Source organism: Rhodocytophaga aerolata, from assembly GCF_030503435.1.
Taxonomy (GTDB): domain Bacteria; phylum Bacteroidota; class Bacteroidia; order Cytophagales; family 172606-1; genus Rhodocytophaga; species Rhodocytophaga aerolata.
Genome location: NZ_JAUKPO010000034.1, coordinates 1 through 57,671, shown reverse-complemented (window position 1 = coordinate 57,671; position 57,671 = coordinate 1). Strand labels below are relative to the sequence as shown.

Below are 57,671 nucleotides of genomic sequence, written 5' to 3'. Positions count from 1 at the left end.
ACTAGGATTAGCATCAGATTAGGGTATAGAATTTTTTCTCAATTGCTGTTCTATCAATTGTAGGTAAAGTTCTATCAGTATGTTTTTGAACTCACGTTCATTCTCCAGCATGGTAAACCCTTTTAAACTGGCCTTTATAGCCAGTAAGTTTTTCCTGTTAGAGCTCATAATGGCCTCTTTCAATGATTGGATACAGGTGTTATTGAAATTTATTGTTTCTTCAGAATTTTTAGCTATTAAAGCCAAGGCTTTCGATAACAGTTTATTTACAACAAATGGAGTGTCCATAGCTTTATCATGTTAAAAGGGTTAAAAACAACTAATACTTTAACTGAGTCACTCTATCAGATGCTCAAGTAAGTATACTTTAGTAAGGTAGAGGGCTATATTCTTATATGATTAAAAATTTATTCTACCTACTAGGTTAGGTTTGGCAAGTATAAAAAGTAAGTATCAGCTCTTTTTATCCGAGTACCAAACCCATTCATAGTATGTATTCCAATCAATAATTAGACGAAAGGCTTGAAAATTTTATTTATTTAATAAAAGGAGCAATCAGGGGATAAGAGGTTAAATGAGTAGATAAAAAACAAAAAATTGTAGTATTCTATCCCTGTAAAATACAAAATGAATAATCTCTTCCATCCAGGAAAGTTTTACCAACCTAACAGCTCATATTCTAAGAGTAGAATCAAATGAAGGTGCCATTCCTTTATTTCAATATTAAAAACAATTCTTAAGTCTGTTCCTTTAGTTAGGTTTAGAAATACAGATTTTCTTCAGAATTGATTCGTAGTAGCAAATAGTAGTAAAAATGAGGCTTTAGTAGTAAAAATGAGGCTTTATACGGGTTACTTCTAAAAGCAGAAATTAAGAACTCTCTTTCACTAGTTTAAAATCAGAGTTGTAAAATTTATCAAAGTAGACCTGGAACAACGCTTATCTGTAGTGAAAGCAATAAAAATTACACATCAGGCAGCTACCTAAACAATAGTAAGTATGGAAAGGGGAAAGAAAATTAAAATACTATCTGGAGCCATGGGTGCTTTGCTTCTATTTTCAATAGCAGGGAATATATATTATTGGACCAAAAGCCAGGATCTGGCCTCAGAAAAAGATCGTATAGCGCAAAAATCGGATGTCTTGTTACTTGGTCAGAGTAGGGATATTAAGCAACTAAAGAAACAACTCAACAACACCCAACGAGAGAATAGATCATATACTAATCAAGTAAATGAGCTGACTAATTCAATCAGTGCGGTAAATACAGATATTTGGGAATTGCGTACAAAAGGAGCAAATAACAGAGGTAGCCTGGATTCACTCCGTAATGAAGGCCAAGCAAAATTATCAGATCTAAACAATAAGGCTGATCAACTGATGGAGAATAACAGCACCTTAACGAGAAAAAATAATCAATTGAACCAGCAGGCAGATGTATTAAATGACAGTTTGCAGAGGGTAGCAAACGCCCTTACAGCAGACGGTTTTCGCATAGTAGCCCTTAAAAGTAATTATAAGGAAACCGCAAAAGCGAAAAAAGTAGCGGTGCTTACTGTATCTTTTACTGTGCCTGCAGAATTTGGTTTAAGAGGTAGAAAAGAAGTATATCTGAGCTTGACTAATTCACAAGGCACTGCCGTGAACCCGGTGCTACGCACATTTACCCTATCAAACGCTGAAGACAAAAGGGTAATCCCGGTACATGCTGTAAAAAGTGTGAATTTTTACGAGCGTAAAGAGTCCGTCGAATTCACATTTGATGATACAAAGGCAATTAGACCAGGAATGTATATAGCCTCTGCTTATACAAAAGACAAATATCTTGGCTCAGTTGAAGTACAATTCCGCGATAGCTTCTGGTTTTTTTGAGTTGATCAAAGGGCTAAGAAATTTACAAGTAGTATAACATTATAAAAAAATATTATGAAAATGGCAATACATAATTCTAAACAAGTAATAAACATCCTGTTTTGGGTAATCATCATAAGTCTATCAGCCTGTACTGACCATCCTAAACAGCAAGAGGGTGAAGTAGCGATGGATACTACTGCTGGACAAGATAATTTATATATAGACACGACATCTGATATAAGCTATGGTATTGCTGGCGAAGTAGATACCACAGGATCTCCCGACCTGGATACATTGAAATACATTAATAAAGGGGTAAAGCCAGAAGACGCCTTTGAGGAGAAATAGGTCTATGAAGCTTTATCCTAATCATATTTTGGACACTAAAATTTTTAACATGTTATGACAATACGTAGAACAACAATTAAATTGCTATATCTTTTTCCTGTGATATTGGCTATATGTATATTAAGCTTTTCTTCCTGTAATCCCCGTGGTGAAAGTGAGTTACAACAAGAACATGCCAATACCTATTTAACCGAGGACGAACTAGAAGGGTATGAACAGTGGGCAAAAGAGCAGGAAAGCTATACACAAAGCCATCAAGAGTTGATTCATCAAGTTGAAAATAGAATGGAGCGGTTAGAAGAGAAGATGAGTAATCTAAGTCCTGTAAACCAAGCCAAAGCCAGAGAAGATATCAAGCATTTAGAGCTGCAAAAAGTTGCATTACAAAGTGAGTTAAATGAACTTAGCTTAGCTGATGAGCAAAACTGGGCAGAGGCAAAACAAGAAGTAGACCAGGCGGCTGATTCGCTGAAGTTTAGTATGGAAGAGCTGGATAAGAATATAGAATGGGGTGGCATATAACTCGGCTTCATTCCTTCGATAATTGGGTATAGCTAAGGGTTCTTTCTATAAGGGTTCTTTCTAATTGATTTCTTTAAATATGAAAAGTATTTACATTTATTAGATTTCTAAATCTGTTTATCATAAACAGTGCTTCGAGCATGCCATAGTTTAGCTATAGTAATCAAGCTGTAGGATAATTCTTTATAATTATAAGATAATTATAAGTGCTGTTAATTCTCTATCAGGACATTTTAAGCAGTAATTCAACACAAAAGCAATGAACAGACAGCTTAGGATCTTTTATCCGGATGTTGTCTCCAGAATTGCTTTGTTACCTGCCATTTTTAGCTAATTGTTCCTCTTGTTACCTATATGAATGGTGCATGTTAAAATACCTTTTGCAGTGAGCGCAGATAAAATTGACACACTAACACAGGCGAACAAGGGCAGACCTGCAAACGTATAAGCAATACACAAAAAGCAACAGGCAGGATTGGTTTTCACCAGCTCAACGGGAAAAGCCTTTTGCAGAAATCAGAATGGCCGATATATCATCATACTTTCCTTCTATCCCAGGTAAATGGGTAAAGTACCTTGCTCAAATCGGATTAACAGCGAAAGGCATTCTGTACTGTCTGTTCGGGATACTGATGTTCATGGCGGCTTTTGAACTCGGCAGTTCTATCAATAATATTGGCAGGAAGAAAGTATTTCTCTTCCTAGAGGAAATGATTATAGGCAGAGTCCTGCTTGGGCTTGAGGTGATTGGCTTGGCGTGCTATTGTATCTGGAAATTGATCCAGGCAATCAAAGATACAGAGTTGAAAGGAACAAATATCAAAGGCATCATTAATCGGCTGCGTTATGCCACCAACGGGGCCTCCTATGGAATGTTGACACTTTTTGCTGCCCAACTGGTCTTCGAAACTGATCGCGATAATGGCAGCAGCAGCCTCAGGAAGACTATAACTACAGCAATGCTGCAAAATCCTTGGGGTTACTGGCTAGTGATTTTGGCAGCAATAACCATTGCCTTGGGTGGAGCTTATTATGTTTATCAAGGGCTAACTGGGAGTTACCAGCAGAAAATAAAAGAGGTATTCTTAAAAGATAATGCCGAAAGAATAATGATAAAAGCCGGTAAAGCAGGATATGCTGCCCGTGGCATTGTATGGATTATAGTTGGTTATTTAACGCTTAGAGCAGCCCTTAATGTCAGGAGGGGTGGTATCCAGAACGCATTTCAATTCCTGGAGAGTTCTTTCTACGGATCTTACCTTCTTGGGGGAGTAGCCGTAGGCTTAATCTGCTACAGCCTATTTGTCTTTATGCAGGCAAAATTCCAGATCAGCAGATAAGAATCTATTTTTAAGGTGGTGGCTTCATAACGTTTTTGGAATTTGTAGAAGCTAAGGGATGGTAAAAAAACTCATGAAATTTAGCTAAGTGAACGTTGATTTATTCAACCACTTTTTGTAACTCCTGCCAATATGGCTGATTTTGTGAAAGGTGCATATTGATCAAAAGATGGTGGAGTTACTGAAAAGGCAGCCATTTATTCACAAGATCAACTTTATAGTCATTTCTATCCAGTAAATATGAACTTGCTCCCTTTTACTCGAGAAAAAACGAGCAGGGGAGAGGGAGCTATCTTTCAAGGGGCATTGCTCGTGCAAAACGCTTCTTTAGCCTTTCTTGACTGACTGATTTTTCCTAGCGAAACAGGGTCAAAAGTGTCATTTAAAAATTAGTTGTCGGACCAATTTCAGACCTACTATATATAACTCCCTGACTGACAGTGTACAGGCGACTCTCTTCTTCGCCGTAGGTCTTTGGTTCGAATCCAAACGGAATCACTCTCAAAAACCGCCTAATTTCGCAAATTAGGCGGTTTTGTGTTTTGAAATTTTGCAGTAGCCAAAATGCATACATTTTTTTAAGAATTTTTTTTCAATCGAAAATGAGTGTTTTTGCTCTTTTCGCTATTAACTTTAAGAAATGGTTATTTTTTCTCCAAATGCATTATCGAACAACTTATCTGTCTAAAGTTATTATCTTATTAAGCTCTCATTGATTTAACATTAATAACTTTTTAGTATTAGTAGTGTCGTGCAACCAGCCCATTAAATATGGACAGCAACTTGGTACCTTACAACATTTTTTGCTACAACGTTGTTTGGGCAAACTGAGCAAGGATCAACAAGTATACTCGAGAAATGAAATCAATGAATGGCTTACGCAGACGTCATTTAAAATGATAGAGCAAACTTATTATAAAGTCTTTAGCGGAGAATTGTAGGCTTTTGGTGAACGATTGATCCTAAGTATTCAAGTGTAGAAGATGCAAATGCATCATCTTACCCGTTTATTGGTTCAGAAAACAAGGGATTGAACAGCGGGGGAAGAACCTGCGGGTAAATGCCAATGATGGGGGTGTGATTGTAGATGGAGAGTTTTACCTGGTACTTCAGCGGTGTAGGTCGTCAGATAGACTAAAGAAAAACATTTGAATTCATCTTAGAGAACGATTCCTTAAGTGATTACCTGAAAAGAGAGTTAATTTATTTTAAAAGTACGTTGGTGTAAAACCATGCAATTTATTGCAAGACTTTAGTTGCTACCCAATTCTATTAACGTTTAGTAGTAAATTGTAAACTATGAGCCGAAATAGATATAGTAGCCATAGTGTACATCATTTACAAGTACATTTAGTATGGATAACTAAATACAGATACCAAGTATTAAAAGGGGATGTGCAAGTTCGATGCCGGGACCTGCTGCGGCAGATTTGCGACTCATTAGATATACAAATCTTAAAAGGGGTAGTCAGTAAAGACCACATCCACTTACACATTAGTTATCCACCTAAGTTATCAGTCAGTGATATAGTTAAGCGACTAAAAGGCAGAAGTTCAAGAATATTATTAGATGAATTTGCCGAGTTAAAGAAGCGCTACTGGGGTTCTCACCTGTGGGCTGTTGGATATGGAGCCTGGAGTGTGGGAAATATTACCGATGAAATGCTCCAAGAGTACTTGGAGCATCACAAACAACACCCTAACGACAACACAGACAATTTCATCTTAGAATAATTTTTAATGAACTTTAGTTTATCTTTTTCAATCGGCTTGAGCCGAAACTGCGAATTTTATTTGCTTTCAAAACCTATGCACTTTTAGTGCATAGTCGTTTAGTTCCCCTTTTAAAATTACTCATCCATGATAGAATTTTTATTACAGGAAGATTTCTACAGCATCTACAATATATTAAGAATAATAGAAAAACTAGTATTATATTGAAGCGGTGTTATAGCAATTATACTTTGATAGTCCCTTATTTCCGTTTAACTGAATAGAATTTAATTTATGATGTGTATTAGGCGAGAGAATAAGCCTACCTCAACTAATCCATAGTAATAAGACTCTGATTATCAGTATGTTACAAAAAAAACACAATTTCTGTATTTTTTGGTATTCTTTCAAGATATTTCAAATAAGTTTTCACTTTTATATATAAACAGATATCTTAAGAGCTTTTCTATATCTGGCCTGTAATTCTATTACAGGAAGACGCAACTAAAAACAGCGTTTATATAAATGATAAAAGCCGTCATTATCTATGAAGGCCTTTATAGATATACACTTAATTGCATTATGAATCGCTTCATAACTGGTGAAAATCTACATATTTGTTAAACACATGTATGCGTTTTTATCAAAAATATTTATGAAGTCAAAAGCAGTCTATGTAGCTCTTATATAGGCTGCTTTTTTGCTTGTAGTATGGTAAAATCAAAGCATTTTTAGCTGCTTGGATCCAGATTCTCTCTGCTCAGGTCTATTTCATTTTGGGAGGAGGTATCTAATGGATCGCTTAAGGGTTCTTGCTCTTGAGCTCCTAATTTAGAGTAAATGCATCGGGATTTCTCCCAGCGATAAGTTTTGCCAGTTAGGGATCTGCTTTAATTCATTAATTGTATAATCATAGCGGTTGCTGCCAAAATTGATGGAAGGTTGGAAGGGGTGCCCATGGCCGAAAAATCTTGTTCTGGCTTGTTGTTGGTCACATTTGTAGTAATTTGTGTAACCTTAACCTACGAACAAGGATAAGGCTTAGTTTATCTTTTTTGCTTATAGGAGTTTACTAACTAGCTTCCTCATAGTTGTATGGCCAGGTATAGTATACATTCTTTTCAGATAGAAAACACTTTATGAGAAATGTAAAAGTAAAGCCAAAATCAATTCGCTTAGTAGGTTTTACGGCTTATCTACTTGTGAAAATTACCCTACCTGCTTATCCTTATTAAGGTACTTGAAGGAGAACCTATAGATGTTCATGGGCTGGCATTAGATTTCTATAGGATTGATAAAACAAAACCTAGCTCAATACTGGCCTGCTTAGTATCTAGTCAGAGTATAGCGGACAAACAGATAAGAGAGCAATAGGAATAGAATATACCCAAATACTGAAATTGCATATATAGGCAAAAGCAGAGATGATTTGATTCCCCTTGCCCATGGTTTATAGCAAAAGCTGGAATAATAAAGGGGCTGTTTTGTTTATTACTATAGCCCTGGAAGCTTAGTTGGCCGGAGCGACCATCGAAGGGAGCTCAAGGGTAAAATGGGTACCCTTGCCTACCTGTGAGTCGACCTTGATACTGCCTTTTAAAAAATTTAAGGCTTCTTTGGCAATATATAAGCCTAGCCCTGACCCGGCATTCTGCTCGGTGGCACGGTAGAACATGTTAAATATTTTATCTATTGCTTCTTTTTCTATACCTATGCCATTATCGATAAATTCAATGATCGCTTTTTGTTCGCTTGTTTCTATCTTTATCTGCAGATAGGGTTCTGCTATTGGCTTTCTATATTTGATAGCATTGGAGATGAAATTTGAGAAAAGGATCTGTAAGCGGAAAGGATCGCTATAGAAGAGAGAAGCAGCTTCTATTTTTATTTGGATGGCTATTTTATCCACCCCTTCCATATAGTGCAAATCATCTAGCACCTCTGAAATCAGTTTTGAAAAGTCGATGGGCTCAGCAGTGGGTTCCAAGCGTGTATTTTTGGAATAGGAAATAATGTTTTTGATAAAGTTATCCAGCTTGTGCACACTTTTACTCATCAACTGCAGATACGCTGTTCGCTGCTGCAGGTCAACTTCAGGCTTACTGATCTCTATCAAGCCTAAGATGGAAGCAAGCGGGGCTCTTAAGTCATGGGAGGCCCGGTACACAAAGCTATCCAGCTCGGTATTGATCTTCTTTAATTCCTGACAATGGGTAGCCAGCACCTGTTCAGCTAGTTTTTGGTCGGTAATATTGCGAAGAATGGTTCGGTAGGAATGGATTCTCCCGTTGCTCTCATACTGGGCGATGACATTAAGTAAAGCAAAGGCTTTTGTGGTTTCTTGTTGAAGTATTTCTATTTCTACATTTTCTAGTTGTTTTGCCGCTAAGAATCGCTCATAAAGGGCCTCGCCATTTCTGAATTTGGCAAATACCTCTGCTAAACTATAAGAGGACACCTGGCGGCTATCCTCTAAATCCAACAACCATCCACCCATGGGATTAATCTCCGTGAGTTTTCCTTCTGCAGAGCTGAGCAGAATACCATTTAAAGACTCTTCAAATAAGGTTCTGTATTTTTCTTTCGTTCCTTTAATATGCCGGAAGGTACGGGTAACTACAAAGCTAAACAACAGCAACAGACCAAAGGAAACAAGGCAGGTAGCCGAGAATAAAGCTCTTTCTGTTTGACGGGCAATCTGGCCAAGGGAAGCGGAAAACTGCTCTTCTAGCAGGGTGAGTTGCTCATTGATCCCAAGAATCTGTGCTACCTGCCCATTCAACTGCTCATTGTCAGCTTGCTTGGTTTCAATTAGGGTATGTATAATAGATGCATGCTCATCAAGCTTTTCTATATGCCCATCCGCCTCTCGCCATAGTTCAAGCACTTGCCTGGTAGCCTGGAAGTATTTCAAATAGGTAAACAAACGAGCCATTTGCTCTACATCGTGCGGATGATTGCCGCCACGTATATACCATTGTTGAGCTAAGAACAGATCCGGATTTTGCTTCTCGAGCTCAAGACGGGCATGTTTGTCGGCTATTGGGATAGCTATTTGCTGTCGGTACTTCTCATAACGGGCAGGATTGTGTGAATTTATATACCTCATCAGGTGGATAAGGGCATTTTTCTGCCCTTTGGAATAGGCACTTTCTCCATGCACATAGGCTCTTAGAGTCGACAGGATTTGTGTACCCAGGTAATCGATGAGCAGAAAACTGCCTGTTAACAGGGTAGCTAAAAAGATGATTAACAGGAGTTTTCGTTGAATGAACTGACTCCATATGGTTTTACTCGCTATCGTCATGAAGATATATGATAGATGCCAACCGCATGTATTTAGCCGATAAACCTACAAATAAAACTATGATCAAGCCAGTACTTGTGGATGAATATAACCCAAGTGTCTGGTCTGAAAAGTATGTTTTACTCAAAGAAGGGTACTGCTGTTTACTTTGGGGTGTGGTCTCATTAATGCTTTAGGTGGATAGAATAGAGGAACATAAGAACCCGGTCTACTGAGGTTATCTGGTTTTAGTTACCGAGCCAGCCTTTGGAAGTGATTGCGTAACCCTCTTGCACGTCACATATAGGCTAAGACCCTTACTTGTTTCAAAAAGGCAAGTTCATGAAAATGGATAAACAAGGCTATTCTAGCAAAGAAAGTAAGAATTAGTTTTCAAACAAGTCATGGAGGATATGAAGTTATTGTAACAGCCGTGCTTTAGTGGCCGTGTTCAGCTTATACTGCTGGGAAGCCACATTGGCTATTTACAAAGAAAACCTTACAAAAGAGGCTTTTTTTGTCAATTTCCTCCAGCGAGCAAAAAAAGACAGATTCCCTTCGCAGTAACTCGATCTGCTGTTTATAGTAGCAAACCTTTCTGAGAAAGATTAGCTTTCGCAGGTCGGGCGGGTAATAAGCCCTATAAATGCCGCTTTATTTTCACCTTCCCAGATGGCATCAAGTATATTACTCCCTATTTGGCCATACTTACCCTTGCCGCTCAAGCCTATTGGGCAACGCTAAAATAATGATAGTTAATGGCCATAAAACCTATCATAGGATTATAGAAGCTTTCTTTAAAGATCACTAACAGGCAAGAGAGCTGATTAAGCTTTTCCTTGCTCTTGTTTTATTTTTTATAGAGTTAACTAAGAACTTTCAATATCTAATTCTGTCAGAGAGAAAATTACAGCGTTACTAAATAAGAATAAATATATGAAAACCTATTTAGGAATTATTGCGTAAGTCAATATTAAGAATAGTTCAGAGGAATATCTTATAATTAAGTATGTATCTTTTGATATCCTTCTAGCGTTGGTTATGGCATTGTTAGCATCAATATGCTTTATTCTAGCAAAGCCATAGAATAAAATGCAATACATTCTACTATTTACTACATCTAATCAACTACCTATTATGCAAAAGAAACACAACCAATGGCAAAAACTTGCCTTCCTGAGCCTTCTTGCTCTGCTACTCTTTATAGCTGCTCCCATACATGCGCAGGAGGACAATCCTGGCCCTAAATTCGGTATCAAGGGGGGAGCCAACCTTTCTCAACTTTATATCAATCAGCCCAACGTAGAAGATGAAAACATGAAAGTAGGCTACCATTTTGGCTTATTTGGCAAGATACCTGTAACTGATTTTCTAGCAATTCAGCCAGAACTTCTCTACACTAACACAGGTGCAAAGGTCACCTATGGAGGTTCAGATTTAGCTAATTTACTGGGCATCGAAGAGGGAGAGGTGCGGTTTAATCTAAATTATATTCAAGTACCGATAGCGTTAGTAGGCAATCTTGGCGCATTTAAGATTCATGCAGGGCCCTATGTTTCGTACCTGGTAGGTGCCAATGTAAAAGATCTTAAATCAGCTGATCTAAACTCGAATGACATTACTGACTTAAATGCAGATAACTTCAACCGCATGGATTATGGCCTGATGGGGGGCATAGGGGTGGATATCAATAAATTTATGATAGGGGCCCGCTACAACTATGGCCTACGTAAAGTTGGTGCCAGCGGTATTGCCGGTACGCTAACCAATGATTCTAGAAATTCTGTTGCCCAAGTCTATATTGGCTTTGGTTTTTAGTGCTCACTAATAGACAGGAATATATACACTATAGAAGTTAGTAAAACAGGTTTCCTTTGCTTAACCAACTAACCAAGCGAAAGAAACCTGTTTTTTTACCTGCGATTTTCTAATAGACTGCCCTACCTGGCAGCAGTAAGAATGACTTTCTTCTAAATAATGAGTTTAACCAAAGGCGGGATATTAATTTAATAAGCTTGATGGATAAATAGCGATTAAGTCATTCTCGAAATAACGGCATTTCTAGATAAGGTATGTTAAACCCAGATAATTTATCTAAGCATCATACCTAGTCTAAACATTTTAGAGATTTACTCTTGCTCAGCGAACAAATTGCCAACCGATCCACTTTGCTCGAAAGATTCAATAACCTGTTTTTCTAGGGGAGTCTGCAATAGATAAGGATTGTTCTGCCAGAACGGTGCCTTGTAGGGTAGGCCACCTAACATCGAAATACCCTTTCCTAATTAAGATTGAGTAAAGGGAACATATACCATTTTATAGATTTAAGAAAGGGGAGCAGCTCCGCCAGGAATAGAGGCTTTTAGAGATCTCACCGCCTACCAGCTATTAGCTAATTACAGTTTCAACGTCCGGATACACTTACTTGCAGAAAGGTAATATATCCTATAAAAAAATCTCATAAAAGAATGTTCAATTCGTAAACTACTCATCCATTATGAAGTAATGTTCAATGGCGTGAAATAGGTCAATACACGTATACAGAATAAACTCTGTAGGAGGTAAGTTAGCAGTGGCCAAAAAATAATTCTGTAGCTTGCGGCTATCTACCTGCTTTTCAACTTCGCGGTTTAGATAAAAGTATGAAACAAAAATATCTTCCAGGTGACTAGTATACATCAGTAGTCCTTGGGTTGATAACGTGCTGCCAAAGCTCTATTCTATTCTATGTTACCTTTGCTCTTCCAAGTTTTAAGCTTCTTGATGGCTTTTCGATAAGAGCCTATCCATACATGAAAAAACATTCTGATCCCTGTTAAAAAAACGCATAGATAACTTGTCCTAATAGAAAGACGTAAGCTATCAATAGAAATGCACTGTTTATAAAAGCCTATTTCAGGGTTAGGTGGAGGAGAAAGGATGAATTTACAAAAACTACCCAAACAAACACTTATTACCATACTATCTGTAAGCTTAGTAATGATTGTAGCCCTTACCTTTTGGCTAATAGGTAGTAAGCAAGCAAGCAGTAAAGATAACCTCAATCGGGATGATGCCTCTACAGATGAAGCGGACCTGCGTTATACAGATGAACACCCTGATGGCAAGAGAGCTTATATAACAGAGCTACCAGAGCTACAAGAGTTAATCTGCTCAGCACTCGATACATCAAATGTGGAGCAGTACTTACTTAGCGGGAATGTGCGTAACTATGTCAAAGTATCCTTTGCCGATTATTACAAGAAACATAATTGCCAGCCGGCATGGATAGATCAAAAGGGCTTACTACCGCAGGCTGATTCACTGCTTTCAGCTTTAAAGGCTGCACCTAAAGAAGGATTAATCTATGACTATCATCTGGAGCAACTGCGGAAGGCAAAAGATAAAATTTCTGGCATACTTTCCCATAGAAGTAATCCGGATTCCACAGAGCTGTCTGAACTGGCAAAATTCGATCTGCAGATGTCGGCCAGTTTCTTCACCTATGCATCTCATTTACTATCAGGAAAAGTAGATCCCGACCAGTTTGATATTACCTGGCGGGCAGAACCGCGAAAGCGTAACCTGGCGCCTATCCTGGAAGAAGCCTTAGCGGAAAACAACCTGTCTGAAGCTTTACAAAAGGTAGTACCTACCTATCCACAATATGCACAACTCAAAGACTGGCTTGCCCGCTTTCAGGATATAGCCGGTAAAGGCGGATGGCCTGTTATACCTTCCGGTCATATACTTAAGAGGGGTGATGAAGGTGAAAGGGTGGTATTACTCAAGAAAAGGCTGGCACTCACCAATGATCTTTCCATTGCTATAAAAGATTCGCTACCTGTTTTTAATGAAGGGATAGAAGAAGCCGTAAAGCGTTTCCAGCAAAGAAACGGGCTACTAGCAGATGGCCTGGTTGGAAAGAGTACCCTTGCTTTATTGAACACACCGGTTGAAAAAAGAATAGAAAAAATCCGTATTAACCTGGAGCGGCTCCGCTGGTTGCCAGATACCTTAGGCGAAAAATACGTAATGGTAAACATTCCAGCGTATCGAGCCACAGTTATAGAAAGTGGGCATCAGGTGTTAGAGATGAAGGTAGTAGTAGGGAAAGAATATACGTCGACACCTGTTTTCAGAGATCAGATCCAATATATAGAATTTAGCCCTACCTGGACTGTACCCTTGAGTATTGCAAGAGAAGAAATTTTACCCATTCTTCAAAAAGATTCTGTTTACCTGACTCAGAATAACTTTTTGCTACATGAGACATGGAGAGAGGAAGATACCCCTATAGATCCTTATGAGATTGATTGGAGCACAATAAGTAGCAGGGATTTTCATTACCGTTTGGAACAGCAGCCTGGGCCTGGAAATCCGATGGGGCAAGTAAAGTTTATGTTTCCCAATGACCTGGCTATTTACCTGCACGATACGCCTTCCGAACATCTTTTTGATAAAAAAACACGGGCCTATAGCCACGGATGTGTGCGGGTAGAGAAACCTGTAGATTTCGCTTTGCTCTTGCTGGAAGATGAGCCAGAAGTGAACGAGCAGAACATTTATGAGTATATGCACTCAGATAGCCCTAAAAGAGTAAGATTGCCACAGCCCATGCCCATACAGTTTATGTACCTGACCGCTTTTGTGGATGAGCAAGGAAGGATCAATTTCAGAAAAGATATTTACGGCCACGACTCCCTGCAGATAGAAGCTATCCGGTAAAGGCAGCTTACTTACCAAAGATTTGATAGTTTTTATCTAATGTATACCAATAGCTCATATAGCCTTCGGATAGCTTTCTTTAATAAATATGAGCATACCGTAAAAATTTGAGCCAGCCTTTCCTTTTTTAAGTTACAGAGAATACTACAAGTTTCACTCAGAAGGGCCAGAAGAAGAGTATAAGCGGGATTCCCAGCAGGATCATAAGGAGTGTTAGGGGTAAGCCCATTCGCCAGTAATCGCTGAACTTATACCCGCCCGGCCCCATAACCAGCGTATTAGACTGATGCCCGATTGGAGTAAGAAATGCGCAGGAGGCACCAACAGCAATAGCCATCAGAAAAGGGTCTGGCGAAACCTGTAATTGACCGGAGATACGTATACCAATTGGAGCCATGAGTACAACCGTTGCTGCATTGTTGATAATATTGGATAATCCTATTGTAACCATCATCACCATGGCCAGGACCATCCAAACAGGACCATCTGTGCCTATATGGAGAATCCGGTCTGTGAGCACCTGAGCTGCACCGGATGTCTCAAAGGCCTCACCTACTGGAATCATAGCAGCGAGTAAGGCTATCATCGGCCAGTCTACGCTTGTATACATTTCACGCAGAGGAAGTATATTTAATAGTATGAATAAGAGTGCTGCTATACTAAAGGCTATTTGCACCGGTAGCAGTCCCGTTACAACAGCGATAATGGCCAGCATGAAAATACTTAACGAAAGAAAAACTTTTCTTGGCTTACCCATAGATAAGTCTCTTTGAGCCAGAGGAAGGCAATGTAAATCATTGATGGCACCTGTTAAGTTGCTGCTTCTTCCTTGCAACAAAAGTACATCACCTGTTTTAAAACTAATCCTTCCGATTCTTTGCCAGATCTGTTGTTCACGTCTGGCTATCGCCAGAAGATTGATATTGTATTGAGAACGTAAATGGATATCCACGGCTGTTTTACCAATTATGGGAGAGTCCCCCATTACAATAGCCTCCATCATATGAATATCTTTTGATCCTGCTGCTTGCTGGTGCATTTCTTTACCGCCTACAAGTACTGTAGCTGTATTGTCAATAAAGGCTTTTAAGCTATCTGTATCGGCTTCCAAAATTAAAATATCGTTTTCCATCAGCTCTACAAAGGGAGAAGGAGCATGTAGTCTAACTCCGTGCCTAATGATACCCAAAGCCAGCACTTCTGAGTGGGCTATCTGATTCATTTGGTTAATTCTCTTTCCATTCAGCTTGCTGCTGGCAGTAAGCTTTAGCTCAGTAATATAGTTATCAATTTGAAACAGCCTGTTAGCCGATCCTGCCGTTTGCCTTTTAGGAAGTAGCCTCCATCCAATAAGTGTAATGAAAAGCAGACCTATGAAAGTAAGTATCGTTCCAACAGGGGCAAAGTCAAACATACCAAAAGCCTCCCCGCTCATGTCCTGTCTGAAGGTGGCAATGATAATATTGGGGGGTGTTCCGATAAGGGTCATCATCCCTCCAAGTATAGAGGCAAAAGCGATGGGCATTAAAATAGAAGAAGGGGGGGTGCGGCTTTTGCGAGCCAGTTGAATGGCAACCGGCATAATAATGGCTAAAGCGCCAATGTTGTTGATAAACGCGGAAGCTATGGCAACGATGAGCGAAAGTATAATTATCTGGACTAACGAATTGGTGCTGACTTTAGATACTACCCTTCCTATCTCGTCCACCAGTCCTGAGTACTGCAGTGCTCTACTGATAATAAGAACGGCAGCCACCGTAATTACGGCAGGATGAGCAAAGCCTACAAACGCCTGCTCAGTTGGCACTAACCCAAACAAAACCAGCGCACCTAGGGCAATAAAAGCAACCAGATCATAACGTATTTTCTCCCAGGCAAAGAGTACCAGTGCTATACCTAGAATAAGAAAAACAAGTAGTTGCTCCATATATTTTCTCCAAATGTTAGTTAAAGGCATTATACCGCCTTTGAATTAGCCCACCTGCTTTCAAAATTTTAATGTAGGTAAAGACTGTGCAGCTGTTGTTAGAGTATAAGCAGTATAGAGGTCTTCAGGCGGAAGAACCGAAAAACATTAAAAAAACAGATAAGAAAATCTACCCAATTGATTTACAAAAAGAGAGTCACTTTGTAAAACGTCAGATTGGTGTCAAGGGTTGATGAATGGCGTATCGATTGGTCTTGAAAAAAGCCTAATTTTTCAAATATTCAGGCTAGGGAAATCTACATCTATAAATAAGCAGAAATCGGATTTGATTCTAATAGAAGAGACTGAAAACTATACTGTGTCAGGAGATATTTTTCCAAGATGCAATTAACCTAGCAATACCTTTTTGTAGTAACAAAATTCTACAGTGAATGGACTATCTTAAAAGAATGTAGGCTTGAGAATGCGATTTACTTTCAGGCTCATTCCGCCTGTCAAACTTTACTGCCTTCCATAGCTTTTCCTTAGGAAAGAAGATCCATTGTTCAATCTTTTATTGATCAATCTATAATGACAACACTCACTAAGCGTTTATATAGTTCAAGTTACTAACAGAATTCTCTAATTTCTTATCTTTATTTTTCAGATTGTTCATGTCTTCTGTACTTACTCACCCCTCTGCCTAAATAAAACTAGGCTAAAACACCTGGACAGCAGTCTTGACCTGATGCGGTTCATAGGCTTGTTGATCATCATGCTGGCGCATGCCCAACCACCGGATTGGCTTTTTCAGCTTAGAAAGTTTGGAACACCCTTGTTAATCGTAGCTTCGGCACTATCTATATCCAAAATCTATAAAAAACGCCCTTTGAATATAAAAGAATTCTATCAAAAACGCTTAGTAAAACTAACGGTTCCCTCCTGGATCTTTTTAACCTTCTACTTTTCCTTTTTGTATGTAGGCTACTCTGTGTTGGGTAATGGGGCAGCCTATCCTTATAGTTTGAGGACTATTCTAAAATCCTATATGTATAGGGGAGGAGGTATTGATAATTTATGGATTTTGAGAGTGCATATATTTTTAGCCCTTCTTACTCCTTTTGCGCTACGCCTCAAAGCATCAGAGAGCCAGATGAAGTATCCACCTATTTAAAAATTCTTTTCACAGGCTACCTTGTGTATGAACTCATGGTGAGTATTACGCATCTAATTGTGCCTGTTACTCTATCAAAAAGTATAGATGCTCATCTGTTTACGTTACTGGCTTATGCCTTTTGTTCCTCTATGGCCTACCTATCTAGACTTTAAGCCTGTGGCTTTTCTGTGTCCTTAATTTAATGATCTTGAGTTGATGTAGTATTTTCATCGCCAAGTATCCGGTATCCACTTCAAACCACTTAACAGAGTTATTAGGCCTGGAAGGATGTTTATGATGGTTATTATGATAGGCTTCTCCCCAAAATATAAAATCTACCGGGATAAGGTTTTTAGATGTGTTATTAACCTGAAAGTTGACATAGCCAACCACATGCGCTAACCAGTTAACTACCGCTCCCTGAATAGCACCCATCCCAAAATGAAGCGGCAATAACAGGAACATCCACCATTGGGTAGCCAATAGATAATATAAAAAGATATAGAAGCCGCACCAGGCAAGTCTGGAAAGGGGACTATGGGCAATTTTATCAAAAGCCTCCCACTTAGGTAGTCCAACGGTATATTTTTGTTCTACGTTGGTTTTCCCGGTGAAGATATCAAAATAGTTGTTACGGGTTTGCCACATCATAGTAAATACATTGCTTGAGTTGCCCGGAGAGTGAGGATCCTCGCTTGTATCTGTATGCGCATGATGCAATCGGTGCATGATACCATAGGCATAGGCACTTATGTAAGAGGAACCCTGCGTGAGATAGCAGCCGATGTAAAAAGCCTTTTCCCAAGCTCTGGACATCGTAAACATCCCATGAGCTGCATAGCGATGGTGAAAAACAGATTGAAAAAAAAGGGAACTGTACCAGTGAATGATTAATAAAAAAACTATTGCCATATAATATGTAAATAAAACGTTATACCTCTTAGTGCTTTGAAAATGCATCTTTCAACAGAAGGGCATGAGGTATAGGTTACATGTTTCCGAATAGTTCTGCGGTGTTTGCTGAAGAAAGGAACAAGAGATATTTTTTTCCGATCTAAAGCATAAAAAATTGTTGCTATTAATTATATCTTTCTGCTTGTGTAGCAAGTATGGTTCTAACCCTGCTGCGTGCTAGCTTTTTCCTTTCTCTTCTATGTGAAAATAATGCATGCAAGGGGAAAGGAAGGTTTATAAGACTTGCCTTACCTGTATTAGCCAATGTTGGAATCATCCAAACCGTTTAAGGCTAGCTTACACATGATCAGCTTATGGCAAATTCGTCCTTTTAAAAGCTTCTTGTTTTACAATCCAGACCAGCCATATACCAAATCTGCCTTTAGAAGAGTCGTAAGCGTCTATGTTATTCCAGATAAAAATAAATGTGTTTTCCAACACCTGCGATGCCATTGTCTCATCGCCTGTTATGGTTAAACTGATAAGATATAGGCTGGCACTGTATGTATCGTAGAGTAAGTCGAAACCCTCTTTCTCTTTCTTTATTAATAAAGAAATCATTTTTTGCTCGGCTATGCTACTTTGGGGCAGGGTACAAGCGTGAATCATTCGTTTTCTTGTTTAAACCCGGTTCCTTTATAAAAGCGAAAACAGCAGAAAAGCTTGATGCATCAGGGAATGAAGAAAACTTTACCTACCAAGCAATAGATGCGCAAATAAGTTGAATTGCTTTCTGTTATTTTTCCCTTTGACCTTCTTTTCTACACCCTTACAGGTAAATTGCTAGGTACTTAAAAATCTTTTTCTGCACCGCCCCCTTTTAGCTTGACATGCTTTTCAATTGGCTTTCAATCTGATGAAGATAATCTTTATGAATCAGCGCATCTTGTTCAATGGTCAGATAGGCTCGTATAGATTTTTTTAACAGCATTAAATCCTCTTTAGAATAACCCTTAATTCTCTCTCTGAATCCGGCAACTAAGCAAATGCATTGCTGCAGATGAATTTGCTGTTCATCAGTTGAGCACTTATCTGTTAAGTGCCTGTAAAGTAAATTGTTAACTTTAGAATAATAGTTCATAGGTGGTCTAATAAGGATCATCTCAAAGATACAAGAAAAGTCAGCTATTAGTTTTAAACAGTATAAATACTGATTAAAACTAAATAGGTATTTATACGTAGACTGTATTATTCTCTTTTACGTAATTTGTCTACCGGATAGTTGTAAAAGAAGAGTTTTATTTAGAGGTATCCTCCCTAAGCTGGCTTACGCTTTACTATTCGCGCTTAATTGTATATTTTGTTAGTTTAGCTGATTAATTTAGCTGATTAAAAAGTAGCCATCTTTCATTGCTTCTTTATACTTTTATTAAAAGCAGAAAGATGAGAAGTATACGCTTTCATATCTGGTAGCTTGTTGTGAGTAACCTGCTGTGTAGCTAGAGTATAAACTAGTAGAAGGGGCGGCTACTTTCCAAGACCATGTGACTGAAGGCTAATTTTTCTAATCCTATTGCACTTATTTACCTATACTTTTAACAAGCTATCCTGGTATGGTTACCCATTCTTCTCCCCAACATATTATCGCCATAGGTGCATCGGCAGGTGGTATTGAAGCCATCTATACTTTTTTTGACCATACTCCCCTTGATAAGGCTTCTTATATTATTATACAGCATTTGTCTCCCCATCATCAGAGCAGGCTAACGCAATTACTTGAGAAGCATAGTAAGCTCGATATTGCGCTTGCAGAAAACGGAATGGTGGTAGAACCTAATAAAATCTATGTGATCCCCAACAAGCAATTTATGACCCTTCAGAATGGAACCTTGTATCTAACAAGTAAAGCAGGAAAAAAAGGACCACACCAAACGATCAATACTTTTTTTAATGCTTTAGCAAACGATCAGGCTGATAAAGCGATTGGGATCATTCTTTCGGGTATGGGCAGTGATGGCAGCGAAGGCGTGAAAGCCATTAAAAATGCCGGCGGGCTAGTCATTGTACAAGATCCGAAGAGGGCTAGTTATGACTCTATGCCTACACAAGCCCTTGCCACAGGCATGGCAGATTGGGTTCTATCGCCTGAAGAGATGCCCATGCGCATACAGGCCTATGTGCACCAACTGCATCAGCATACCCCATTGAATCCTGCTGTTTCTCCCACCCGGCCAGACAAAAAAGATGAGTCTACCCTGATTGCTGTTTTAGATCTGCTCAAGAGCAAATTGCCGCTTGATTTTTCAGACTACAAACGGGCGACCATCTTTCGAAGAATTCGAAAACGAATGGCCCATCATGGGGTGAGTGATTCCAAGGCGTACCTGCAAATGCTTTCAAACAATCCGATCGAGTTAGAAGCCCTGGCACAGGATTTTTTAATTAGTGTGACTTCCTTCTTTAGGGACCGGGAAGCCTTTGAGCTCCTTGAACGGGATGTAATTCCAGCCATAATGAATGGAGAGGAGGAAGTAAAAATATGGGTTGCCGGCTGTGCAACTGGTGAAGAGGCCTATTCTATAGCCATACTGGTACAGGAACACCTGGATCAAACAAAAAAGAAAAAAGAAGTTAAAATTTTTGCTACTGATCTTGATAAAACCGCCCTGGCCGTAGCTTCCAAAGGAGTCTATCCGGAAAGTATTGCCGGTGAAGTGCTTAAAAAAAGACTGGATAGGTATTTCATCCACCAGGATCAAACTTACCGCATAAAACCAGAGCTTCGCAAAATGCTCATTTTTGCCCCCCATAACTTAGGAAAAAATCCGCCTTATGCCAATATGGATCTGATCTCTTGCCGGAATCTGCTTATTTATATGAACAAGGATTTACAGGAAAAAATATTTTCCATGTTGCATTTTGGCCTCAAAAAAGGAGGTTTCTTATTTTTAGGAGCAAGCGAAAACACTACGCTGCTCCACGCGCATATGGAAGAAATCAGCCGCAAGTGGAAAATATATAAAAAAAAAGAGCATGTGCGTCCCATTCGCTTTGATACTTTTTCTCTCCCTAGTCTTGAACAAGGAAAACTCTTATCCTTACCTTCAGCAAAAGGAGTAGAGGTGCCCGTCGGCAAACCTGCTCTTGGGGAGGTCTTGAGTGAAATATTGATAAGTGAATATGGAGGGGCCGGTGTATGCGTGGATGAAAATCTGCAAGTGGTGGATTCCTTTGGAGAATTAACCCAATATCTGTTACCCAAAGTATTTAATTTCAATCTCTTAGAGCTCCTGCCCCAAACGCTTGCCCTGCCAGTGCGGGCAGCCCTTCAACGGGCAGTAAAATCCGGGCAAAACGTAGGCATTAGAAGTAAGCCCATTAAAACTAAGCATAAGAAAGCTTCCCAGGAAGGGAAAACAATAGATGTGCTGGTAAAACCCTTTAGCGATCGCCATAATGGAAAGAGGCTTCTGCTGGTGCTGTTTCGTGAAAACAGTCAGGTAAACGAGCCTAACAGCCAACCTGGAGAGAAGGGGGTGGATGCCTCTTTGCAGACACGTGAATATGTGGAGAGCCTGGAAGAAGAACTTAAAACTACCAAGGAGCAACTGCAAGCTACCCAGGAAAAACTTGAAGCCATGGAGGAGAATATGCTTTCTTTTAATGAAGAACTCTTGTCCGCTAATGAAGAAATGCAGAGTACCAACGAGGAAATGCAAAGTTCCAATGAGGAACTGCAATCGGTGAATGAAGAATTGCAAAACGTGAATAGTGAATTTCAGGGAAAAATTAAGGAACTCACTGAGTTAAATGATGATTTGAATAATTACTTTCGAAGCAACGTAAACGGACAATTATTTGTAGATAGGGAGTTAAAGGTAAAAAAGTTCTCTCCTTCCATGGTCGATTTGATCAACTTACAGGAAAGGGATATTGGAAGGCCACTCGATGATATCACCACCAATATTAAATTTGAAACTTTTCGGGAAGATATGACAAAGGTCATAGCTGAGGGAGGCATTATTGTCAAGGAAGTGCAATCAGGCCATAAATGCTACCAGGTGATGACCATGCCCTATATTCGGCAACGGGATACTAAAATTGATGGAGCCATCCTTACCTTTTATGAGATCACAGAGCTTAAGCGTTTGCAAAAAGAACTCGAGGAGCGCAACAAGCATTTACTGCGCATCAATGAGGAGTTAGATACCTTTGTTTACTCTGCCTCTCATGACCTGTTAGGCCCCATAGCCCATATTCAAGGCTTAATTGAGCTTATACATATAAAAAATGATCAACTCAACCCGGAGGCAGAAGAGTTCTATAGGATGATTGATAAGGCCATTGCTAAATTCAGAGCACTGATCAGGGAATTATCGGTGATTGGGAAAATAGATCATGAGGGGTTACAGGAAGGAGAAGAAATCAACTTTGAAGAGTTAGTAGAAGAAATTAAACTTAGTATCGGAACGCAGCTATCGGACACCCAAACGAAAATAGAATCAGAGTTTGAGGTGCTCCATATCCACTTCGCTAAAAAGAACTTGCGCAGTATTCTCTACAACTTAATTACCAATGCTATCAAATACAAATCTTTGGAGCGGGCGCCCCGGATTGTAATCCGCACCAAAATGCTCTCAGGATTTATTCTCTTATGTGTTGAGGATAATGGAATGGGTATGGAGGAGAACAAAATCGCCTCTATTTTTACGCTCTACAAACGCCTGAATGAGCAGGTAGAAGGCCAGGGCATAGGGCTGTATCTGACTCAAAGAATTATCCATGAGGCAGGAGGCCATATTGAGGTAGAAAGCAACGTGGGTAAAGGCACAACATTTAAATTGTATTTTAAGCAATAAGCTCTCAAAGTCGCTCTCCTCTGAGGAAGGGTTAAAAGCGAATACAAGGAGTCTTCAAAAAGTTTGCTTTATTTCTGTCAAGGCATAAGTCTATAAAGCCGCCAAGCAATAAATATGGTTTAGGGATAAAATGGGTGTACAACCGTTAATTCAGAGTTTTTTGTCTGGCCTCTTTATTTTCGGACAGCGGCAGAGAAGAAAATCTATTTGTTATGAACTATATCACTTTTTGGTTACAAGAAAGGGGGGAATATTTGAAACCAAAAAAGGATCAGTTAATATGATTGCCTTTTTATGAACCTCCGTAAAATATGCATTTAAAATAGTTTTACTCCCATACCAATGTTTTTGCCTTCCATACAACTATAGCGGCAATTGTATGATTTGTAAACTGACGGAAATAGAATACTCCATCCTTTATCTCAAATTTATGAACCCTACGCCATGCCTCCCGTAAGGGATAGTATGAAAGTTTTCCAGAAGATAAAGCTGATTTGGGCAATCATCAAAGAAACGTTTGTTAACTGGAATAAGTCTGACCCTTTCCGCCTGAGTGCAGTAGTAGCTTACTATGCTGTTTTTTCTCTACCAGGATTATTGCTAATTGTGGTTACAGTCACAGGATATCTGGTCGGAGAAGAGCTGGTAAAAGGAGAAATCTATAAGCAAGCCAATGAGTTGATAGGCGAACAAGGGGCAAATCAATTACAAACCATGATACAAAATGCTTACGAAAGCAAATCATCTACCATAGCTACCATAGCTGGCCTTGCGATCATTCTCTTTTCTGCCAGCAATCTTTTCTTTCATCTCAAAATTAGTTTGAATAGCATCTGGGGTGTAGAAGCCCAGCCACAAAGAGCCTGGCTGAAACTAATTAAAGACCGTGCCTTTTCTTATGGACTGATGCTGGCCATCAGCTTTTTATTGCTGCTTTCTCTAGTGCTTACCTCATTGATTGCTGCATTTAGCGGTACCATCAGTAACTTATTTGGTGTAAGCAGTGTGTATGTTTTTCAACTAACAAATGAACTCATCAGCTTATGTATTACCACGGCATTGTTTGCCGCTATTTTTAAATTCCTGCCAGACATTATTATCCGCTGGAAAGATGTGCTGGTGGGTTCTTTTATAAGTGCTTTGCTGTTTGGATTGGGTAAGTTCTTTATCGGTTTGTTGTTGGGGCAAAGCAACCCTGGTGCTACCTACGGAGCGGCAGGCAGCATTATTCTTATTCTCATCTGGTTTACCTATAGCAGCCTGATTTTTTTCTTGGGTGCAGAATTCACCCAAGTGTATGCCCGTAAGTTGGGAAAGCAGATTAGGCCGAAAGAATTTGCCGTACAGGTAGATAAAGGAAAAAGGGATTTTGCTAAAGCAGGTGACCAAGCCCAAAGTCGTTAGTGTTCACCACTGCCTTTAATGCAGGCTTTAGCTGTATTTTTCTCTTTTCACAATACCATCATTTTCAGTGGCCCTAGTCAATATGCAGATACCTCATGTATTTGGAAAAGTATCTGATTGTAAACTAACCTGTAAGTCTCCCAGTTTTTGAAACAGTTTTAAAGATGAAGATGTAACCCCATGGATCGGTGAAAATTGATTTTCTCAAAAGGAGTAGGCAGGTTTAAAAAATTTGTATGGATTTATTCTCCCGGTGTCATGAGCCGGCTAACTACTAAAGAATCTTTGAAACATATAACTAACTTGCAAATTATTTGCTCTTTTCATCCTACGGAGGCACTCTTGCCATGGTTATGGGATGCTAAATATGAGCATTTGCAGACAATGGTTCCCAGAAACAGGTTGACAGGGGACAGTTTTCAGGTAGTAGCAATCAAAGGAAATGATAAGGAAACAGCCATAGCTAAGAAGCTACATATGCTGATTGTTTCTCTTACTATTCCATCAGAGATAGGCATAAGTGGTACACAAGAAGTGTATCTGAGCCTGACAGATCTGCAAGGCAACGCCTTGACTACTGTAGATGCCGTGATAGCCTTTCAGGTGGAGAATTATAAATATTTAATATCCACTAATTTTTAAATATTTAGCAGGCTATTTTTCGTCTTATAACGCTTTCTATTCGTATACAAAAAGACACGTTCCACGGTAAAACCTATTTTCAGCCTATGAAGAGACCTACCAGTCTGCCGGGGGAAATAAGGAAAATCTTTGAAAAAGTGCCCGATTTGTACCTCATTCTTTCCCCGGATCTTATTATCCTCACTGCCTCAGATCTGTATCTGGCCGCTATCTCCACTGACAGGGAAAAGATTGTGGGCCGCAACTTCCTGGAGCTTATTGCTGATAATTTTACCCAAAGCAAAACTAAAGCCTTTCTTTATTTGAAAGCTTCCTTCCAGCAGGTGCTTTCTACCAAAAAGCCACATAGGATGGTTCAGCAGCACTACCAACTATCCATGGTGCAACAGGCTGATAGTGATAAGGAAGATAAATACTGGCAATTGATCAACACGCCTGTATTAGATGAGCAGAGCGAAATCCTTTATATTATTCATAAAGTAGAAGATTCTATTGATCAACAAAAGGGTATAGAGGAAATTATACGATCCCATCAAACCATACAGCTGATCCTGGAAAGTTCCAATGCCGGGATGGGACGTTGGAATCTGCAAACGGGTACTGCTCATTGGGATGAAAAAGGCAAAGCCATTATCGGTTTTGCCAGAGAAGCAGAGGCCCGGACTGCTCAAGGATGGCTAGAGAGGATCCACCCAGCGGACCGGGAGAAGGTAATTGCCCACGCACAGCACTGTATAACGGAAGCAAAAGACTTCCGAATGGAATACCGGGTGGTGCACGATAGTGGTGAAGTTCACCATATATTAAATACCGGTTACTTTCAAAAAGATCTTAAAGGGCATCCTTCCATCAGCAACGGAATGGTGCAGGACATTACCCATTTGAGGCAAGCCGAGCAAGCCCTCAAAGAAAGTAGAGATTTGCTGCAAGCTGTTTTTGATGCGTTGATCACCCATATTGCAGTTTTTAGCAGCGTTCGCAATGAGACAGGAGAAATTATTGATTTTACTTACCGGCTGGCCAATCCGGGTTTGGAAAAGTTTGCCGCAAGAAACTTGGTAGGCTCACGCTATGGTGAACTTTACCCTGGAGCAAGAACTTCGGGTATACTGGATAAATTGAAGAAAGTGGTTGAAACTGGCCACTCTGTGGACTTTGAGCAATTTTATGAAGGGGAAGGTATACGAGGATGGTTCTGCATACAGGCTGTTAAACTAGGTGATGGACTCGTGGTAAGTATGGAAGATATTACTAGACGAAAAAAAGCAGAGGAAGAAAAAATAATCAATTATCAGATTCTCCGCCAGGCGGAAGAAGTCGCCCGAATGGGCAGTTGGGAATCTGACAGTACCACTGGCCAGTTACGCTGGTCAGAAGGGATGTACCGCCTGTTTGGAATGCAATCCGGCCTTGAGGTAAGCCCTGAAACCTATCTGGATTATGTTGTTGAGGACGACTTGCCTATTGCCGAAAAACTGGTTAAAATCTTACGGGGAAAGCCCAAGCCCTTTGAGGAATACCTGCGAATCAAAGTGAAAGATAAAATACTTGCCCTCAAGATCAAGGCAGGCCCGGTTAAAAACGGACCGGGCAAATCAAATACGATGCTGGGGGTGGACTTGGATATTACTGCTATTAGAGAAGCGGAAGTGCAAGTCCGGGAAAGCCAGGAATTGTTGCAGGCAGTCTTTGATGTCTCTCCAATAGGTATTCTTGTAGGTAGGGCGGTACGCAACCAAAACCAGCAGATCGTAGATTTTGAGTTCTTATTGGTAAACCAACAGGCTCACCACCAGGGAAATCAAGAGAATATTGTGGAAAAACAGTTTTTGCAGCAGTATCCCAACCTGAAAACGGATGGATTATTTGATGACTACATTAATGTGGTGGAAATCGGAAAACCCCTTAACAGGGAAATTCGCTATTTCTTTGCCGGGCAGGATAAGTGGTTTTCCGTGTCGGCTGTTAAACTCTATGACGGGCTGATTATCACCAGCCAGGATATTACCAGGCGTAAACACCTGGAAGAAGAATACATCCAATTTCGGCTCAAAGGCCAGCAGCAACTCTTACACGCCATTCTGGTTGCCCAGGAAGAAGAACGCAGACGAATTTCAGAATCGTTGCACAACGGAGTAGGGCAAATTCTCTATGCCACAAAGCTGAATCTGGAGCGGGTAGCCCAGTTAGTGCCCCAGCAAAATGAAGCAGCGCAACAAGCGCTTCAAACCACTGAAAAACTGCTCATCGAAGCAATCGAGCAGACCCGCAAGGTATCTCATGAACTGGTTCCGGTTTTACTCAAGGACTTTGGCCTAGTGGCAGCTCTTGATGATTTGTGCCGGAAATATGAAGGGGTTTCTCTACATATCCACTGTCAGGTAGAGGGATTGTTTGGGAGGCTGGTTCCTTACTTGGAATTAGGCTTTTACCGCATATGTCAAGAACTGATTAATAATTTGGTAAAACATTCGCAAGCTACCCAGGCTAGGATACTGCTCCAAAAAAAAGACAATCAACTCTTATTGGAGGTTGAAGATAATGGCAAAGGTATTACCAATACCGGGGAGAAAAAAGATGGGATGGGACTTGCCGTTATTAAAGACCGGGTTGAACTTTTAAACGGTAGTTTTTTTATTACCCGGCCTTCAACTGGAATAGGTACGTTGGTTCGTATTATGGTGCCTGTTCAACTTGAATGATTCATCCTGCCATCTACTTTTTCTATGCTAGTTTGTACTGGCATAGTAGCTAAAGCAGCTAAAATAGATACTGCTTGTTGGCACAGGTAAAGCAATCAGTAGTAGAGTGTCTAAGAAATTTTTCCTCAACCTAGCCTTTGCACAGTTAATCAGACACAATTTCAGTAATAGCTAAGCTTCCATCATGAGAAGAATCAAATGACTTAATGATTAATCTTATGGATTTATAGCAGTGTTTCCAGTTGCTTTAGGAAATTAATCAAAAAAGTTAGTTGCAAGTTAACAGCATATAAATGGTACATCGATTATGCTATTTTTTGCTTTACCCTTCAAAAAAACATGCAATGATTCGAGTAGCTGCTTAATTTGATTAGCTCTATAGAAAGCCTGTTCACCTTAACCTATACCATTATCAAAATGTTGTCTGCTATTTTGATAATAGGGATGTTACAAGCAAAGTGGTAGCCTAAGTTAAACACTATTTTTTAAAAATACCCCTAGCAGATTTATGATTTTATTGACCTAAACAAACCTACATAAAAATGATTAAAATACTTCTAGTCGATGACCATCAGATAGTACGCGATGGATTAATATCTGTTTTATCTCCCGATAAAAATCTAACAATAGAAGGGCAGGCGGCCACAGGCAAAGAAGCCATAGCTTTTCTGGAAGGCCGGGAAGTAGATGTAGTGCTGATGGATATTAATATGCCGGAAATGAACGGATTGGAAGCTACCCGCTACATCAGGGTGAACTTTCCAAGTGTAAAAATACTTCTGCTCACCATGTTAGATAAGGAGCAGGTTCTGCTGGAGGCTGTGGAAGCAGATGCACATGGCTATGTGCTCAAAACGGCGGGTTATAAAGAAATTTTGCATGCCATACACGTACTTTATCAAGGAGAGGAATACTTCAGTACAGATGTAACCAAAATGCTTATCAGCTTCCTGCAATCTACTTCCTCGCTTACAAGACGAAGGTCAAATACGAATCCTCAAGCTTCTTTTCCGATCATTCCAGCCGAACATCTGCCAGATGAAATCACTCCTAGGGAGTTAAAGGTGCTGCAGTTGATAGCCCAGGGTTATACCAATAAGCAGATGAGCGATATACTCTTCGTTGGCCGTCGCACCATAGAAGGCTACCGGCAGAAGCTGCTAGAGAAAACGGGATCAACTAACTCAGCCACTCTCGTTCGGTATGCGATACATCAAGGATTAATAAAATAGACAAATCCGTATTCCTAAAACTAAAGAAAGTAGATAAATCTAATCAGATACCTGGTTTCATGCAGTGGGCTGATTACACTCTTGGCTCTACAGCTTGCTTTCAGATTCAGTCGGCACTGTTACACAGAATAAACTCATGCCTAGGCAAACATAAACCGTGGAAAATACTGAATTTCAAAAAAACGTATTATCCACCTTTCCCACATATACATTCTTTGGTAAATTGAATCGTATTCAATAGATAAATAGGGAGACTGAAATAAATACAAAACTTCTAACAAAGTTATACTTTCAATCAACTATCTGGCAAAGTCAACCCTTTTTTATATCATATATCTGATTTCATCCTGTGATTGTTCCATAGCATTTAAGGCAAAGCTACTTGTTGGTTGGGAAGGCACCAATAAGTGATTGGTGTTATACTCTTGAACCAAGTACAAAAGTGTAATAAATTATCGGCCAGTGTAATTGTACAATTTATGAATAACCTATCGATCTCTTACTCGAAATATGCGCACAATATCTATACTGATCAAATTAACCAATGGCTATATTGCAGTTTACCATTGGACATAAAACAGGAAGCGCAGGTACAAATGTACATTGAAATGGTATTGTCTGAACTTGAATGGAGCAGATACTCTGATCTGATTCTGAACTTTTCATTCTGTAACTATCAGGATCATGATATGCTCCATACCTTAAGCTTGATAGATCAGAGCTTGATTAGCAGTTCAGCAAATCGTTATCTGCACTATGCAGCATTGATTATTCCAAGAGTTTGTCTTGATGACTACTTGTATGCAGAGGATAATGTTTGTTTGCACAAAGATATACACTGGCAGATGATGGCTTTTGATAATATACTACCAGCTGTAAGGTGGATTTATAAGCAGAAGCATTCTTACGGAATAAACAGCGAAGAGCCAAAGTAAAAATTTATTAAGTGAAAAAACCTGTGCTTAACCAGAGTCCTGAGGCAAAAGTAAACAGATAGCAAAAAATCAACTCACAAAAAGTAGAGTACTGCTCTACTAATCCATAGCCATGCAATATTTGCTTTGTAGGTCTTAAAAGAAATACTATTGTTATAACTAATTCTGTGAGAGGGAAATTGCTGAAGAAGTTCAATGACTTAAAATCAGATATGTCAATTAGAAAGTTATGAGAAATGTAGAACAAGAAATAAAATATATTACAAATCATGTTTTTGGAATCAAAGAAGAGGAGATTCATGTAGAATCCCGTCTGAAAGAAGATTTAGGTTTAGATTCTTTGGATACCATGGAATGGGTACTGGAACTGGAAACAGAGTTCAATATTTCTATTTCGGTTGAGGACGGTGTGAACTTTAAAAAATAGGAGAAGTAGTTCATTATATAGAAAAATGTAAAGCCAGGCAGACATTGCACAATAATCTCAAAGAAGGAATAAATACTAACGACAGCAACAAGGGTATACATTAAAATGTTAAAAAATTACAATAATGGTTGTATTTCGTTTGCTAACGAACGCTACCTTTTATGGATCTAAATCTTTATCGTTGTGGCAACTGCAGCAAATATAAATTGGACTTGCCTCATTGAAAAGGACATCTAAAAAAGAGTAAATTACTTTAAACAGATGTCAACAATGGACCAAAGAAAGCAGTATTCCAAAGAATTTAAAGAAGAAGCTGTAAGACTAGCTGCAGAGAGTAAAAACAAGAGTGGAGTAGCTAGGGATCTGGGCATTAACCTAAGTATGCTCCGCCGCTGGGAACAAGAAGCTGAACAATCAGGTGAAAAAGCATTTCCCGGCAAAGGCAATCCCAAAGACGAAGAAATGGCTGCATATCCATTGAAACAAATTGCCGCTACATACCTTTTTTAATCTTTTTTTCCACGCTTTTTTTATCCTCCATGTCTACCTCTGGTAAGTCTTTAGCATGATCCTGAGTGGGTTCATAACTTAGACTAATTAGCATAGGAAAATGATCAGAGCCAATACTTTCCAGCCTGTGCAGGGTAAGCAGGCCAAAATGAGCAGAATAAAAGAAATGATCCAGCGGATAGCGGAAAAGCGGAACAAAGACACTGTATGTATTATACAATCCTCTACCTTCTCTGGGATCTACCAGGCCGCTGTAGCGCTGGAAGAGTTCTGAAGTATACGACCAGGCTACATCATTTAAATCACCCACCACAATAGCAGGCCTGTCTGACTGCTTTATCCTTTTACCCACTAACAATATTTCTGTATCCCGCTCATACGTAGGGGACCCTGGCTTTGGAGGTTTAGGGTGCAGGCAATGTAAATCAAAATCCTCACCTGTGGGCAGCAGCACCCTGGCATACATGGAAGGAATGCCCTTCTCCACCAGAAAATTGATCTCTGTATCTTTCAAGGGTAAGTTAGAATACAGCATCATACCATACGTGTTTTCAAGAGGTTTTTTAAGTGAATAAGCGTACATCTTATTTAAAGGTGCTAATTCTTCTGCCCACCAGGCATTGGGCTCATTGATCACCAAGATGTCGGGTTTATAAGCATAGACTAGCTGTAAGAATTTGCCAGTTTGCTCGTTCTGCATGCGAATGTTAGCCTCCATAATCGTGAAAATTTGTTGCTCACTTGCCCCTTTCCCCTTTTTGGCCTGCACTGGGAAAAGAGGCGTATACTTGCTGATAAGAAGGAGTTGATAAGCAAGGGCTACCAGCAGCAATACAAACCATAGGCTTTGCCATTTTTTTCTTATGCCAACATAAAAGTAATAAAGGGTGAGAGTAATAAGGCAAACTATTGCTATCTGAGCCCTGGGATAGTCAAAAATCCGGATCCACCAATAACCTGAATGGATTAAAGGTAATCCTGTAGCAAAGATGCAAAATACACTCAGGCAATATGTAAAAATACGCATAGATGAACCTTTTCTTAAGGTGGTAAAACCTACATGATGTTTCCTATCCTATTACGATAAACATTTCTATTAGGACAAACATTATTAGTAGGCTTCAATAGGCACCGGTAGGAGGTGCTGTAGTTTCGGATTTTACTTTGCTCTATTATTTTACTCTAAAGCCTATTGCTAATTATACCGCACCTAGTGCCAATGCACAAGGCAATTCCCCGGAACGCTATTATGTAGATCTAAGATTGCAGGAAAATACTAGGAGAAAAAGGACAGTTATCTTGAATATCTGCAATATGTTCAATACCCTAAAGTGGAGTGGCACAACGATAGGTGAGAGCTTCAGGCAAACATGGACAAACAAGCGGGAAAACCGCATTATCATGGTCAGGTTTGGTTATCTAGTTGAAGAGTAATTTGATGGAGTAAAATATTCAAACCTTCTCATTATCTTTTCTATTGTAAAGGAAGAATAAGCTAGGGCAAATGGCTGTGTATTCTTTACTCAGCATTCTAAACTCTATACTTGAGCATAAAGGTTGACATAAAATTAGCAATCGATAAAAGATGCTAGAACAGTTTCTTTAATAGCCAGATGACCAAAGCGATCACAATGACCACACCGATGATTCCCACCCACATACCGGCTTCAAATATATCTCCTACCACAGCACAACTACTTAGGCTAAGCGAAAGGAGTAAAATAAGGATTAAACTAAAGAATGATAAATTTTTCATGGCTCCGTTAATTTAGTAAAATAAGTTTCTAAAAGTATACGCTACATTTTCCTGTACGGCTATGTACTCTTTAGTGTTACAAATACACTAATATACTTGCTGGATATATATACTTGCAGATGTTGAGTTTACTGTTGGCCATATATAAGCAGCCACTCAAATAGCAGCGAGCAAGTAATTTGTAACCTATTCGTAGTAAATGGAGTAGATCAATAGGATACGATTTTCTCATCCTAGATAAGGCCTTTTTCTTAGAACTATCTTCTTTCATCCTTATCTACCAATCTGTTGTGCTGCTTATGAATGATTTCCGCTATAAACCTTCTTCTCACTCCTCCTATAGCTTTCCTAAGCGTGTGATGATTGGCGTTGGCATTGCCTTGATTTTTATTTTAATAATTCTGCTGATCGGCTATGCTTTCCATGTAGTGCTCTTGATACTGGCAGGAAGCCTGATAGCCGTTTTGTTCAGGGGTGCATCTTCTGCACTAAGCAGCTGGATTCCTATACCTCAAGGCTGGTCTTTGGCTATCGTTCTGGCCGGTTTTATTGGCTTTTTTGTGCTGGCTTATTTTCTGCTCGCTCCACAAGTGTCCGAGCAAGCAACTACCTTAAGTGAAGAATTACCAAAAGCGTATGATAAATTCAAAGGACAACTAGAAGATACTCCCTGGGGTAACAGGCTCACAGATCAGATTCCTGACCGGCAGACTTTACAGGAGAACCAAGGCAGCCTGCTGAAAAAAGGCTTTGGTGTATTCTCTTCTACTTTTGGTGTTCTGGCAGATATATATGTAATCCTATTTATCGGCATTTTCTTTACAGCTCAACCTGCTCTTTACACACAAGGAATAGTAAAGCTCTTTCCACAAGACAAAAGAGCAAGGGCCGGAGAGGTGATCCATAAAACAGGAGCCACGTTATTTAAGTGGATACTAGGGAAATTATTTTCAATGGTAATGGTGGGTATTCTGACAGCTATTGGTCTATCTTTGCTTGGTATTCCGATGGCCCTTGCTTTAGGAGTGCTTGCCGGTCTTTTATCTTTTATTCCCAATTTTGGACCTATCATCGCCCTGATTCCGGCTGCCCTTATAGCACTCGTGGAAGGCCCAAGTCAAGCTTTCTATGTAGTAGCTTTATATATGGGCATTCAGGCAGTAGAAAGTAATGTGCTTACCCCGTTTGTGGAAAAGAAGATGGTAGAAATTCCTCCGGCCCTAGTTATTATCTCACAGGTATTGATGGGGGTATTCACCGGGGTTATGGGACTCATATTAGCGACACCTATTATGGTAGTTTTACTGGTTCTCATTAAAATGGTCTATATACAAGATGTGTTAGGGGATGAGAGCGTAGAGGTAAATGATTAAAATAATTTTCTGTCAACTAAATAAATAAAACTCCTATGGCCAATGCTAATTCTTCCAAGGTAGCTATTTACGCTGCTATCGGAGCTAATCTTTTAATTGCGATCGCTAAATTTGTAGCAGCCGCTTTTACCGGAAGTTCTGCGATGATCTCAGAAGGCATTCACTCTCTGGTAGATACAGGAAATGGACTGTTGCTGCTCTTAGGGATTCGTAAAAGCAAAAAGCTGCCTGATGCCAATCATCCATTTGGCCATGGCAAAGAACTTTATTTCTGGTCGCTGATTGTGGCTATTCTGATCTTTTCTATTGGAGGAGGTATGTCGTTTTATGAAGGTATTGCTCATATCCGAAATCCTAATCCCCTCACAGATCCGACCTGGAACTATGTAGTACTTGGCTTAGCGATGGTGTTTGAAAGCATCGCGCTATATTTAGCCCTCAAAAATTTCAATGCAACCAGGGCAGGAAGGAGCTTTTGGAAAGATATCAGAGGGAGTAAAGACCCGGCTAATTTTGCTGTTATCTTTGAAGATACAGCAGCCTTGCTTGGACTTATGATAGCCGGGTTAGGTGTTTTCTTAGGCCATCAACTGAATAACCCTTATCTGGATGGAGTCGCCTCCCTTTTGATTGGCGTGATCCTTTCAGGCATCGCTATATTTTTAGCCTACGAAAGTAAAGGCCTGCTTATTGGAGAAGGAGCAGATCCCAAGGTGCTTGAAAGCATTGAAAGGCTTGTGAATGCCGATGCTGCTATCCAGGCTGCCCGGCCTCCACTTACTATGCATTTTGGCCCCAATGAAGTGTTTCTGGCCTTAGATGTCAATTTCCGCAAGGGAATATCGGCCATAGAAGTAGAGCAGGGAGTAGAGCGTATTGAAAAGATGATCCGTGCTAAGCACCCTGACATCAAGCGTATTTTTATTGAAGCCAGAGCGCTTTCTACAGATAAGGAAAGTAGCAGGGAGGAGGTATTGAAAGGAGTTTGAGTAAATTCAACTAATCGCTTGTAGACAGGATAGCACTCATAACAATTATGCTATCTGATCATAAAGCTATGACAAAAGTGGCAGGTTAAAAAATATATTTGTATACAGAAGCTATCCAAAGTTCAGGTGTTTACTAGTGTCTGTTTTGCTTCTTTTGATTCCTCCTAAAAACGGCAGTTTTCGCACTTCTCCGCGGAGGATTGTGCTTAAGGCTGCCCACAAAGTTATTTACTTCGTGGGGCATAGGAATTTATCCGTTAAAAACTGGCAAACAAAAATAACCAGCTAAAAATCTCTGGACGTAACCAAACCTCTCTTCCTTGTGTCAAAATATCAGGTGAGTGGTGCTCATGACCTGCCCTAAATAATGGGGTATAAAAAGAAGGCGAAATTTAATAGCTAGATTTTTTTTAGTTTGCAAAGGGGGTGATCTAATCACTCAATATATAAAATCTACTAACATTCTGTTTCCCTTTTGCGTAACCCTTAATATCCCCTTATTTAAGGACACACCTCATAAAGAAGAGAGATCATGCGGAAGGAACTACTTATTTATCTATTTGCTGCCATTTGTATAGCTACTCCAGCCTTCAGCCAATCCACTTTTCAGCTAAGCGGAAAAGTCATCGATAAAAGCTCCAGTGAACCTGTTTCCTTTGCACAAGTAGCTGTTTATCAGTCCACCAAGAAGAAACCCCTGACAGGAGGTGTAACAGGAGAGAATGGAGAATTTTCGATTGAACTACAACCAGGCAGCTACGACATAGCGGTAGTTTTTGTAGGATATCAGAAGAAGAAAATGAAAGGTGTGGTTTTAAGCAATGGCGATAAAAACATAGGGAATATTGTCCTTACACCTACCACTCAACAGTTAGAAGAAGTAGTGGTACAGGCAGAAGCTACACAAAAGGCCCTTTCGACAGATGTGGAGGGGCTCACTATTCGGCCGGATTTAACCCTTACCAATGTAGGAGGTAACTTGTTAGATATATTACGCAATACCCCATCCGTGAATGTAAGTCAGGATGGAAGCATTTCGTTGCGAGGTAGTAATGCCACCAATATTTTGATCAATGGCCGTAATTCAGCACTGGCTACGGACCTGGAACAGATTCCGGCCAGTGCCATAAAAAGTATCAAAGTTGTTACCAATCCCAATGCTAAATATGATGCCCAGGGAGCGGGTGGAGTGATTAATATTGAACTTAAAGATGGAGAACAACTAGGCACTAATGGCAAAGCCGAAATTACAGCTGGCACCCGTTACCGGCTGAACAGTTCACTCCGGCTTACCCATACAACAGATCATTTTAATATCTATGGAGGATACAGCTTCCGCAGATGGCCCAGTATTAGTAAGGCTACCACTATTCGTGAAACCTTCACGAATAACCAACGCCTGGAACAGCTTCAGAATGCTGAACGCAATGACCTGGAACATACGATCAACTTGGGTGCAGGATACACATTCGGCAAGAACAGAATAAGTTATGAAGGAGCCCTGAACCTGGAAAAAGAAGCAGACACAGAGAGCAATGCCAGTCAGATTTTTGACCGCAATTCAAGTGAGCTTCTACTGAATTACTCCCGCTTTAATAGAGAAACAGAAGATAACTATACCTTAGATAATGCCCTGGTGTATGAACACTTGTTTGATAATCCGCTCAGAGAACTGAGAGCCCTGGTGAGCCACTCTTACCGTGACCAGGTAGAAAATCAGAACATCGATGTTTTTTCTCAAAACACCCTACCTGGTTCCACAGAACCTTCAGGCCTGCAACGTTCCCTGAGTGATGATCTGCGCCAGACAGCTATTGCTCAGGCAGATTATGTACACCCCTTGATTAATGGCAACCTAGAAACAGGGATTAAATCTATTTTTCGTACGTTTGACAATGATTATCTATATGAGATACTTAATTCTGGCACAGGTACCTGGGTCAATCAGACAGGGGTAAGCAACCGCTTCCGCTATAGTGATCAGGTATATGCAGCCTATATGATCTACTCTCGCAGCTTTAATAAGGTTGATCTCTCAGTGGGTACCCGTGCCGAACAAACCTTTGTCAATACACAGCTCTATAATACTAATGAAACTAACAAGCAATCGTATCTAAATCTGTTTCCCAGTTTGCAGGCAGTCTACCATCCAACTGACAAGCAGAGTATCAAGTTCACCTACAGCCGGAGAATAGATAGACCCGGTGGCAGGCAATTAAATCCTTTTCCAGACATTTCAGATTCCTTGAATATCCGGCAGGGAAATCCGGATCTTCAACCTGAATTGATTAACTCCTTAGAGCTAGGCCATACTATGAAAATAGGTAAGGTAGACCTTACCTCCAATGTGTTCTTCCGTCATGTAAATGGCCAGGTTGATTACATTGTACGGGTAGAAGAGGGCATTTCTTATGGACAGCCAGCGAATCTGAACAGCAGCATGACCTATGGATTGGAACTGATCAATACAACAGAGGTTTTTCCCTGGTGGAGTTTCAATGCCAGTTATGCGATCTTTCAGATCCGGGTAGATGGCACTAACCTGAACAGTAATTTCACCAACAGCGGCCTATCCTGGAATGCTAAACTTACCAGTGATTTTCAATTGCCGCTAGATATAGACCTGCAAGTAACAGGTAACTATACTGCACCCGAAATTGAGGCACAAGGCCGGGATTTGGCTAGGTATTACCTGGATGTGAGCCTTAGAAGGACATTCATGAAAGAAAAAGGGAGCCTTAGCCTTACCCTTCAGGATATATTTAACACACGCCGCTTTGCAGGAGAAAGCTTTGGCCCTGATTTTAGTCAGCGGTTCAACGCTAAAAGAGAAAGCCGTATTTTCTTACTGAGCCTAGGGTATGCTTTTTAAGTGCCCTTTCTTTAAAACAAGTAAGCTTTCACTTTCTGCCCCAAACACTTCATAAACTCTGCATCAAAGATTTAAACTACCCTTAATTAATTATTTCGCAATGAATTTAAATTACTGATAAGCAAGGATACTATCCATATAAAAGTAATAAGGTTTTAATACTGTATATAGCTTTTTCCGTAAGTATACTTATGACACAAGATAGGCCTCGGTATGCTTTTCTATTTTTTGTTAGTATAGGTAGCTTCTTAGTATGGCTCTCGGGTTGTACTGCCCCTACAAGCACAAAGACTATTCAACACATAAGCACCTGGCAGGAGATAGTAAATCCCATTGTTGAACTCAGCGATGCACGAATTACAGATATAGATGCTATCTATGACCGGGGAGTATGGTATTTATTTTACTCTGTGGCCTATGAGGATACGTCCGGTAAGTATTCACAAATTGTAGAAATAAGCACTACAGATTTTAAAAATTTCTCTGAGCCCATCCTTTCCTTTACTGGGCAGGAAGATGGCTGGCTTGGCATGGCCAATCCCGATATTACTAGGCACCGTAATATATTTTATCTTACATTTAATTCCTTAGGGAACAAATCCGGGAAGTCCAATCAGTTATTTTACATGACCTCCAGAGATCTGAAAACATGGACTACTAAAACACCTTTAGCACAGAATTTAACAGCCAATGAACAGGTTGCCCAGCCCTCTCTGGCTTTCGATAGAGGTAAAATTTTTTTGCTATACACTGCTGATAAACAACCTCATATAGCCATGGCTAAAGCTCTGCGTACGCCGTTTGAAAGATTAGGTATTGGTACCCCTGCTTTTTATAGCCGTACTGACACAGTAGTGATACATACGAAGTATCAGTTTATACGTTTTGGAAATAAATGGGGCTTACTAGCTTCCGGAAATGATTTTGAACCGTATTTGTATATGCTACCCACACAAGGCACTTCCGGATTAGGCTGGCTAACATGGGAAGGAGGATATCCGCTGAAAGTTTTCAGGCGGGAAGTTGCTTCCGTTCCTGCACCGAAAAGTGCTGTCCTGGTAAATATGAAAAGGTTTGGAGGCTATTTTTACCTATTCTATGTCATCCAATCCGCCAGTGAAACAACCCAGGATAGAGGGAGCAGTAAAATTGAGGTTTACCGCTCCAAGGACCTTATTAACTGGGCTCCTGCTGGAAGTTGATACATTCTTTTGCTACACAAATTGGCAGCTAGAAAGAATCAGCTAGCAAGTACATGCCCTGGCTAATGAATAACTACTTACCTGCTGTATTATGATGTTTGCTTCAGTTATCTAAAGTATATTTCAGAGTCGATAGAAGCACATACTTGCTCTAAAAATTATGCTTACCTCAAACAGGAGAAGCAGTAGGGTTAAGTCAAAAATTATGTTTTAGTAAACTGACCTGATCAAAGAAACTACAGAAAAAAAACAGAATCATAACGTTCAATCAAGTATGAACAGGTACAAACCCATAAGTTTTTAAGAAGCATTTACAATGATTTTACGAGCTTGCTCAATTGTTCAGTTTATAAGCGTGCTTTATCTGGGTTAAAGTAAAATTAAGTTTAGGATGATGATTTTCAGAGATATACGACGGGCAGTTCAGAGTATGCATTCTCAAAGAGTGAATGGTGTTTTTATCCAGGCTATACTCTATACAAGCATCATTTGCCTGCTAAATACCCTGTTTTTTTCCATCAATCAAGGAGCTAAGGACACCATTCAAGCCCCGGGCAAAGCCCAGGCACATATTTCAAAAGCAGCATATAAGGATAGCCCCAGGCAGAAAATGGTAAAAAGAAAAATGGCGAAATCATTGCTGCGGTTTGCAATAGAAAAGCTTTCTGCTACCACTGAAAATACATCAAAGAGTAAAGAAGGGATACAAGAGCAAGTATACAAGGTAGAATACATTGCTCAAAAAAATGTATGCCTGTTCCCTATTATACACCTGATACGCTTACCAGCCATTCCGTTGGCGCAACCTTTTTTCATCAACCCCTTTCTTGAAAGGTATACACCTCCTCCCAGAGTGTAACTTGATTGCTTTGCAATCTTTGTTGCTTGTTGCAAAATTTTACTTGTTCAGTTTTGCTGCTGAAATGAATTAGCCATCGCTACATGGAGAGCAGCAGTATGCATGACTATCTCTGTTTTAGGGATATCAACTGCTGCAGAAGCCGAAAGCTGATCTGGAAATTTATGCAAGTGTACAGAAGGCATCGGGGCAAAGCATAGTTTCCAGGGACATAAGCCAACCACAGATACCATTTTATTTCACATGCAAACCTGCATTGGCAGGATTCATTTACATTTTATCAATTAAAACATTTATGCAAAAATTACTATATATACCAATCTTCAGTATTGCCCTGTTAGTTTCCAGCTGTTCTGCAAACAGGAAAGTAGACGATGCAAAAACAACTGACCATCTGATACCGGTTACCAGTCTCATTACCAAAGATACCTTGCTTTATAAAGAATATGTAACCGATATTCATGCCGTGCGGAATGTAGAAATCAGAGCAAGAGTAGAGGGATTTCTGGAAAAAAGATATGTGGACGAAGGACAGCAGGTAAAAAAAGGCCAACGCCTTTTCCGCATCAACGATGAAGAATATAAAGCCGCGTTAGCAAAAGCAAAAGCGAATTTAAAAAGTGCTATTGCCGGAGCCAAAGCGGCTCAGCTAGAAGTAGACAGGGTGCGGATGCTGGTAGAAAAAAAAGTAATTTCAACTACAGAACTAGGGGTAGCAGAGGCAAAGCTGAGTGCAGCAAAGGCAAAGATCGATGAAGCCCACTCAGCCCAGGATAATGCCTCCATCAGGTTGTCTTATACCTATATACGGGCTCCTTTCGATGGTATTATCGACCGTATCCCCTTAAAAGTGGGAAGTTTAATTGATGAAGGCACCCTGCTGACAACCCTTTCTGATAATCGGGAGGTATATGCCTACTTTAATGTATCTGAAAACGAATACCTTACCTATATAAAAGCCGCGCAGAAAAAGCTAGATACCAATCATGATGTGGTAGAGCTTACCCTGGCAGATGGTACCCGGTTTAGCCACCAGGGAAAAATAGAAACGATGGAGGGTGAGTTTGAAAGCGGTACAGGATCTATTGCTTTCCGGGCCAGGTTTGCTAACCCGGAGAAAATATTAAAACACGGCTCCACTGGCAGAATACGCCTAACCAGTGACATTACCGGTGCATTAATGGTACCACAGAAAGCAGTCTTCGAGATTCAGGATAAGAATTATGTATTTGTAGTAGACAGGAATAATAAGGTAAAAATGAAAAGTTTTACTCCCCGCAACAGAATCTCTTATTTCTACATTAGTGGCTCCGGTTTAGAGGTTGGGGAGAGAATTGTGTATGAAGGCGTACAAAATTTACGGGAAGGCATGCAGATACAGCCCCAATATATTTCGATGGATAGCCTTATCGCCAGAGCTCCATAAACATCCAATAGCCAGCACAGCATTGTGCTTTGGCTGATCTAACCTTAAATTATATGTAAAAACTATTAACCGCTTAGAACGCAAAATTCATGTTTGATATATTTATAAAAAGACCTGTCCTCTCCTTAGTTATATCCTTATTTATTACCCTAATGGGGTTGCTGTCCATGTCTACTCTGCCAGTTACCCAGTTCCCGGAAATTGTTCCACCCTCCGTTACTGTTACTGCCAAATATACTGGAGCCAATGCAGAAGTATGTACCAAAGCGGTAGCAACCCCCCTGGAAAGAGCCATCAACGGCGTACCGGGCATGACCTATATGACCTCTGTTTCCAGTAACAATGGGACTACACTCATACAGGTGTTCTTTGATGTAGGCATTGATCCTGACCTGGCAGCAGTGAATGTACAAAACCGCGTGCAAACCATTATTGACGAGTTGCCGGAAGAGGTGATTAAGGCCGGGGTAACCACTGAGAAAGAAGTAAACAGTATGTTGCTTTACCTCAATATCATCAACGAAGATCCGTCGGTGGGAGAGAAGTTTGTTTACAACTTTGCCGACATTAATGTGTTGCAGGAGTTAAAACGGATAGATGGTGTGGGCTTTTGTGAAATTATGGGCTCCCGTGAATATTCTATGCGGGTGTGGCTTAAGCCAGACCGTATGGCAGCTTACCAGGTATCTACCGATGAAGTAATTGAAGCCATCCGCAGCCAGAATGTAGAGGCAGCTCCAGGTAAAGCAGGCGAAAGCTCTGAAAAAACACCTCAAATGCTGCAATATGTGCTGCGCTATACCGGAAAGTTCTTTGAGCCCGCACAGTACGAAAGTATTGTAATTCGGGCTAATAAAGATGGCTCTATTCTTAAGCTAAAAGATGTAGCAGGCATTGAGTTTGGTTCTATGGACTATAGCATGTCCTCCAAAACCGACGGACGGCCATCTGCTTCTATTATGATTAAACAGCGGCCAGGTTCCAATGCCAGTGAAGTAATAGAAAATGTAAAACTACGGATGGCAGAGCTCAAAAAAAGCTCATTTCCCCCGGGTATGACCTATAACATTGCCTACGATGTGTCGCGTTTCCTGGATGCTTCCATGTATGAGGTTCTACGCACCCTGATAGAGGCATTTGTCTTGGTTTCTCTGGTGGTATTTATCTTCCTGCAAGATTGGCGGTCTACCCTGATTCCGGCGCTTGCTGTTCCGGTAGCCCTTATCGGTACATTTTTCTTCATGGACATGCTCGGCTTCTCTATCAACTTGCTTACCCTCTTTGCCATGGTGCTGGCTATAGGAATTGTGGTAGATAATGCCATCGTGGTGGTAGAAGCCGTGCATTCAAAAATGGAGGAGGAACACTTGTCACCCAGAGAAGCAACGTTTGCCGCCATGAAAGAGATTAGCGGAGCCATTGTTGCCATTACACTTGTGATGTCGGCTGTTTTTGTGCCGGTGGCTTTTATGTCTGGGCCGGTGGGTATATTCTACCGCCAGTTCTCTCTTACCCTGGCTATTGCCATTGTGATTTCCGGGATAAATGCGCTAACCCTTACCCCGGCCTTGTGTGCATTGCTGCTAAAAAACAAACATGGCCAGCAAAGAAAAGGCGTATTGGGCTGGGCATTCGGTAAATTCAATAAAGGGTATGAAGCTGTAGAAAACAAATACCGCAGAACAGTTCATTATTTAGCTGGAAGAAGGCTGGTTACAGTAGGGTTGTTGCTTCTCTTCTTTGCAGCCACCTGGGGAGTAAATGCTATTCTGCCAACTGGTTTTATTCCTACAGAAGACCAGGGGATGATTTATGTAAACGTAACTACGCCCTCTGGTGCAACGGTAGAACGCACGGAAGAAGTACTAGGCAAAATTGAACAGACTGCCCGCCGTATAGATGCTGTAGAAAATGTATCCACTCTGGCCGGGTATAGTCTGCTGACAGAGGCTGCAGGCGCATCTTATGGCATGGGTATGATCAACATGAAGGCCTGGGATGAGCGTACTGTATCTGCAGACGATATTATTGCCCGCCTGCAGGAACAAACCAGATATATCTCTGATGCAAAAATTGAGTTTTTTCCACCTCCAACCGTACCCGGCTTTGGTAATTCTAGTGGGTTTGAACTCCGTTTGCTAGACCGCGGAAGAAGCGGAAAATTACAGGCAACGGCAGAAGTGGCGGATAAATTCACGGAAGCTCTCAAAAGTGCACCAGAAATTAGTAGCGCCTTTACCAGCTTTGATGCCAGCTTTCCACAATACATGATCCATGTAGACCAGGAGATGGCAGCAAAAAAAGGAGTAACTATTGACAATGCCATGAACACCCTACAAACCTTGCTGGGTAGTTATTATGCGTCTAACTTTATCCGCTTTGGCCAGATGTACAAAGTAATGGTGCAAGCAGCACCTGATTACCGGGCCAAGCCAGAAGATGTACTGAACCTATTTGTCAAGAATAAAGACGGAGAGATGGTGCCTTTTTCTACTTTCATCAAACTGGAAAGAGTATATGGCCCCGAACAGCTCACACGCTACAATATGTACACCTCAGCCATGATTAATGGAAGTCCTGCTCCTGGCTACAGTAGTGGCGATGCCATAGAAGCAGTGGAGAGGGTAGCAAAAGAAACCCTGCCCAGAGGATATAGTTACGAATGGTCAGGGATGACCAGGGAGGAAATTTTATCCGGCAATCAAACAATGTATATTTTCATTATCTGCCTGGTGTTCGTCTATTTGCTACTCGCTGCTCAGTACGAAAGCTTCCTCCTGCCACTACCAGTCATTTTATCGTTGCCTACTGGTATTTTTGGCGCTTTTTTGGCATTAAAACTGTTTGGCCTGCAAAATAACATTTATGCCCAGGTGGCACTTGTCATGCTCATTGGTTTGCTTGGCAAAAATGCCATTCTCATTGTTGAGTTTGCCGTGCAACGCAGGCAGGAAGGATACTCTTTGCTGAAAGCAGCCGTAGAAGGAGCAGGAGCCAGGCTACGGCCTATATTAATGACATCTTTTGCCTTTATCGCAGGATTGATTCCTCTATGTATGGCAAGTGGGGCAGGTGCCCTAGGCAACCGCTCTATTGGTACAGCCGCCGCCGGAGGCATGCTGATAGGTACATTGTTTGGCGTAATACTGATCCCTGGCTTATATGTGCTATTTGCCGGTTTAACAGACAAACGCAAATCCAGAACAGCTACCCCATTAACCGAAGAAGAAGTTTCCATTTCCACTCATTAATCAGATTTTATATGCATTCAGATAAATCCAATATATTATACTTATTTCTCATTTGTTTACTTACCCTGGGCGGTTGTAAAGTGTCTGCACCAGTACACCAGCCGGTTGCTGCAAAAATGCCTGATTCTTTTTCTCAAAGAGCAGGTGCCGATTCAGTAAGTATTGGCTATATGTCATGGAAAGAATTTTTTGCAGATCAATACTTGACCAATCTAATAGATACAGCCCTGAGTAATAATCCGGATGTACTAATTGCCATTCAACGGGTAGAGAGGGCTAGGGCAGGTATACTGGCCAGAAAGGGTGCTTTGCTTCCCTCCTTAGATGTGGTAGCCAAAGCCGGTGTAGAAAAGTTTGGAGATTACACTATGAATGGAGTAGGTAATTATGACACCAACTTATCTGAAAATATTAGTGGAGACCGCAGAATTCCTACGCCTACACCTGATTATTTTTTAGGCCTAAGCAGCTCCTGGGAAATTGACATATGGGGCAAATTGAGAAACCAGAAAAAAGCTGCCTATTTGCATTTTCTGGCAAGTGAAAAAGGCAGGTATCTGGTAAAAACAGCCTTAGTAGCACAAGTGGCAAGTGCCTATTATGAACTGCTGGGATTGGATTATGAGTTGGAAATTATCCGGCAGAACATCCAATTGCAGCAAAAAGCTGTAGAGTTGGTAGAAGTGCAAAAAATGGCAGGTAGGGTAACTCAGCTGGCTGTACAACAATTCAGTGCCCAACTGCTCAATACCAAAAGCCTGGAAGCACAGGTACAACAAAAAATTGTAGCTACTACCAATAAATTAAATCTGTTAATGGGTAGATATCCACAGACCATTGCCAGAGGCAACCCTTTAATGGAACAGGCCCTACCCCAGACCATACAAGCGGGTATCCCATCGGGTATGCTTCGCCGTAGGCCGGACATCCGGCAGGCAGAACTATCGCTTGCTGCCAGTAAGGCAGATATAGATGCGGCCAAGGCAGCTTATTTTCCTTCCCTTACTATTTCTCCTTATCTGGGATTTAATTCATTCAATGCAGCTATGCTTTTTAACCCGGCCTCTATTGCTTATGGCTTGCTGGGTGGCTTAACAGCTCCTTTACTTAATAGGAAAAGAGTTAAGTCTGTTTACAATCAAAGGGTATCTGTAAGCAAAGAAGCATTTTACGAGTATCAGAAAGCCATATTAGCAGGATTTAGCGAAACAGTAACAAGCCTGGAAAGCATCGAAAATTACAGACGCGTAACCGAACTGAAAGAGCAGCAAGTAGACGTACTACGCCAGGCAGCCTCTACGGCCAACGACCTGTTTGTGGCCGGATTTGCCACTTACCTGGAAGTAGTAACAGCGCAAAGAAATGTGCTAGAGGCAGAACTTCAGTTAACAGCTACTAAGAAACAGCAATTTTTATCAATAATAGATCTTTACCGGGCACTGGGTGGCGGATGGGAGTGAGATTGCGTGTATTTATTTAAAGCTGTACTACATATTCTAGACAGAAGGCTTGTAGCAAGGTTGCTTATCTAGTAAATTATATAAGATAAATGCTCTCTGGACGCTGAATGCCTTGTTAGAGGGCGTCCAGAAAGTATTTATTTGAAGGATTAATTGGATTAACTTTGAGTAATTGGTTCGTGGTGTGCATGACAAGCCTCTGCACATTTACGGCAGGCTTCAGCGCATTTACGGCAATGGTCAGCTTTGTGTTTGGCGCATTCGTCTCCACACATCCTGCAAATTTCTTCGCAAAGTACCAGGTATTGGTGGGCAATCTTTGAGTCCCGTTGCAATAACCGGGCAGCTTGTGTACAGATATCTGCGCAGTCGCGGTCAAGGGCAATACAGGCAGCCATCATTTTTACATCGTCTTCTTGCAAACAGGCAGTGGCACAAGCTTCGCAAGCGAGGGCACAATCTAGTATGGTCTGAATTAATTCCTGATGATTATGTTTCTGCATAGTAGTACTTGTTTAAGTTAAAAAATGAATGAAAATTAATAATGGTATTCGCTAATTATTGATTGCTCAGTTGATTTTGCGTTAGCTCACTGATAGTCCGATAACTTATTTAGATTCAATAAATAAGGTATACGTACAAAGCAGCCGGAAGGGATCCGATTGAGAATAACATATGTTGTTATTAGCTGTGCAATAAGCCCTAACTTATTGCTCCAGATAATAGTAGAAAATGATTTCCATTTCAAATTCCCAAGCTCAAAATCAGAAGGATTTATTCTTTCAGGCTTTGCGTCAGGTTGGTTAATGTGTTTTCAATTTTTTTAACTGCCTCATCTATTTCAGTATAAGCCGTACTCCAATCTTTTTCTTCTATAGATTTCACCTGCTCTATTCTATTTGTTACGATATTTTTTTCAACTTGTAGATCGTTGATGGCTTGATTCACATTTTCCGTTGCACTTTGATTGGGAGAGTCTTTTGCAATTTTCTTCAGTTCATCTACACGCTTCTCTATTTCCTGGATGCGTTTTTCTAATGCTGTTATTTTGTTTTCTCTGGAATCGGCTGTGAACTCTTTTCTCGTTTCAATAGCCTGTTGGGTTTGCTCTTTAGCCTCTTGTGTTGCTTCCCTGGCTTCTTCTATGTTTTTGTCTACATCTTCTCTGGTTACCGTTTTATTAGTACTACAGCCAATTGTAGCAACGCAAAAAGTACCTATTATAATAGCATGTATCCCTACATTTACTAGTTTATTGAAGTATTTCATTTTTCCGTGGTTTAGTTAAAAATAATACACCTATTATTACCTACGTAAAAATTCAAAAATTAGGTTAAAATTTTAAAAATTATTCGTCTTTTTATCACGTATTGAATTGATAATTGATTGCCTACTTACTTTGGTCTTACTCTGATAAATAGTAAATTTCCATTATATAGCTTGTGTAATAAAGCTGTATAAATAAAACCTTATGGCTTGTTTGCCGTTCATCAAAATGAAAACACTTATGCATTTCTGTATTCATTGCTTGCTTTACAGCATTTAAATCAGCCGTTGAAATTCTGTTCCTGCTAAATCTTTTGTGATGAGAAAAAAACGAATAGAGGCTTCCGTACAAAATCCTGTTTCTGTAGATCAGCAATGGCTTGATCTGGAGAGCCTGACACAGGTAGAGTTTACTTCTGAGCAGATCGCTAATCCCATTGAAAATGCTTTTTCGCCGGATACAGATTCTACCTGGCGAGCCGCAAATCCTGGTAAGCAAACCATTCGCCTGTTGTTTGATCATCCTCAAAATAGTGAATGCATCCGTCTGCTCTTCAGGGAAGAAACTCAAGCCCGCACCCAGGAATTTTTACTGCGTTACTCGGCTGATGGCGGAATAAGTTACCAGGAAATTCTGCGTCAGCAATATACCTTCAGCCCGCCAGATACGTGCCTGCAGGTAGAGGAGTATAGGGTGCAACTACAAGGAATAACCGCTATGGAACTTACCATTATTCCTGATATAAATGGCGGTGGTGCACATGCATCAATGGTTCAGTGGCAAATAGCCTGATCTTTAAAGCTTGCCATTGACTTTCTTTACGTCTGAAAGCATTTTGTTTACTTCTGCTTATGAAAAAAGTCGCCTGTTTTCTACAGATAGTAGTTTTCCTGATTGGAGTAGCGTGTGCCTAACTAGGTACCCAAAGCGTGCAACTTCCCGATGACCTTATCTACCAGAACAGGTTACTGCTTATATTTACTCCCAAACGGGATTTGTCCCTCTATTAACGTGAAGAAGCGATGTTAGTAAAAAATGTAGAAAGGCTTGCCGAAAGGGATGTACAGGTTTACAGGCTTTTTCTCAGGAGTGGATTAAACCCCGAAAATAAAAGGCTCAATTCAGTCCAGGTGCTCAGCCTGTAAAGAAAGCATCAGGTTAAAGAAGATCAATTTATACATGTATTGGTGGGAAAAGACGGGGAAGTAAAATTGCGTAAAGAAGGATTTTTAAGCCCGGAGGAACTGTTTACTTATATTGACACCTTGTATGTAGAGTAGGAAAAAACATTGGCTTATCTGGCGTCCAGTCTATTGAGATGCCAGCAACAGCAACGCATAGAGCGTTACCCCACACAAAAAGGCCCCTGGACTACTTTCCCTGTCTTCGGGAAGTTCCTCTTTCATACTATTTAACACTATACTGCCAGCCAGGAAGGCAAACAAGGTGGTAACAACATGGATATCTACATCTACAACCATGCCCACTAACCAGCCGAATGCAATAGCGCTTGCTAATACCCAGCGCCCGGTATGATCATAGCGATGGTGATGATGTTGCCGTAACCCAAAATCATTGACAGTAAAATGAAGAGCCAGGGCAATGAAATAGAAAATCAAACTTTGTATTGTCTGCTCCTCCCGATGATTGAGCAGATAGCCAATCAAAAAATTATAAATTGAAAACGATACAATGTGTATCCAGAAAACTGATAGCCGATGTTGGGGTTCCTTTTGAGCAGAAGGTTTGTGACTGCCGTATTTTTTTACAAAGCGCTCTAACATATAGAAGAACGTAAACCCTAGTAATGCAAGCAGATAAACATGATGTTCTATAAAAGATAAAGATGCCGGCGTATTCTGGGTAAAAGTTTTCTGGCCTTCGTTAAGCTCAGGAAAAATATGAATAAACACATAGGCTACTGAAACGCCACCTGCCCCCGACAGCCATCTGCTCCGAGGCAACACTTGCAAAAACCGTAATTTACCGGCAAAAATGTGTGTTATAATTAACCCTAGTGCGGCAGCAATCGAATAAAGCAGGTTTTGATTCATATACTAAATACAGCTACTCCTTTTGCACCTTTACAATCAGTAAGTATCTATTCATAAAGGCAAACCCGTTGCAGGTTAAATTTTCAAGCACTATATGAGTTAGGTTTACAGCTTACCATCGCTGTTTACGTTTGAAAGCAGAGAGGGGGTAGAGGGTTTTAATTTCTCGATTACATTTACTTTTCCATTCGTTTCCAGTATCATGGCATCCACCTCTTCAAGGCTGCTTATTCCGTTTTTACGGGCAACAGCTATTAACTCATTTTCTGTAATTCGTTCACTCCGCATGGCTTTCTGCAAGAACTGTCCCTGGAAAAATAGCAGCCTAGGCTCAGACTTAATAAAATTACTGAATGATTTAGAGCGTACAGATAGCCAGGTAACAATATATTGCAAAAATATAAGCACACTGAAAGCCAGAATGCCGTCGCTAAGTGTAACGTCTTTGCTTAATAGCACACTAGCCAGGGTAGAGCCTAGGGCAACAGTTACCACAAAATCGAATGCATTCATTTTGGTAAGGGTGCGTTTCCCTGAAACCCTTAATAAAATAACTAATGAGGCATACGCTAACACACCAATGATTAAGATGCGAACTAAACTTTGCCAGTTATTATAAAAAATACTTTCCATACGATATTACGTTTGTATACTTTCAACCCGCACTGCTGTTAACCGACTGATTAATCACTTCAACCGATAAGTGTTTCTCGTGGTCATAGAGCTTCAACTCCTGTATATTGGCCGGTAAGCCATATCCGTTTGCCAGCAGTACTTTCTTTACTTGCATCATGATGTTTCCTTTCAGCTGCAGAATCCCTTTTTTATAATCGTCTGTTTCTGTCCAGAAGAAAACTTTCAGGTTTACTGTATTGGTAGCCAGTTCATCTACCACTACATACGGCGGATCTTTTTGTAACACACCCTCTACCTGAATGGCGGTGTCTTCTATCAACCGGCTGGCTTCTGCTATATCATCATTGTAATCTATACCAACGATAAAATCTATGCGGATAAGGCCATTGCGGGTATAATTAGTAATGGGGGTAGTAATAATAATGCCATTGGGAATGTACACATCTTTGCTGTCAAAAGTGCGGATATGCGTGGTCCGTAGATCTAAACCCGCCACCTTACCAATGACATCATTAATTTGTACGGTATCATGTACATTAAACGGACGATTGAAAGCCAGGATCAAGCCTGCCAGAAAATTCTGGGCAATATCCTTAAATGCAAAGCCCACAACGACAGCAGAAACACCCGCACCTGCCAGTAAGCCACCGGCTATTCCACTTAATCCTAAAGCCTGGCAAGCCAGTAAAATACCTACAATAACGATGGCCCATTTAGCCACAATGGCAATGTATTCAGCCGTTATCTGGTCATGAGCTTTTCCAGAAAATTTGCTACTCAATAGTCTCCTGATTTTAGTGGATAGAAGAAAGGCGACCACTAAAATAATGAGTGCAAAGAACAGGTTAGGCAATAGAAACAGGAAGCGCTCCCAATAGTCGGTTAATACTTTGGTAAAGTCTGTTATAAAATCACCAGGATGAAAATTTGTTTGCTCTTGCATAAGAATGTGTTGCCAACAACTGGTTTGTTGCTCTACGATAAGGTTGGCTGAAGCATAGGTGTATAAACTATAAACTTGGTTCCGGCAAGGAGGTAGCACTGATTTTTACTTTTAGGAGAGGCTCTTTAAGCATTTTTTTTGCTTTGTAGCTTTAAAAAAGGTTTAAGCTACTGCCTAAACCTTTTTGAGTAAAGAATAGTACACCAATTGTTATAAATTACATGTTCTCTTATAAGTTATCTGCCCGATGAGTATAGCTATCAAAGATCATAGATACTGCTTCGGCAATTTTATTTTTGTCTTTGTTAAACGCATTTCCATCCATTAACCCGGAAGCATATCCCTGCCACACCAATTCGCCGGTTTTTCTGTCTACCAGATGAATCATTACACTGCCTTCTTTTAAGTTTACCGTTTCTGTGGTAGTAAACCGATCGGCTTCCCCAGAACTCCAGTAACCATCACCCAGCCCTTGTAAGCCTTGTACCGTGGTGGCTTTATCAAATACCCTGAAATTTACCACCAGATCAGCGGAAGATGGGTCATGTTTGTATCCCCTTGAATCCATCTCATGTTTGACAGCGTCCCGTATATCAGCTTTTAAAACAAGGTCATTTAGAAAGAAAAATCCTGCATCCAGCTTGTTATCCACCTGGGAGGCAAATGCATAGGTATTGTACTCTTCCATATTAGCATCTGCATTTCCTGCTCCATCTACTTTGTAAGACTTGGTTGAACAAGCCGTAAAGAATAATAACATCATCAATCCTATAAAATTTACTTTTTTCATAATTTCCTCCTGTTTAATTAATTCAACATTTTAAACGTTCTTATTGAAACTGTGCCCGGCGAGCACTAATACCTATGGAAAAAAATGATATGAATCTTGATAGTTTAGTAAGCAACTAGTCTGTTTTAATTTTTTCCTGCTTTCAGATACCTGATGATAGCTCATATACTTCCATAGTGTAATTCGTATTTTCCGAAATAAGCATCAGTTAACAGCCCTAACGTAGCGATTCTGTAGTAAATCTGAAGTTTAAACCCATTTATTCAGACTTTATAAAAAAATTAATTATCGTTCGTTTACAAGCTGCCAAGGCAGATGGAAGAGGATAAACTTATTAGGAGAAAGGCCGTAGAACAGAGGTAGGATATCTTTCTTATATGCGACTGGTAATTTGAAAACAGAAGGATTAAATAGGAAAAACCAACGCCTGCAAGTATGACTTACTTTTATCAAGCTAACTTATGAAAATACTGGTTGTAGAAGACGAAGAAGAGCTGCTAGATTCCATCAGCACCTACCTTACCAAAGAAGGGTATCTTTGTGAACGGGCTTCTACCTATACCACAGCCAATCAAAAAATCATTATGTTCTCGTATGATTGCTGCCTGATAGATATCGGTCTGCCCGATGGCAATGGGTTAAAACTGATAAAGAAGTTAAAGCAGTATCAACCCAATACCGGGAGTATCATTATCTCTGCCCGGCATTCGCTGGATGATAAAGTACAGGGCCTCGATATTGGCGCCGACGACTACCTGACAAAACCTTTTCACTTGCAGGAACTCAATGCCCGCCTGAAATCTGTTTTCAGGCGCAGAATGCAGCAAGGCAATTCGGTAATTTGCTTTGAGGAAATAAAACTTGTTCCCGATACCTTTGAGGCCTATGTACATGAAAAGCTGCTACAACTAACTAAAAAGGAATTTGATCTCTTGCTTTATCTGATCAACAACCGGAACCGGGTTATTCCCAAACAAAATTTAGCCGAACATTTATGGGGAGATTATATAGATGAAGTGGGTTCTTTAGATTTTGTGTACACTCATATTAAGAACCTTCGCAAAAAGATACTTGAAAGTGGAGGAAAAGACTATCTGAAAACGATATATGGAGTAGGGTATAAATTTACAAATGCGTGAGGCTGCTTTATAAACATAGTCGCTATATACTGCTAACAAACTTGCTTATACTCTTGCTGGGCGGAATCTTGTTCTATGTCCTGTTTAACTACATTATCGATAGAAACATCCGTTCAACCCTTTATGAGCGCAGAGACTTTGCCCGGGAAAAACTAGCCTTTTCTGATAGTTTATATGTTTTCCAGAACTTTTCCTACCATATTTTTTCTATCAAACGTCTTCCAAAAGAGTATCCATTTACCGTAACGGAGCAAATCTCAGACACAGCTATTTTCGATCCGCTGCGCAAGGAAGCCTCTCTCTACCGGCAACTTACCTTTACGGATAACCTGCGTGGTCAACCTTTCCAGATTACTGTCCGCCGTCCGCTGATCGATGATTTTGAAATCCTGCGGGGTATTGTAGCCTCCTTATTGGTACTGGCGATGGTGCTGGGCTTAGCCCTGTATTTTTCTAACCGCATCGTTTCAAAAAAACTCTGGCAACCTTTCTATATTACCCTTTCAACATTAAAAGATTATCAGCTGGATGAACGGATCGAGCCTCAGTTTCCAAAAACAAATGTCCGGGAGTTTAATGAACTCATTGAAGCAGTAACCCGGCTGATCGAACGGACACGCAGAGATTATCTCAATTTAAAAGAGTATTCAGAGAACACCACGCATGAGATTCAAACCCCACTGGCTATTATTCAGAGCAAACTGGAACTGCTACAAGAACATGATCTTTCCATAGAACAGCTACAACTGGTAAACGCAGCTAACCTGGCCGTAAGCCGCCTGGCTAGGCTAAAGGAAACCCTTTTGCTACTAGTCCGCATAAAAAATAATCAGTATATAGATGCTCAACCTGTGGAAGTAGCCAAACTTATAGCTTCCCGGCTTGCCTATTTTGAAGAGTTGATGGAAATGAAACAGATCAGGCTAAGCAAACAACTCGATGAGCAGGCTAAATTGTTAATAAATCTGCCAGTAGCTGAAATACTTGTAGACAATCTGATAAGCAATGCCATTAAATATAATATCCCTGGCGGAGAATTAACGCTGGAATTAACAAATACTATGCTGCGTATCCGAAATAACGGAAAGGCCCCCACCAAACCTACTTCCACCTTTTTTAACCGTTTTGTTAAATCAGATTCAAATTCCAGATCACTTGGTTTAGGCTTATCAATTGTCAAAGCCATCTGTGAAACCAATCAACTTAGCGTAGAGTATCATTACCAGGATAATTATCACCAGATTAGTATTTATTTTCCCGGGCAGTAGTATAAAGTAACTGTACTTGCAAAGTCTACTTTGTTCTCTTATTTGTCTAAAGGTGCATAATATACCCCTACTAAATTACACCCAGTTACGCCTCTGCTTACCTATTAAGAAATTTGTCTACAGAGCCCCTGTACATGCCGTCTTGGGCTCAATCAAATACAGATTTGCTACAGAATTATTTCGTATAAATAAAAAGCACGGCTATAAAAGCAGCCGACAAGCATCAGGGTAATGATAATTTTTCACCTGTCGAAAGCAGGTTTTTGGGTAAATCAATAAAAGGGCAAGCCTTTCTTATCCCTTGATTGATTCAATTGTAACCAGATAAAATAGAACAGAGCCATTATTTAACTACCTAACATTATGGAAGTAACTAAAGCAAAGTTAAAAATATTGACGGGAGTAATCGCCGCATTGCTTCTGGTTTCCATAGCTGGAAACATTTACTACTGGGATAAAAGCCGCGATCTTTCAAGCGAAAAAGAAAGGGTAGAGCAAAAAGCAAATGCACTACTGCAGGGGCAGAGCCGTGATTTGAATGAGCTTAGAAAGCAAGTGGAGAAATCCAGTGAAGAGAAAAATGCCTTGACTTTGAAAGCAAAAGAACTGAACGGTTTGCTCACGCAGGTAAACAACGACTTATGGGAGTTACGCACCAGGAAAGCAACTGACGCTAAGAATCTGGAGTTAATGCGTAGCAGCAGTGAATCTAGATTATCAGATCTAAACAGCCGGGCAGACTTGCTGACAGACAAAAATACTTCATTAGCCAGGCAAAATACACAGCTAAACCAGAATGTAGATGTATTACGTGACAGTTTGCAGCAAATTACGAGTGAGTTAACTGCTGACGGCTTTCGCATGATAGCCCTTAAAAGCAATAATAAAGAAACAGCAAAAGCAAAAAAAGTAGCAGTTCTGACTGTTTCATTTGAGGTGCCGGCAGGGTTGGGGTTAAGTGGCCGAAAAGAAGTATATCTGAGCTTAACTGATGCACAAGGCAGTCCGCTAAAACCTTCACTGCGCACCATAACCCTGTTAAGTTCTGAAGAAGAAATACCAGTTCATGCAGTAAAGAGTATTGATTTTAACGGGCAGAAGGAGTCTGTTACCCTTACTGTGTATGATACAGATACTATTAAACCAGGTATGTATAAAGCGGCTATTTATACCGAAGACAAATACCTGGGTTCTGTAGAAGTACAATTCCGCGATAGCTTCTGGTTTTTTTGATATTCTTAATCAGTTTTATAAAGCATATTTCACATACTCATCTAGCCATTTTAACATGTATAGTACAAAACATATATATTAACAAACAACAATTCTTATTCTGGGATTAGCCATAAGCGTATCCTCTTGCAGCGATCATCCTAAACAGCAAGAAGGGGAAGTAGCCATGGATACTACGGCAGGTCAGGATGAACTCTACATTGATACCACCTCCTCCATCAGTTATGACATATCAGGTGAGGTTATTGAGAAAGGATCACCAGACCTGGATACATTAAAATATATAAACCGGGGCGAAAAACCTGAAAATACGTTTAAAGAGAAATAGCTCGAAAAGCAGTAATCGAATTGCAATGGAGTAAGGTAAGAACTGTGTATCAAAAAAAGCTATTTTATGAGCATAAACAACTACAAAAGTAAAGCCCTAGGCTTTTTTATCTTGATCATTTGTTTAGGGACGGTAAGCTTACCAGCGTGCAATTCCAGGCGTGACAATGATCTTAGGCAAGAACACGCCAATACCTACCTGACTGGTGATGAACTGGAAGGATATAAAGCATGGACTAAGGAGCAGGAAGAACATACAAAAATGTATCAGTATTTACTAGCCAAAGCAGATGATAGAATTGATCTATTGAAAGAGCAAATGGATTCGATGAGCGTAGAAAGACAAGCAATAGCCAGGGAGGATATAAATCGCCTGGAGACCCGGCAGGTAGTGCTCGAAAATAAATTGCAGAAACTTAAGCAGGCCAATGAACAAAATTGGGCTGAATTAAAAAAGGATGTAGAAGGGGCAGCAGATTCTTTGAATACCTATATAGAAAACCTGGACAAAAATGTGGAATTTGGAGCCATTTAGTTATGCTAGTCTACAAGAAATAAAATAGTAAGAAAATACTTACTGATTTAAAGTATCTTTCGCTTCCCGCGTATTATTTATACCACACAGTGCAGCCTACTACAACTGGTAAGATGCTATTAAAATCAAGCTATATTCTGAAGAGACAGCTTGATTTTCTTTTACTTTAACAAATTGCCTAAATGAAGAAAACAAGCTTTAAATCTAGAGAAAATGAATAGACAGTTTCAGTTAATTTATCAGAATATTGTCTCTAGTATAGCTTTTTTGCCTGCGATTATTAGCTTACTTTTCTTTTTGCTTTCTATTGGAATGGTATACTTCGACATACCCTTCTCAGAATTCTCCCTTGCCAAAAGTTTGGATGTGTTACTTGTTAAGGGGAATGACAATGCAAGGCATGTATTAAGCGCCCTTATCGGGGGAATTATCTCATTAACTGTGTTTAGTTTTTCCATGGTCATGCTGCTGCTCAACCAGGCATCCTCCAGCTTTACACCCAGAATCATTCCCGGCTTACTCACAGATAAAAAGCACCAGTTTGTCTTAGGCTTTTATATTGGTACCATTATCTATTGTATCATCATTATTTTAAATATTACCCCTGGTGAAGCCAGCCATAACTCTCCTAAGTTTGGTGTATTACTGGCAATGCTGTTTGGAATAGTGTGCCTGTCCTTGTTTATCTATTTTATTCATCTCATCTCCCAGAAAATCCAGGTAGATAATATCATCTCATTAGTCACAGCTAAATCAATTAAATTAATTGAAGCAAATAACCTGAGAAATAGCATGGAACTTGAAGATATAGACACTACACTTTGGTATCCACTAGCAAGCTTCAAAGCTGGTTATTTCAGTAGTCTTCATTCACACAAGCTGGAAAAGATTTGTAAGCATCAGCAGATACAAGTAAAAATGCTGTATCCACTTGGAAGCTATTTACTAGAGGGTACAGTTTTTTGTAGAATAAGCCTTAACATTCACAAAGACAAAGAATTAAAAGACAAATTACTTTCTTGTTTTGAGTTTACCTATGAGCCTTATGGCGAAAGCAATTATCTGCATGGGATAAATCAGCTTTCAGAGATAGCTGTAAAGGCCTTGAGCCCTGGCATTAATGATCCTGGTACGGCTCTTATTGCCTTAGATCATTTAAGTAAAGTATTTTGCTGCTTATATCAACCGGAGCAGAAAATAACTAGCAAGCATACTAAAATGCACCAATTAGTGATTCATCAGGAGTATTCTTTGCAGGAATTACTTTTTCATTTCATTCATCCGATTGGTAATTATGGCAAGAAAGACGCAAAAGTGCAGGCCAGGCTACTGGATTTTTATGGTCGCTTATTGCCTTTGGTTCAGCCTCAGGAGAAGCAGATCATTTACAGTGTAGTGGAAGAAGTAGTAGAAAGTATTGAAGAGAATATTCCTTCTCCCTCACAGGTAGCTATGTTAAAAAATCAGATAAGCAGGTTAAAAACGCCCTAGGTATGGCAGGTATTCTGTCGGGAGTAATGTATGCGCCATTAACAGCCGTCTTTCTTATAGCTGAAATTACTCAGGGGTATAATCTGATTATTCCACTTATGATTGTATCGGCAGTGAGTTATGTCATTGTACGCCGGATAGAAGCGTTCTCTATGGATACCCGAGAGCTGGCCCGCAAAGGCATTTGCTTACCTATAACCGTAATCTAAATATTTTGCGTTCTCTATCTTTGGAAACATTGGTTGAAAAAAATTTTCATCCAATAAGATCATGTTTAAAAAGTAGAGAGGCAGAAATTGCAAGAATGCTAATTGAACAAAAAAGGGAATCAGCTAATAACTTAGTGTGACCAAACAACAAAGT

Annotated in this window: 45 protein-coding genes and 2 pseudogenes; 34 read left to right on the top strand and 13 right to left on the bottom strand. The window is 40.2% G+C overall.

Features of this window, described 5'->3' with window-relative positions; all coding sequences use genetic code 11:
- Nucleotides 1-18 precede the first annotated feature (18 nt).
- Complete coding sequence (locus tag Q0590_RS30705; RefSeq protein WP_302041485.1) at nucleotides 19-288, bottom strand: hypothetical protein; 270 nt, start codon at nucleotides 286-288, stop codon at nucleotides 19-21.
- Between the two features lie 750 nt (nucleotides 289-1,038).
- Between Q0590_RS30705 and Q0590_RS30700 the strand changes: the two genes are divergently transcribed.
- The 5 genes from Q0590_RS30700 to tnpA all read left to right on the top strand — a co-directional run bounded on the left by Q0590_RS30700 (nucleotide 1,039) and on the right by tnpA (nucleotide 5,798).
- Nucleotides 1,039-1,872, top strand: a complete 834-nt coding sequence (locus tag Q0590_RS30700) for a DUF8428 domain-containing protein (protein ID WP_302041484.1) — start codon at nucleotides 1,039-1,041, stop codon at nucleotides 1,870-1,872.
- A 60-nt stretch (nucleotides 1,873-1,932) separates the two neighbouring features.
- Nucleotides 1,933-2,202: a hypothetical protein gene (locus tag Q0590_RS30695; RefSeq protein ID WP_302041483.1), complete on the top strand. Its 270-nt coding sequence runs from the start codon at nucleotides 1,933-1,935 to the stop codon at nucleotides 2,200-2,202.
- A gap of 54 nt (nucleotides 2,203-2,256) precedes the next feature.
- On the top strand, nucleotides 2,257-2,724 hold the full coding sequence (locus Q0590_RS30690; protein ID WP_302041482.1) for a sll1863 family stress response protein: 468 nt from the start codon (nucleotides 2,257-2,259) through the stop codon (nucleotides 2,722-2,724).
- Nucleotides 2,725-3,245: 521 nt separating this feature from the next.
- Nucleotides 3,246-4,064: a DUF1206 domain-containing protein gene (locus Q0590_RS30685; RefSeq protein ID WP_302041481.1), complete on the top strand. Its 819-nt coding sequence runs from the start codon at nucleotides 3,246-3,248 to the stop codon at nucleotides 4,062-4,064.
- A 1,299-nt stretch (nucleotides 4,065-5,363) separates the two neighbouring features.
- On the top strand, nucleotides 5,364-5,798 hold the full coding sequence (gene tnpA / locus Q0590_RS30680) for an IS200/IS605 family transposase (RefSeq protein WP_302041480.1): 435 nt from the start codon (nucleotides 5,364-5,366) through the stop codon (nucleotides 5,796-5,798).
- A gap of 1,489 nt (nucleotides 5,799-7,287) precedes the next feature.
- Here tnpA and Q0590_RS30675 read toward each other — a convergent pair.
- Complete coding sequence (locus tag Q0590_RS30675) at nucleotides 7,288-9,084, bottom strand: sensor histidine kinase (RefSeq protein WP_302041479.1); 1,797 nt, start codon at nucleotides 9,082-9,084, stop codon at nucleotides 7,288-7,290.
- Nucleotides 9,085-10,200: 1,116 nt separating this feature from the next.
- Here Q0590_RS30675 and Q0590_RS30670 point away from each other — a divergent pair.
- Both Q0590_RS30670 and Q0590_RS30665 read left to right on the top strand, forming a co-directional pair.
- Nucleotides 10,201-10,881 carry a porin family protein gene (locus Q0590_RS30670; protein WP_302041478.1) on the top strand — a complete coding sequence of 227 codons (681 nt, stop codon included), beginning with the start codon at nucleotides 10,201-10,203 and terminating at the stop codon, nucleotides 10,879-10,881.
- Nucleotides 10,882-11,982: 1,101 nt separating this feature from the next.
- The gene (locus Q0590_RS30665) at nucleotides 11,983-13,770 is read left to right on the top strand and encodes a L,D-transpeptidase family protein (protein ID WP_302041477.1); all 1,788 of its coding nucleotides are present in this window, start codon (nucleotides 11,983-11,985) and stop codon (nucleotides 13,768-13,770) included.
- Nucleotides 13,771-13,927: 157 nt separating this feature from the next.
- On the opposite strand, the gene Q0590_RS30660 is transcribed toward Q0590_RS30665, so the two are convergent.
- Entirely contained in the window at nucleotides 13,928-15,697 is a 1,770-nt protein-coding gene (locus tag Q0590_RS30660; RefSeq protein ID WP_302041476.1) for an SLC13 family permease, read from the bottom strand.
- A 631-nt stretch (nucleotides 15,698-16,328) separates the two neighbouring features.
- Here Q0590_RS30660 and Q0590_RS30655 point away from each other — a divergent pair.
- On the top strand, nucleotides 16,329-16,850 hold the full coding sequence (locus tag Q0590_RS30655) for an acyltransferase family protein (protein ID WP_366970549.1): 522 nt from the start codon (nucleotides 16,329-16,331) through the stop codon (nucleotides 16,848-16,850).
- Between the two features lie 144 nt (nucleotides 16,851-16,994).
- On the opposite strand, the gene Q0590_RS30650 is transcribed toward Q0590_RS30655, so the two are convergent.
- From Q0590_RS30650 to Q0590_RS30640, 3 genes are all read right to left on the bottom strand, one after another.
- The gene (locus tag Q0590_RS30650; RefSeq protein WP_302041474.1) at nucleotides 16,995-17,744 is read right to left on the bottom strand and encodes an acyl-CoA desaturase; all 750 of its coding nucleotides are present in this window, start codon (nucleotides 17,742-17,744) and stop codon (nucleotides 16,995-16,997) included.
- Nucleotides 17,745-18,098: 354 nt separating this feature from the next.
- On the bottom strand, nucleotides 18,099-18,395 hold the full coding sequence (locus tag Q0590_RS30645) for a sigma factor (protein ID WP_302041473.1): 297 nt from the start codon (nucleotides 18,393-18,395) through the stop codon (nucleotides 18,099-18,101).
- Between the two features lie 211 nt (nucleotides 18,396-18,606).
- Entirely contained in the window at nucleotides 18,607-18,867 is a 261-nt protein-coding gene (locus tag Q0590_RS30640) for a hypothetical protein (protein WP_302041472.1), read from the bottom strand.
- 472 nt (nucleotides 18,868-19,339) lie between these two features.
- Here Q0590_RS30640 and Q0590_RS30635 point away from each other — a divergent pair, with 472 nt between their 5' ends.
- From Q0590_RS30635 to Q0590_RS30600, 8 genes and pseudogenes are all read left to right on the top strand, one after another.
- On the top strand, nucleotides 19,340-22,585 hold the full coding sequence (locus tag Q0590_RS30635; protein ID WP_302041471.1) for a chemotaxis protein CheB: 3,246 nt from the start codon (nucleotides 19,340-19,342) through the stop codon (nucleotides 22,583-22,585).
- Between the two features lie 444 nt (nucleotides 22,586-23,029).
- The gene (locus Q0590_RS30630) at nucleotides 23,030-23,989 is read left to right on the top strand and encodes a YihY/virulence factor BrkB family protein (RefSeq protein WP_302041470.1); all 960 of its coding nucleotides are present in this window, start codon (nucleotides 23,030-23,032) and stop codon (nucleotides 23,987-23,989) included.
- A 258-nt stretch (nucleotides 23,990-24,247) separates the two neighbouring features.
- On the top strand, nucleotides 24,248-24,631 hold the full coding sequence (locus Q0590_RS30625) for a hypothetical protein (RefSeq protein ID WP_302041469.1): 384 nt from the start codon (nucleotides 24,248-24,250) through the stop codon (nucleotides 24,629-24,631).
- Nucleotides 24,632-24,717: 86 nt separating this feature from the next.
- Nucleotides 24,718-27,333 (top strand): PAS domain-containing protein, encoded by a 2,616-nt coding sequence (locus tag Q0590_RS30620; RefSeq protein ID WP_302041468.1) that lies wholly within the window; start codon nucleotides 24,718-24,720, stop codon nucleotides 27,331-27,333.
- 542 nt (nucleotides 27,334-27,875) lie between these two features.
- The gene (locus tag Q0590_RS30615; RefSeq protein WP_302041467.1) at nucleotides 27,876-28,565 is read left to right on the top strand and encodes a response regulator transcription factor; all 690 of its coding nucleotides are present in this window, start codon (nucleotides 27,876-27,878) and stop codon (nucleotides 28,563-28,565) included.
- Nucleotides 28,566-29,131: 566 nt separating this feature from the next.
- Nucleotides 29,132-29,500, top strand: coding sequence for a hypothetical protein (locus Q0590_RS30610; RefSeq protein WP_302041466.1), 369 nt, complete (start codon nucleotides 29,132-29,134; stop codon nucleotides 29,498-29,500).
- Between the two features lie 229 nt (nucleotides 29,501-29,729).
- On the top strand, nucleotides 29,730-29,927 hold the full coding sequence (locus Q0590_RS30605) for an acyl carrier protein (RefSeq protein ID WP_302041465.1): 198 nt from the start codon (nucleotides 29,730-29,732) through the stop codon (nucleotides 29,925-29,927).
- 270 nt (nucleotides 29,928-30,197) lie between these two features.
- Nucleotides 30,198-30,413, top strand: a pseudogene (locus tag Q0590_RS30600) (transposase); the annotation flags it as partial.
- A 7-nt stretch (nucleotides 30,414-30,420) separates the two neighbouring features.
- On the opposite strand, the gene Q0590_RS30595 reads toward Q0590_RS30600, so the two are convergent.
- A complete protein-coding gene (locus Q0590_RS30595) occupies nucleotides 30,421-31,464 on the bottom strand; it encodes an endonuclease/exonuclease/phosphatase family protein (RefSeq protein ID WP_302041463.1) in 1,044 nt (347 codons plus the stop codon).
- A 137-nt stretch (nucleotides 31,465-31,601) separates the two neighbouring features.
- On the opposite strand from Q0590_RS30595, the gene Q0590_RS30590 reads away from it, so the two are divergent.
- The 9 genes from Q0590_RS30590 to Q0590_RS30550 all read left to right on the top strand — a co-directional run bounded on the left by Q0590_RS30590 (nucleotide 31,602) and on the right by Q0590_RS30550 (nucleotide 45,625).
- Nucleotides 31,602-31,871: an outer membrane beta-barrel protein gene (locus tag Q0590_RS30590; protein WP_302041462.1), complete on the top strand. Its 270-nt coding sequence runs from the start codon at nucleotides 31,602-31,604 to the stop codon at nucleotides 31,869-31,871.
- Between the two features lie 621 nt (nucleotides 31,872-32,492).
- Nucleotides 32,493-33,566 (top strand): AI-2E family transporter, encoded by a 1,074-nt coding sequence (locus tag Q0590_RS30585; RefSeq protein WP_302041461.1) that lies wholly within the window; start codon nucleotides 32,493-32,495, stop codon nucleotides 33,564-33,566.
- A 35-nt stretch (nucleotides 33,567-33,601) separates the two neighbouring features.
- Nucleotides 33,602-34,555, top strand: a complete 954-nt coding sequence (locus tag Q0590_RS30580; protein WP_302041460.1) for a cation diffusion facilitator family transporter — start codon at nucleotides 33,602-33,604, stop codon at nucleotides 34,553-34,555.
- Between the two features lie 532 nt (nucleotides 34,556-35,087).
- Complete coding sequence (locus Q0590_RS30575) at nucleotides 35,088-37,427, top strand: TonB-dependent receptor (RefSeq protein WP_302041459.1); 2,340 nt, start codon at nucleotides 35,088-35,090, stop codon at nucleotides 37,425-37,427.
- A gap of 191 nt (nucleotides 37,428-37,618) precedes the next feature.
- A complete protein-coding gene (locus Q0590_RS30570; RefSeq protein ID WP_302041458.1) occupies nucleotides 37,619-38,629 on the top strand; it encodes a glycoside hydrolase family protein in 1,011 nt (336 codons plus the stop codon).
- 430 nt (nucleotides 38,630-39,059) lie between these two features.
- Entirely contained in the window at nucleotides 39,060-39,488 is a 429-nt protein-coding gene (locus Q0590_RS30565; protein ID WP_302041457.1) for a hypothetical protein, read from the top strand.
- A gap of 295 nt (nucleotides 39,489-39,783) precedes the next feature.
- On the top strand, nucleotides 39,784-40,914 hold the full coding sequence (locus Q0590_RS30560) for an efflux RND transporter periplasmic adaptor subunit (RefSeq protein WP_302041456.1): 1,131 nt from the start codon (nucleotides 39,784-39,786) through the stop codon (nucleotides 40,912-40,914).
- 89 nt (nucleotides 40,915-41,003) lie between these two features.
- Nucleotides 41,004-44,165 carry an efflux RND transporter permease subunit gene (locus Q0590_RS30555; RefSeq protein WP_302041455.1) on the top strand — a complete coding sequence of 1,054 codons (3,162 nt, stop codon included), beginning with the start codon at nucleotides 41,004-41,006 and terminating at the stop codon, nucleotides 44,163-44,165.
- 11 nt (nucleotides 44,166-44,176) lie between these two features.
- Nucleotides 44,177-45,625 carry a TolC family protein gene (locus Q0590_RS30550; RefSeq protein WP_302041454.1) on the top strand — a complete coding sequence of 483 codons (1,449 nt, stop codon included), beginning with the start codon at nucleotides 44,177-44,179 and terminating at the stop codon, nucleotides 45,623-45,625.
- A gap of 158 nt (nucleotides 45,626-45,783) precedes the next feature.
- Here Q0590_RS30550 and Q0590_RS30545 read toward each other — a convergent pair whose 3' ends face one another.
- Together Q0590_RS30545 and Q0590_RS30540 are read right to left on the bottom strand one after the other, a co-directional pair.
- Nucleotides 45,784-46,128, bottom strand: a complete 345-nt coding sequence (locus Q0590_RS30545) for a four-helix bundle copper-binding protein (protein ID WP_302041453.1) — start codon at nucleotides 46,126-46,128, stop codon at nucleotides 45,784-45,786.
- Between the two features lie 271 nt (nucleotides 46,129-46,399).
- The gene (locus tag Q0590_RS30540) at nucleotides 46,400-46,894 is read right to left on the bottom strand and encodes a hypothetical protein (protein WP_302041452.1); all 495 of its coding nucleotides are present in this window, start codon (nucleotides 46,892-46,894) and stop codon (nucleotides 46,400-46,402) included.
- A gap of 316 nt (nucleotides 46,895-47,210) precedes the next feature.
- Between Q0590_RS30540 and Q0590_RS30535 the strand changes: the two genes are divergently transcribed.
- Both Q0590_RS30535 and Q0590_RS37655 read left to right on the top strand, forming a co-directional pair.
- Nucleotides 47,211-47,684, top strand: a complete 474-nt coding sequence (locus Q0590_RS30535; RefSeq protein WP_302041451.1) for a hypothetical protein — start codon at nucleotides 47,211-47,213, stop codon at nucleotides 47,682-47,684.
- A 371-nt stretch (nucleotides 47,685-48,055) separates the two neighbouring features.
- Nucleotides 48,056-48,172: pseudogene (locus Q0590_RS37655) on the top strand (DUF4174 domain-containing protein); the annotation flags it as partial.
- Between the two features lie 30 nt (nucleotides 48,173-48,202).
- Here Q0590_RS37655 and Q0590_RS30530 read toward each other — a convergent pair.
- From Q0590_RS30530 to Q0590_RS30515, 4 genes are all read right to left on the bottom strand, one after another.
- Nucleotides 48,203-48,946 (bottom strand): hypothetical protein, encoded by a 744-nt coding sequence (locus tag Q0590_RS30530; RefSeq protein ID WP_302041450.1) that lies wholly within the window; start codon nucleotides 48,944-48,946, stop codon nucleotides 48,203-48,205.
- A gap of 105 nt (nucleotides 48,947-49,051) precedes the next feature.
- Nucleotides 49,052-49,579, bottom strand: coding sequence for a DUF421 domain-containing protein (locus Q0590_RS30525; RefSeq protein ID WP_302041449.1), 528 nt, complete (start codon nucleotides 49,577-49,579; stop codon nucleotides 49,052-49,054).
- Nucleotides 49,580-49,601: 22 nt separating this feature from the next.
- On the bottom strand, nucleotides 49,602-50,525 hold the full coding sequence (locus Q0590_RS30520; RefSeq protein ID WP_302041448.1) for a mechanosensitive ion channel family protein: 924 nt from the start codon (nucleotides 50,523-50,525) through the stop codon (nucleotides 49,602-49,604).
- A gap of 229 nt (nucleotides 50,526-50,754) precedes the next feature.
- Nucleotides 50,755-51,315, bottom strand: coding sequence for a DUF4136 domain-containing protein (locus Q0590_RS30515; protein ID WP_302041447.1), 561 nt, complete (start codon nucleotides 51,313-51,315; stop codon nucleotides 50,755-50,757).
- A gap of 461 nt (nucleotides 51,316-51,776) precedes the next feature.
- Between Q0590_RS30515 and Q0590_RS30510 the strand changes: the two genes are divergently transcribed.
- The 7 genes from Q0590_RS30510 (at nucleotide 51,777) to Q0590_RS30480 (ending at nucleotide 57,517) form a co-directional block, all read left to right on the top strand.
- The gene (locus tag Q0590_RS30510; RefSeq protein ID WP_302041446.1) at nucleotides 51,777-52,454 is read left to right on the top strand and encodes a response regulator transcription factor; all 678 of its coding nucleotides are present in this window, start codon (nucleotides 51,777-51,779) and stop codon (nucleotides 52,452-52,454) included.
- Entirely contained in the window at nucleotides 52,451-53,722 is a 1,272-nt protein-coding gene (locus tag Q0590_RS30505; protein WP_465269404.1) for a sensor histidine kinase, read from the top strand. Before Q0590_RS30510 ends, Q0590_RS30505 begins: the two co-directional genes overlap by 4 nt.
- 363 nt (nucleotides 53,723-54,085) lie before the next feature.
- Nucleotides 54,086-54,955, top strand: coding sequence for a DUF8428 domain-containing protein (locus Q0590_RS30500; RefSeq protein WP_302041444.1), 870 nt, complete (start codon nucleotides 54,086-54,088; stop codon nucleotides 54,953-54,955).
- 166 nt (nucleotides 54,956-55,121) lie between these two features.
- Nucleotides 55,122-55,283: a hypothetical protein gene (locus Q0590_RS30495; RefSeq protein ID WP_302041443.1), complete on the top strand. Its 162-nt coding sequence runs from the start codon at nucleotides 55,122-55,124 to the stop codon at nucleotides 55,281-55,283.
- Between the two features lie 66 nt (nucleotides 55,284-55,349).
- A complete protein-coding gene (locus Q0590_RS30490; protein ID WP_302041442.1) occupies nucleotides 55,350-55,817 on the top strand; it encodes a sll1863 family stress response protein in 468 nt (155 codons plus the stop codon).
- A gap of 213 nt (nucleotides 55,818-56,030) precedes the next feature.
- Nucleotides 56,031-57,308 carry a DUF2254 domain-containing protein gene (locus tag Q0590_RS30485; RefSeq protein ID WP_302041441.1) on the top strand — a complete coding sequence of 426 codons (1,278 nt, stop codon included), beginning with the start codon at nucleotides 56,031-56,033 and terminating at the stop codon, nucleotides 57,306-57,308.
- 2 nt (nucleotides 57,309-57,310) lie between these two features.
- The gene (locus tag Q0590_RS30480) at nucleotides 57,311-57,517 is read left to right on the top strand and encodes a chloride channel protein (RefSeq protein WP_302041440.1); all 207 of its coding nucleotides are present in this window, start codon (nucleotides 57,311-57,313) and stop codon (nucleotides 57,515-57,517) included.
- The last annotated feature ends 154 nt before the right edge of the window (nucleotides 57,518-57,671 follow it).

Bases quoted from the DNA above. Each gene is read 5' to 3' on its own strand.
- Q0590_RS30705 (WP_302041485.1), bottom strand. From the start codon at position 288: ATGGACACTCCATTTGTTGTAAATAAACTGTTATCGAAAGCCTTGGCT.
- Q0590_RS30700 (WP_302041484.1), top strand. From the start codon at position 1,039: ATGGGTGCTTTGCTTCTATTTTCAATAGCAGGGAATATATATTATTGG.
- Q0590_RS30695 (WP_302041483.1), top strand. From the start codon at position 1,933: ATGGCAATACATAATTCTAAACAAGTAATAAACATCCTGTTTTGGGTA.
- Q0590_RS30690 (WP_302041482.1), top strand. From the start codon at position 2,257: ATGACAATACGTAGAACAACAATTAAATTGCTATATCTTTTTCCTGTG.
- Q0590_RS30685 (WP_302041481.1), top strand. From the start codon at position 3,246: ATGGCCGATATATCATCATACTTTCCTTCTATCCCAGGTAAATGGGTA.
- tnpA (WP_302041480.1), top strand. From the start codon at position 5,364: ATGAGCCGAAATAGATATAGTAGCCATAGTGTACATCATTTACAAGTA.
- Q0590_RS30675 (WP_302041479.1), bottom strand. From the start codon at position 9,084: ATGACGATAGCGAGTAAAACCATATGGAGTCAGTTCATTCAACGAAAA.
- Q0590_RS30670 (WP_302041478.1), top strand. From the start codon at position 10,201: ATGCAAAAGAAACACAACCAATGGCAAAAACTTGCCTTCCTGAGCCTT.
- Q0590_RS30665 (WP_302041477.1), top strand. From the start codon at position 11,983: ATGAATTTACAAAAACTACCCAAACAAACACTTATTACCATACTATCT.
- Q0590_RS30660 (WP_302041476.1), bottom strand. From the start codon at position 15,697: ATGGAGCAACTACTTGTTTTTCTTATTCTAGGTATAGCACTGGTACTC.
- Q0590_RS30650 (WP_302041474.1), bottom strand. From the start codon at position 17,744: ATGGCAATAGTTTTTTTATTAATCATTCACTGGTACAGTTCCCTTTTT.
- Q0590_RS30645 (WP_302041473.1), bottom strand. From the start codon at position 18,395: ATGATTCACGCTTGTACCCTGCCCCAAAGTAGCATAGCCGAGCAAAAA.
- Q0590_RS30640 (WP_302041472.1), bottom strand. From the start codon at position 18,867: ATGAACTATTATTCTAAAGTTAACAATTTACTTTACAGGCACTTAACA.
- Q0590_RS30635 (WP_302041471.1), top strand. From the start codon at position 19,340: ATGGTTACCCATTCTTCTCCCCAACATATTATCGCCATAGGTGCATCG.
- Q0590_RS30630 (WP_302041470.1), top strand. From the start codon at position 23,030: ATGCCTCCCGTAAGGGATAGTATGAAAGTTTTCCAGAAGATAAAGCTG.
- Q0590_RS30625 (WP_302041469.1), top strand. From the start codon at position 24,248: ATGAGCCGGCTAACTACTAAAGAATCTTTGAAACATATAACTAACTTG.
- Q0590_RS30620 (WP_302041468.1), top strand. From the start codon at position 24,718: ATGAAGAGACCTACCAGTCTGCCGGGGGAAATAAGGAAAATCTTTGAA.
- Q0590_RS30615 (WP_302041467.1), top strand. From the start codon at position 27,876: ATGATTAAAATACTTCTAGTCGATGACCATCAGATAGTACGCGATGGA.
- Q0590_RS30605 (WP_302041465.1), top strand. From the start codon at position 29,730: ATGAGAAATGTAGAACAAGAAATAAAATATATTACAAATCATGTTTTT.
- Q0590_RS30595 (WP_302041463.1), bottom strand. From the start codon at position 31,464: ATGCGTATTTTTACATATTGCCTGAGTGTATTTTGCATCTTTGCTACA.
- Q0590_RS30585 (WP_302041461.1), top strand. From the start codon at position 32,493: ATGAATGATTTCCGCTATAAACCTTCTTCTCACTCCTCCTATAGCTTT.
- Q0590_RS30580 (WP_302041460.1), top strand. From the start codon at position 33,602: ATGGCCAATGCTAATTCTTCCAAGGTAGCTATTTACGCTGCTATCGGA.
- Q0590_RS30575 (WP_302041459.1), top strand. From the start codon at position 35,088: ATGCGGAAGGAACTACTTATTTATCTATTTGCTGCCATTTGTATAGCT.
- Q0590_RS30570 (WP_302041458.1), top strand. From the start codon at position 37,619: ATGACACAAGATAGGCCTCGGTATGCTTTTCTATTTTTTGTTAGTATA.
- Q0590_RS30565 (WP_302041457.1), top strand. From the start codon at position 39,060: ATGCATTCTCAAAGAGTGAATGGTGTTTTTATCCAGGCTATACTCTAT.
- Q0590_RS30560 (WP_302041456.1), top strand. From the start codon at position 39,784: ATGCAAAAATTACTATATATACCAATCTTCAGTATTGCCCTGTTAGTT.
- Q0590_RS30555 (WP_302041455.1), top strand. From the start codon at position 41,004: ATGTTTGATATATTTATAAAAAGACCTGTCCTCTCCTTAGTTATATCC.
- Q0590_RS30550 (WP_302041454.1), top strand. From the start codon at position 44,177: ATGCATTCAGATAAATCCAATATATTATACTTATTTCTCATTTGTTTA.
- Q0590_RS30545 (WP_302041453.1), bottom strand. From the start codon at position 46,128: ATGCAGAAACATAATCATCAGGAATTAATTCAGACCATACTAGATTGT.
- Q0590_RS30540 (WP_302041452.1), bottom strand. From the start codon at position 46,894: ATGAAATACTTCAATAAACTAGTAAATGTAGGGATACATGCTATTATA.
- Q0590_RS30535 (WP_302041451.1), top strand. From the start codon at position 47,211: ATGAGAAAAAAACGAATAGAGGCTTCCGTACAAAATCCTGTTTCTGTA.
- Q0590_RS30530 (WP_302041450.1), bottom strand. From the start codon at position 48,946: ATGAATCAAAACCTGCTTTATTCGATTGCTGCCGCACTAGGGTTAATT.
- Q0590_RS30525 (WP_302041449.1), bottom strand. From the start codon at position 49,579: ATGGAAAGTATTTTTTATAATAACTGGCAAAGTTTAGTTCGCATCTTA.
- Q0590_RS30520 (WP_302041448.1), bottom strand. From the start codon at position 50,525: ATGCAAGAGCAAACAAATTTTCATCCTGGTGATTTTATAACAGACTTT.
- Q0590_RS30515 (WP_302041447.1), bottom strand. From the start codon at position 51,315: ATGAAAAAAGTAAATTTTATAGGATTGATGATGTTATTATTCTTTACG.
- Q0590_RS30510 (WP_302041446.1), top strand. From the start codon at position 51,777: ATGAAAATACTGGTTGTAGAAGACGAAGAAGAGCTGCTAGATTCCATC.
- Q0590_RS30500 (WP_302041444.1), top strand. From the start codon at position 54,086: ATGGAAGTAACTAAAGCAAAGTTAAAAATATTGACGGGAGTAATCGCC.
- Q0590_RS30495 (WP_302041443.1), top strand. From the start codon at position 55,122: ATGGATACTACGGCAGGTCAGGATGAACTCTACATTGATACCACCTCC.
- Q0590_RS30490 (WP_302041442.1), top strand. From the start codon at position 55,350: ATGAGCATAAACAACTACAAAAGTAAAGCCCTAGGCTTTTTTATCTTG.
- Q0590_RS30485 (WP_302041441.1), top strand. From the start codon at position 56,031: ATGAATAGACAGTTTCAGTTAATTTATCAGAATATTGTCTCTAGTATA.
- Q0590_RS30480 (WP_302041440.1), top strand. From the start codon at position 57,311: ATGGCAGGTATTCTGTCGGGAGTAATGTATGCGCCATTAACAGCCGTC.